The following is a 44,630-nucleotide window of genomic DNA, read 5'->3' as shown; positions in this document are numbered from 1 at the left end:
GTCATCGAAGGCGTCACATTCACCGACGGTGTCGCCACAAACGACACTGCAAACCGCGCCGCTTGATCAGGCCGCGTCACCCAAAATCACGCATAGCTCCAAGCGACAACCTCGGGTTTTAGCGGACGTCCATGTGCTGCCGTTTTTCGGAACACGTTTGAAAACGGTTGTGTGCGAAGCCCCTTGGATGCATCTTGCGCCGATCCGTTTCCAAAGGGTTTCAAGGGCGCATTCTTTGACCAGTCAAGATCAGGGCACTCCACTTTCCGCAGGCCGCGTATCCGGCTTCTTCAAGCGCTATGTACTTGTTCTGCTGGTCGTCGCATTCAGCGTGGCGGCGGGCTTCTCTTTGTTGGGGCGGCGGGAGCAGCTCTTCAGCGCGATTTCGGATATCGAGCCGCTATGGCTGCTGTTCGCGCTTGCGTCCTTCACCATAGCCAGTCTTTTGCGCGTGCTCAGGTTCCGGGTTGTGATCCCGGATGCAGTTACCTTTGCACAAACGCTCCACATCACGAGCGTCTATCAATTCTCGCGCGCCGTGACCCCGGCACAGCTGGGCGAATTCAGTTATCCGATCATGGTCAAGCGACTGACTGGCCGATCCTTGGGAGCCGGGCTTGGCCAGTTGATCATCGTTCGCTTTGCCGATCTCGTCGGTCTCGTCGCGTTCTTCTCGATCGGCCTTCTGGGGCGCATGGAAATGCTGCGGGAAAATCCGGTCTACCTTGGGGCTGCAATCGCGATCCTTGCTGCCTTGGCTATGTTCGCCACAGGCACCAAGGCCGCGCTTTTGGGCATACGCCTTGCCGCTCTGCGCCTGCGCAAGGTCAAGCGTCTGGCCCGTGGCGCGCGCCGCGTCGGGCGCACGGCGCGCCACGCGCTTCAGGCATATCTGACGACCAGTCGACCACAGATTCTCGCCATAACATCCTTGACGTTCTTCGTTTCGCTGTTTGCCGTGGGACGCGTTTTCGGGCTGTTGACCTCGGCTGGAATCACTCTTTCGCCACTTGATGTGTTTTTCGTCTTCGGCGCGGTAAATTTGCTGGCAGTGGTCCCTTTGCGGCTGACCGCAGGGCTTGGCATCAAGGAAGCTGGGTTGCTCAGCGTCCTCCTTGCCATCGGGGTCGATCCTGCAAGCGCTGTGCTGGGCACGGTGATGTTCGCCCTGGCGGCCGTGGCCTTTCCCGCGGCGTTCTTGCTGGTGTCCGCTCTCGCGGTGCGCAGCGCATCCGCTGCGCTATCCAGAAAGTCCGGGACTTGAAAGGAAATCGGGCGCCAACGTCAATGGCAGGGCCAGAAGATCTCGGTCTCTGACTGGTTTCCCCTTACAAAACAGGGGACGTCTCTCGCGCGGATTTTGGCAAGTGCCGAAGGGTTCAGCCCCATTTTGCCGAATAAAATCTCTTCACGCCACGCGGGGTAGGCCTCGGGTCGTGTCTGCTCGAATACATCGAGGGCTTTTGCGATCGATACGTCCGCGAGCGGCGTTGGCCCGCTGGGGCCAAGCTGTGTTTGATCGACGCGGTAGAGAACAAGGATTTGCCGCATTCCCAGATACGGGTCTTCGCCGAAAACCTGCGCACGTTCGAAAGCCGGGTGCGCATCGAAATAGGCAGCCATATGTGCGAATGCGGACGAAACCACGAGCCAGTCGGCGCCGGACTTGATCATGTCTTTCATCAAGTCATCTTCGCGCAGATAGTAAATCTTGCAGAATCTTGCGCCGAAGACATCCCGGTCGGGATCAATGCATTTGGCCAATCCGTTTGGCGATCGGTTCGCATCAATGTAGATCAGCCTGTTCTCGCTAACCGGGTCTTGCTGTGGCTGCGCTTTGTAGGCTTTTCCGCGTTTCAACCAGCTTTTGACGTTGTGCTTTCGGATTGGGCTGCGGTGTCTGGCATTATCGCGAACGAAAGAGAAATACTTCATGTCTCTGGCATGAGCCGAATAAACCACGGCGCCGGAATCTGTATTCCGTTCCAGCCATGCAGCAGCCTGAACCGTGGGCAGCGTCAGTGCGCCGATTGGTTGGAAGGCGTCATCAAGCCCCTGAAACAGCGCGAAAGCCTGCCGTTCGCCCCGAAACTGGTTCAGCATTGCGCCGCTGAACAATGATGTGAAAGCGGCCAGCACACCAAGACCCAGAGCCACGGCCACGGGAAGGAAACGGGAGCGGTTGTCGGCCTGGCGGAATGCCTCGAAGAGCCGTGTCACTTCGAGCGACAGGGCCCCGACCGTCAACGACGCTAGCATCACGATGATCAGCGCCTGGCGCGCGTCATAGGTCTTCCAGCCCAGGAAAATAGCGAAAGGCAGATGAAAAAACAGGGCCATGACGATCAGCCGGTCCGCGGGCGACTTGCGGATGGCTCTGACGCAGGTCGCGACAATACCTGCCAGCAGAAACCAGCCGTAGTAACCCATCTGGAATACGCCGGACTCTTGGGGAGGGTTGGCGCTCAGAAAATAGACGTTGACGAAGTTCAGAAGCTTGGAGGCAATAAAAGGAACGGCGCCGGCGGGATCCTTGGTCAAGATCGCTATGAACTTGTCGAAGGTGCCCGAATTCTTGATGTTGTTGCCCAACAGGTTTGATGCATCATGAGCGGCCATCTGGACGTAAACCGCCCAGGGCAGGACTATGAGCGCGAAACCGGCTGCTGCTGCGAGGATGGCCAGGAGATGTTTTCGCCGCGACACGTGCGGGAAAAACATCCAAGCCATTGCCCATAAAGGCAACAGCATGATCGCTGTCTCCTTCATCAGGAACGCAAGCCCAATGAGCACGCCAGACGCGACCGCCATCCGGCGCGAGCCGCTTTGCAGGGTCTCATAGAGTGACCAGAGGGCGAAAACCACGAAACCAAGCAAGAAGATATCGACATGGTATTTCGTGGCCGGCCAAGTCAGCATGGGTGCGAAAGCAAAATACAGGATCGCCAGCCAGCCGGCTGACCTGCCATACATGCGCCATGCCAGCCCCGCGAACCCGATCACCGAAAGCACATAGAACACGCGCACGGACACCGACAGAACGGTCACGGATTTCCCGAACAGAGAAATGAACAGCGCGCCCACAGCGGGCATCATGGGGCCGCGCGTCGGGTCGCCATAGGCGAACCTTTCGGCGATCTTCTGCGCCTTGAGGACGTAGCCCATGGAGTCTGTGGAGTAGAGGATATTCGTGACCGGAAACAGGATAACCAACAGCAGGAAAAGAAGAATGAAATCAGTAGTATTGATGCTTTTGGGTCGAATCACAATTGAACTCGCTACCTGTTTTTATGACGTGCCCGTCCGGTCCCAAGCTTCAAGACTTCGGCCCTGCGGCCTTCTGGAAGTCAGCATTTTATCTGCAATAGACCAGCGCGGCTTTCCCGGCAAGGCCGGAGTGGAGGGGATGTTTGCTCGGGCCGAGGCAGGTTTGTCGCGCATGCTCGCTGATCTGATACAGGCAATGAGCGCTCACGTGTTGTGGGCGATCTTTATTGATTGCCGGCCCAAAATTCAACTTCGCCAGGATGCTGGTATCTCGATCAGTTGTGCCAAATCCTCGACAAGCGGCTCGCTTATATTGCGCACTTCGTTCAGGACATGATCGGAAAACGCGTATTGCGCCGTTGCATTGACGCGTTGTGGCTGAGGGGCAGGAAGTAGGGTTGGGTCTAGGCCCACGCAACCACAGAGTTGCTGCGCGAAGCCAACAGGGTCCGCCCGCAGGTCATCGTAGAAGAAATGGAAAACTCTCTCCGAAGGGATTTCGTTCCAGACACGTCTCAGAGTGGTCGCGTAGTCAGACCGGGCAATGACTCCGGGGCTTCTCGCCAGTTCAAGTAATTCTTCATCCGTAACATTGGATAACTCATGCTTTTCTCGCCCCTGGTACTCCCTGATATCCGGTCTGTGTCTGTAGCGGAGCTGGCTCAGGATACGATCAAACGGGTTTCGCAACACGAAGACAAGACGAATATCCGAAGACATCTCGCCGATGTGGCGATATCCACTCGCCGGGAGGGCCGAGTAAGCGGGCGTGATATCGAGCGCCATACCTTTTTGGGGGAATAAGCTCAGGTACCATTCGTCGCTTGGCTCACCGAAAGCAAAAGTGAACCGGCGCGCCAAATCTGGATCCTCGGGCAGAGTTCTCTCGGCTTTGAATCGGGCAACCAAATCCGGAAACTCCGAACGAATTTGCGCTGCTACATCTGTCATTCGGCGGACAAGTGCCCGATTGCCAATATGAACATGGTCAAAGTAATGCAATTCCTTGACCGGAGGCGCAGCAATATCCGGATGCTGACCCAAAGCCCGAAAAAGCCATGTCGTGCCCGTCTTCTGAGCGCCGATACATATGATAAAAGGGCGGTCCGTCCTAGCTTGCAAGAGCTTACCCTTCCAGAATGTCAGTAAGTGAAGGCCGCCCGGCGGGCCCCCAATACGGTGCACGCTCTGCCCAGGCGTTGTAAAAACCAATTTCCGGATTCAACACCTGCCTTGCGCGCTCAAGCACGTCTTCGTCCGGCGTCAGCGCAACCTTGTGATCGCGCCCTTTGACGTTTTCACGGCGCATTTCGGATGGGATCCCCAATTGCCGGAAGACATGCGGCATGTCCTCATCCATGCGTTCCGTAGTGGTCACGAGGTTGAACCGCTCGAGAAGGCGATTGGCGATCTGCTGACGCTGCGCCACGTCCCGAAGTGCGTCCGCCTCCATCTCAAGGAAACGCCGGCATAACCAGAAGGCACTATCCCACGCATGCGGTTTCAGGTTCTCGAGCCAGGTAAAGAACGGCACGGGATCGTCCGAAAGCCCTTGCCGATGCATTTGGTAATTGTACTTCGAGATCAATCGCTTGACGGGGTCTCGCATGACGAAGATCAGCCGCGGTTCGCGCCATGGCACAAGATCGAGCGTGCTCATCTTGACCCGATGACCGATCAGTACACGCACGCGCTGGCGTTCGTTCTCGGGTCTGTCCTCCAGCGGGGGTCTGTTCAACCTTTCACGCTCCGCGTCGCCCAGCGGTCCGAGGTAGACAAGATCGTCTTCACTGGCGAGATGACGCTGCATATGTCGGAACAGCGATGTTCCTCCTGTCTTGGACAGGTGAACGAATACATATAACGGATCAGCGACGGACATTCTGGTCCTCCACAAGACTTCTTCGACCTTGGTTCGCCGATTTCCCAGGCAAGGGGCTTACGGGAACGTATCTGGCTCTTTAGACCACCGCCCCGCGCGCGTCACGCAATTTGGCTGGCGGATTGCGCGCCGGTGTTTTCCTCGTGGAAAGCCAGCAGATTTTGCACCAATTCCTCATGCCCTACATGTCGGTGCACGGGGGCGTTGGGCAAGCAGACGATCCGATCGTACAACCAGTGCGCATCCGGGCAAGCGCGGGCGTCTTCCAGAGGCTTGTAATATTTCCTCACGGTCAGGCTGCGTGCGGGCACGGATAGCCCTACTGGGACATCGCTCACGAACGGCGTGTGCGTCCGTGGCGATTTCGGGTTGGCATCCCCTGTGAGCGGCGTCCATGGCAACCCGCTTTCTCTGACCACCCGGATCATCCGTGTGGATTGCCTTGCATAATAGTAACCCCAGAAATCCAGGGTCTCGAGCCGGTCCAAGATGCCCGCTGCCGCAAGGTCGCTCAGCTTGAAGTTTCCAGCGTGAGGGGTGCTGCAAGCCGGGGCCTTGACACCAAAGTTCGACACTTGCCTTGCAAGGCCTTCGAATTCGGCAGGACACACCAGCAAGCCTCCCTCTCCGACACCCCATGGCTTGGTATGATGACAGGAAATCGCCTCGAAATCCGGCTGCTCCGCGCTTCTGGCCGGACGATCAAGCAGGCCCGTGGCATTGTCCACCACAAAGGCTTTGCCGTTTTCTTTGCAAAAGGCCGCGATATCGGTCCAGTTTCGGTTGGCCGCAAACAGATTGGTGAAGATCACGCCATCATAGGAATCGATCGGCGTCTTTCTGAGACCATCAAGCGTGAGGCGCCCTGTACGGTCAGAGTCGATGATCCGGGTTGCGGCAAGCGGGCCGACATTGGCCGAGAAGAAGTTGAACCCGGATGTCAGCCAGTGCATCGGTTGACCACCAGCGGCGATCTCCCGGATCGCGCAGGCGATATGCAGGGCTGCCGTCCCACTCGCGACAGCTACGACCGAGTGGTTCGGAGCCAACCGCATCTTGTGATGTGCAACTGCCTCCAAAAGGCGAGACACAGGCCCCCCATTGGCATGGTGATTGGCCCTGCTGGACAGGGCAAGAAATTGTTGAATACGCTCGAAATTATATGGTTTGTTCTCGATAAACGGAAGGGGGCGCTTCGTGACATCGAATGCATCGAAGATGTCAGTTTGTTGCGCTGCCGGTGTTTCGACGCCATGGGCGGCCGCAAGCTCCGTCAGCTCTTGTGACCTGATTGCCGATGCCGCGTCGTAGATGTCCTCGATATCGCCAAAGCCCTCGAAGGACGAAGCGGCCCGCTTCAGCGCAGGCGCGAAAATCTGCGACCAGTTGGTATTGGCGGCATAGTGCTCGCTGAAGGCTGCGGGGGCTCCTCCCATGTCTACGAATTGAAACATCTCCGGCGTTTTCCAAAGTGTGTCTGCCAGCCAGAAGCTCAGGCTGCCGCCGATACAGCTCAGGATGAGGGGTGGCCGGGCCTCCGCCTCGCTTGATGGCGCAACCGCTCCGATCGCCTTGACCACACGGTCAGCGATCTGATCCCGTTCGAGCCGCGCGACCCGGTCGTCGCATTCGACGACCGTCAACGAACGGAATTTCGCAGTCTCGAAGAAGCGGCGGTTGTATTTGTTGGCCACCACGATCACGTCGCGAGCGAGGCATGCCTCTAGAAAACGCGGCATCTCGCCTGAAAGAAGCGCGGATTTGAACTCGTGACCGGTAAATTCTTTGTCGGAAACGAACGCGTTATGCGCTGCCGGGACAAATGTTTCGATTACGCGGTCGCATTTTTTGCGCCCCTCACGCGGTGCGCCCATCAGTTCCGAGGATGCAGGAAAAGGCGCGCAGGTTGCCACGAGATGAAAGCCATCAGATGGCTGCGCCGAGGTTCGAATTCGCTCCAGCGTTTGCGCGATAAACCCGTCGGTCAGGAAGCCCGGGCGCAGATTTAGATCATGCTCGATCTGCTCGAGGTTTTCCGCAATGTCGGCACTCGTGGGCTTTAGGCTCTTCTTGATCCTCTCGGTGACGCGCCCGATCAAGGCACTCTCGCTTTTATTCGCAGCGGTGTGGTCCCGTCGCGGATCAATGTTTTGGTCAAGCATTCGGGAAATACATTCCCAAAAACCGTGATTGATCTTTGAAACAACGAAACGCCGATTGTTTTCCAAGGCTTCCAGGATGAACTCAAATCCTGGAATGCTATTCCCAACTTCGGGTCTCATTCCGGTATCACGCACCGATTTCGTCTTTATCAAGTTCTTGTTCCCTGTTCGGCTCTCTTGGCGGGCCAGCTCAAGCATGACGCCTTCAGTGTTGGACTTTCGCGTGTCGGTCTTGTGGTTGAAGTTCCGCTAGGTGTAACCCGAAAAGCCGGGCCTGCAAATGGCAAGTCCATCTTGGGCGCGGCTGCGCACGGGTCAAGAGCGCCATCGTGTGTGTGCCAAGTGCGTCATCGCATGCGGATGACCGAAATCGCATGCGGATGACCGAAAAGCTCTGTCATCATTCGCCAGAGTGCACTGCATCCCTACAACGGACGGTCAACTCCCCGAAACCACTCCCAGGTCTTGGCGATGCCGTCTTCGAGCTTCACCGCCGGGGCGAAGTCCAGCGTATCGCGGGCCTTGTCGATGAGCCCGTACGTGTGGCGGATCTCGCCGGGGCGCCAATCCTCGTAGCGCACGTTGAAGCTGATGCCATCGGCGCCGGCCACGTCGCGAAGGACCGCGATCAGGTCATTGAGCGGCGTCGGGATGCCGGTGCCGAGTTGGATCACGCCGGCCGCGCCGCGATCGATACAGGCGAGTATGCCCTGGCAGAGGTCATCCACATAGATGTAATCGCGCGCCTGGCTGCCATCACCATAGACGACCAGATCATCCTGCTTGAGGATCTGCTTGATGAAATGCGCAACGACGCTGCCCTTGTGAAACGAGCGCGGCCCGTAGACATTGGTGAAGCGCAGCGAGGCGGCCTGCATTCCGTAGCTGCCTGCGTAGGCCGACAGATACCCTTCGCAGGCCAGCTTGGAGGCGCCGTAGGGCGAGATGGGTTCCGGCACCATGCCCTCATGAACTGGCGGCGTCACGTCACCCAGGATCGCGCCGCCGGTCGAGGCGTTGACCAGCCGCGAGACACCGGCCGCGCGCATGGCCTCGATCAGGTTGAAGGTGCCGATCACGTTGTTGTCGAAGTTGAACTGCGGATCCTCGATCGAAGGGATGACGCGGGTATCGGCGGCCAGATGCACCACCGCATCGACGCCATCGACCGCGCGCTCGACACAAGGTTTGTCGCGGAGGTCGCCCTCGATGATCTCGACGTCGAGCCCTTCCAGATGGTCGGGGCTGCCGAGCCTCATGTTGTCGAGAACGCGCACGTCATAGCCTGACGCCTTCAGGTAGTGGCTCAGGTTGACTCCGACAAAGCCGCAGCCGCCGGTCACGAGTATCCGCATCTGTCCCTCCTTCTTGAGTTGCGCCCCCATACGACGCGGCGCTGCCCGGATAAAGAGCGAATGCCGGTGGATGGCGCAGCGGCGTTGCAGAGTGCGGGAATTTTGCGACATCTGCAGGGGGCCGGGCACAGGATATGGGCGCTCTGTCCTGCATGTGTCGCGCATCGGTCGTATTTCGCCCAAGCGGCCCAGAGCGCGATTGACTTCGCGGCGGCGCTCTTCTAGCAGAGCCGCTAACGGAACTGTGAAGGAGTTTTTCGATGAAGGTTATCGTTCTCGGCGGAGACGGCTTTTGCGGCTGGCCCACCGCTCTGCATTTGTCGCAAAAAGGCCATGAGATCATCATCGTCGACAATCTCTCGCGCCGGAACATCGACATTGAGTTGGAGGTATCCTCGTTGACGCCGATCCGGCCCTTGGGCGAACGGATCGCGGTCTGGAAGGAACTGACAGGCAAGGAAATCCGGGTCGAGACCTTCACGGTGGGTGAGAACTACCATCGCATGATGACGATGATCCGCGAGGAAGAGCCCGACGCGATCATCCATTTTGCCGAACAGCGCGCAGCGCCCTATTCGATGAAATCGGCGGCGCACAAGCGCTATACGGTCAACAACAACCTCAACGCCACGAATGACGTTCTTGCCGCTATCGTGGAAAGCGGGGTGGATACCCATCTGATCCACCTGGGGACGATGGGCGTTTATGGCTATGGCACCGCAGGCATGCAGATTCCCGAAGGGTATCTGGAAGTTCAGGTCGAAACCGCCAACGGTCCGCACAAGCAGGAAATCCTGTATCCGGCCAACCCGGGTTCGATCTATCACATGACCAAGACCCAGGATCAGCTGTTCTTCCATTTCTACAACAAGAACGACAAGATCCGGATCACCGACCTTCATCAGGGCATCGTCTGGGGTACCCAGACCGCTGAGACGAAGATGGATGAGCGCCTGATCAACCGTTTCGACTATGACGGCGATTACGGCACCGTGCTGAACCGCTTCCTGATGCAGGCCGCCGTCGACTATCCGCTGACCGTGCATGGCACGGGCGGGCAGACGCGCGCCTTCATCCACATTCAGGATACCTGTCACTGCATCGAGCTGGCGTTGACCAACCCGCCCCAGAAGGGCGAGCGCGTGAACATCCTCAACCAGATGACCGAAACGCACCGCGTGCGCGACCTGGCCAAGATGATCGCCGATCAGACCGGTGCCGAGATCGCCTTTGTCGAAAATCCGCGCAACGAGGCTGACGAGAACGATCTGCACGTGGCCAATGACCGTTTCCTGGGTCTCGGGCTTGAGCCGATCACGCTGGAGGCGGGGCTGCTGGACGAGGTGACCGAAATCGCGCGCAAATACGCCGACAATTGCGATCGCAGCAAGATCCCCTGTATTTCCAAGTGGAACTGATCGGAATGCGTGGCGAGGGCAGGGGCCTTCGCCGCGCTTGGCGGAACGGGTCGCAGGATCATCGCGGGTCGGGTTCCTGCCAGCCATAGTGCAGCAGCATCGGGGCGATCTTGAGGACGGCGCCGATGCAGAGCCTTTATATCCGCAACCACGCAACCGGCGAGGCGCAAACCCGGTTCGACCAGTTTCCTGCCATCGAACTTCGCGACGGCAACGTGATCGGGGCGTCAAGTTAGGAACGCGCCTGTGGGGGTTGCCCTACATTATCGGTTGGCGTTGCGATGTGTTCTCTGTAGGCGCCGCACGGCGGCCACATAAGACAGCTTATGCGGTTTCTTCTTCCAGATGTCGGACCACTTTTCGCTGTGGATGATCTTTTCGACATTTTCGAAACTGCTGATCTCGGCCGGCAGGGCCTTCAGCAGCAGGGTATCCGCCGTCGGCTTGGTCTTCTCATGCCAAGTGAGGCGGTTCAGCCGGCGCACAGCCATCCATTCCTCGAAGGCCAATGGGCGTTGCAGGAGGATGCTGCTCCAGCGCGTCTTCTTATGAAATGCGCTTTCCAGGGCGGCGACATCGCGGATGCGCGAGGGAAGCGCGGAAAGCGTAAGTTGATAGAGCGACCCCAAATTACCTGATACGTGAGTGCTCGGATCAATGGTGCTGACCAGAAGCAGTCGGCGAAGGGGGTAGGACGGGGATTGGATCAGGTCCCGCGCCACTAGATATTGCGCGCTGGCCTCGTTGAGAGACAGGCTGTCCTTTTCGGGCAGTTCCAGCACCAAGTGTTCGGGTATGATCTCAACCTTGACGCCGTCATTGATTGCACTGAAGACGAAATTGTGCTCGACGCCGTCGACCCCGAAAATATCCGTGAAGCCACCCCGCGCGTCGAACTGGTCCGCGCGAACGGCGATCATCGAACTTCCCATGTTTTTGCGGTCATAGAAACCCGCGGCCATATCCGCACCGATACAGATCTGGTGAATGCGTTTCAGGCTCGTCTGAGTGATCGAGTCGTAAAAGCAGGTAAAGACCGACGCATCCGAGTGCGCGAAGGCACTGCGATAGATCCGGGCGGACTGGGATGTGGGCGTGTGGATGTCGGTGCGCGCGAAGACCAGCGCATCGCCGGTCGCATGTTGCCGCGCAAGGTTGAACGCCTCGCCGAGTGAGCGCTCATTCGCGCTGATCACATTGAGTGTGACGCCTTCGGGCGCGCTGAGGGTGGCCTTGAGGTCGGCGAATTCTGGGGTGTTTTCGCCATGTTCATGCACGGCCAGAATGATTTGATCGGGCCGGTCAGCGTCCTCCATGACCAGCGCGTCGATCGTGTTTTGGGCCAGATCGGTGGAGCCTCGGTGCAGCAGGCACATGCTGAGGCACGGCGCGGTCGCGCTGCGCGGCGCACCTGCATAGCGCATTTCCTCGATGATCTGGGCTGCGGTCGCGGTTTCGAACCGGGAGGCGAGGAATTCGTGAAAGGCATTCCAGACGCGAAGGTTCTCGATATTGTCAAAGCTGCACCGGGCGACTCGCGCGCCATCGCGCAGGGCGCGTTCCAGCCCGTCGGCCAATTCGCGCGGGCGTGCGGGAACAAGGGTCTCGTCGTGATGTTCGGGCGCGACCAGCTCGGGCGTGCCCCCGGCATCGGAAGCGATGAAAGGCACCTTGTAGATCAGCGCCTCATAAACCGCCATGGTGGAGTTCTCGATCAGCGAGGGCATGACGGCGATGCGGTTCTTCGCTGTCAGATAGCTGATCACTTGCAACTGGTTGAAACCAGTATGAATCTCGATTTCGAAGGGCCAGCTGGCGGCGCGTTCCTCGAGATATTGAAGGCTGTTCATATCCGGGTTCGACAGCAAGGCGCCAGGCTTGCCCAGAAAGCTGACCTTGGATGGGGCCGTGCCCCGTGCAACCAGGTAATCCAGCGCCTCGCAGAAAACCTCCAGCCCCTTGCGCGTTTCTATCCGGCCGAAAAACGCCAACTCGTCGCATTGCACCACGTCGCCGGGTTCGACCGGCGGGCGCTTGTCCTCGATGTCCAGATGCGCCAGTTCGATCACGTTGGGCTGTACGAACACGCGCCCTTCGGGCAGCGTATATCCGACCTGCTCCATGAAGCGCAGAAGATGCGCGCTGCCGCCGATAATGATATCGCCGTTCTCAACGCACATCTGCTCAGGATACATCACCTTGAAGGCCTGCACATCGGTCAGGAACTGCATCTGGTAATGCCGGTTCCAGACATGCGGCGAGGATGTCTTGACCAGGAAGATCGTGTTCTGGAAAGCCAGACCCTGCCGTTTGGCGAGCAGGGCGTAGTAACATCCGCCGCGCCATTCCGAGGTATGGATGATGTCGAAGTCCGGCTGGGACTTGAGCCAGTGATAGGCGGCGTAATGGCGGAACTGCCACATGGCCCCCGAACAGTTCCACTCGGGCTCGGGCAGGGGAACCAGTTTGACACCATCCTTGGCATACCAGTCGACCCAGTGATCGATCGAATGATCTTCGGAGGCGCGCCCCTTCAGGTAGAGCACGCTGACGTCATGGCCGGCCTTCGCCAGCATCTTGGCAAGATACATATAGGTCGAACTGATGCCGCCATTGCGCACAGGGCCGAATATTTCCTCGGTGACGATACAGACACGCAGACGGCGCTGTACCTTGTCCCTGACTTCGAACCCGGACAGATCCGGGAAAGGCATGACCTCGAAATCGTCTTTTTGCACGGCTCATCGTCCCTGAATGAACTACCCACTTGCGGTTGCGTTTACGATAATCGGCCTTGAGAAGGAAGATGGGCGGACAGATTTCTGGTGACGAAAAAGATCTTGCGCCGGGGTCGCATGGCTGAAAATGGAGCCGTGAAACAGATATTGCACGCGACTGTTCTCTTGCGCAGTCGGCAGTCTTTGCTATCAGTGGCGCGTTCAGTTCGGTTGATGACAGGGTGTTGAGCGCCTTGCGGCGCTAAATGGGAGTATATCTTGAAACGTTTCATGATCGTGAGCAAACAGCGTTCGGGCACCAATCATTTCGTGTCTCTGTTGAAGTCCCACCCGCAGATTGCCTGCTACGGAGAGATTTTCCGGGACGGTTACAGAGTCACCGATCTGATCGGTGAGGCATTTGCGCATTATCTGCCCATCGAGGCCCGCACGAGCGACCCGAACCGGTTTCTTGACGAGTTGGAAGACTTCGTGGCCCCAGAGGCCAAGACGCTGGGTTTCAAGGTCTTTCCCAAGCAACTCCTGCCCGTGGCGCAGATCGCCCACCGCTCTGAAATGCGAGTCATCCGCCTCGTGCGCCCGAACTTGCTGGCCACATATTCCAGCTCGCGGATCGCGGCGATGACCGGGCAGGGCGCCGTCCGGGTGGGAGAGGAGGTGCGTCGCGTGAAGCTGGATTTTGACGCCCAGGATTTCGAGCGGTTCATGACCGCCCAGGGGAAGAAGGATGACGAGGTGAACAGGGTGCTCGAAGTGATTCCCGAAGAGCGCGTTTTCCGCATGTTCTATTCCGAACTCGGTCACGAGCCGGTACTGGAAAAGCTGCTCGGGTTCCTTAATGTCGAGCCGATGCCGATGACGTCGAATGCGGTGAAGCGCAATCCGTCGCAGATCGTGGAGCGGTTCAACAACTCGTCGGATGTCATGAAATATCTCGAGCGGCACAACTTGACGTGCTGGGCTGAGGAGTGACCGGTTTCATCGTCTGACCGAGACGAAAAGCATTCGCGGCGAAGTCCGCAATAGGGAGGCTCGCTAAGTGAAGCGCCTGAAGATCAAGCAAGATGAAGAGGCGGTTCAGGATCGAAAGCCGCCTGAGGCTGATCTGATAAATTTCGCTTTGATCGCGACACAGCGCACAGGATCCACATTTCTTGAAGAACTGCTCAGCAGTTCAGATGATTGTTACGTTTTTCCAGAGTTGTTTTCGGCGAACGACGCTTTTCATATTCCGAAGAAATGCATCAACAAAGGCTATCTGGACCAGCGGACTGCCGATGACTTTCAGAAGTCGGTTCTCGCCTCTCGGTATGCGATCTATCGCTTCAGGAATGACCCCGAAGTCGCGCTTGGATCGCATTTGATGTGGAACCAGGTTTCGGACTCCCTGGTGGAGCGTCTGATCGCAGACGGTTACAAGCTGGTACTTCTTGAGCGAGAGAATATCCTGGCCGTCTATCGCTCAGCCAAGTTCGCGCGCGAAAAAGGGCTATCACATGTGCGTTCTGCGCAAGGGCCTCGCGAGCGTTCGAAAGTAGAGTTCGATGAGCCTGAATTTAAAAGGTTTCTGTCCAAGATCAGTGCCTTCTACGACCGAAAGAAGAGATTTGCGTCACTACATCCCGATCGGACGATGAGCGTGACCTACCGCGAACTCGCTCATCGTCCGGTCGCCACCGCAAACTCAATTCGGGCCTTTCTCGGGTTGGGCCCGAGCGATAGCCTTCGTTCCGATCTTCAAAAGAGACAGTCATCCAATCCGTTGGACGGATTTTCCAATCCTGAAGATGTTGCGCAAAGCATGAAGCGGCTCGACCTGACTGGATTTTTGGTTCCGGAAATTTCCGACAGCCCGGAACGCTAGCCTCGTGACTAACCGCAGGTCCGCTCCTTACTGCCGCAACAGCTTAAGAATGACTCAAGTCCACCCCGCACGTGCGCGCGAGTTGCCGTTCCCCCGTGTTTCCTTTGCAGGGTTCCGCACACAACCATTAGGGCTATCTCCTTAGAAAGATGGAACTTCCGCCTCGGCCCGCTGATGGTGCGGAAGCCCATAGGTGCCGAGGTCATCATTTTATTGGACTACGCATTGCACCCAAAACCCATTTTCACCCCCAAACCGACAACCGCCTTGCCCGCAGGGCGATAAATCCCTATGCGTCTGCCGCGTAGGGACTCCGATCCGAAAGGCCTGCATGAAACCTGCGACGCCGACCCCGGTGGGAACCATCAAGCACCTTCTGCGCGAGGCTCTGCCATCGCGCTGGAAGCTGCTTGCGTTATCCATTTTCTGCATGGTGGGTGTCGCCGGGTTCACCGCCGCGCTGGCTTATTCGACCCGGTTGATCGTGAACGACGTGTTCGTCGCCAGCGATGCCGCGGCGGCGTTCCAGGTCGCGCTACTGATCCTGGGCGTGACGATCGGCAAGAGCGCGTTCCAATATGCCAATGATGTGATCTCGGTGATATTTCAGCGCTCGGTCGCGTCGGCCTATCAGAAGATGGTTTTCGAGAAGCTGCTGCACAAAGAAGTGCGCCATTTCATCGGGGAACACGCCTCGGTCCAGATGAACAAGGTGCGCATCTACGGCGATGCCTGCGCCAATGTCGTGGTCAATGTCTCCAACAAGCTGCTGACCGAGGGCCTGACCGTCCTCGGGCTGTTCATCGTGATGATCATCCAGGATCCGCTGATGACCCTGTTCAGCAGCGTCCTGTTTCCGCTGATCTTCATTCTGGTCTCGAACCTGTCCAACCGGATCCGAGGCATGGCCAATGCCGAGGCCGAGCTGGAAGGCGGTTTCGTCAAGGTCGGCTCCGAGGCCTTCGCGGGCATCAAGACGGTCAAGACCTACGGTTTGCAGGACAAGACGATCCGGCGTTTCAACGGTGCCGTCGACAAGCTGGAAAACCGTATCTTCAAGATTGCCAAGATCACCAAGGCCACCGTGCCCCTGATGGAACTGTTGGGGGGCGTGGTCATCGCGCTGTTCGTGATCTACGCCGCTTGGCAGACCATTACCCACGGCAAGACGCCGGGTGAATTCACTGCCTTCATCATCGCTTTCATCATGGCTTACCAGCCCGCCGAACGGCTGTCGAATGTCTGGGTCGAGATCCAGAAAAGCGTGATCCAGTCGCAGAAGATGCTGGAGATGATATCGGAGCCACCCGAGAAGCGGGAATATGGCGAAGTCACGCTGGACGATGCCGCGCCCAGCGTCGTGTTCGAGGATGTGAGCTTTGAGTACAAGAAGCGGACACCAGCCCTGTGCAACGTCAGCTTCGAGATCGAACCCGGCGAACGGGTCGCCATCGTGGGGCGGTCCGGCGCGGGCAAGACCACGCTGATCGACCTTGTGATGCGGTTTTACGACCCGACTGAAGGGATCGTGCGCGTTGGCGGGCAGAACCTGCATGACGTTGCCGAAAGATCGCTGCGCGACTATATCGCGCTGATCAGTCAGGATGTTTTCCTGTTCGAGGGCACGATACGCGACAATATCCGTGATGGTTGCCCCACCGCATCGGATGAAGCGGTGGAACGGGCCGCCCACATAGCTGCCCTTTCGGACGTGATCGAGTCATCCGGAAAGGGCTTGGACACCGAAGTCGGGCCGAATGGCGTATCGCTCTCGGGCGGGCAGAAACAGCGCGTCGGCATCGCACGCGCGATGATCCGGGACGCGCGGCTCTTCATTTTTGATGAGGCGACGTCGGCGCTGGATGGCGAGAACGAACGCAAGATCATGCAGAACCTGCTTGAGGAAATGCCCGGCCGCACGATCCTGTTCGTCACGCATCGCGCCTCGACCCTGCAATATGTGGATCGCATCATCCTGCTGGATAGCGGCGAACTCGCGGCCTTCGACACGCCGGCCAACCTTGCGCAGAACAGCGCATATTACCGGGATCTCTTCCATCTGGACGAACCGCAGCAGGAAACCACCAAGAGGCATCGCGAATGAGAGTTGCCGCGCAAACAGGTATCTGACAAGAACGAACCTGGCACTACGCGTCCGCGGCAGGGCGCTTTGAATACTGATACCTCACGATGATCGTGTGGATAGGCAACCGAGAAGTAGCAAGTTGGCCATGGATCAGATCAGAAAACTAAAGCGTCAGAGAAACTGGCTGCTGCTGGCCGCGTTCCCGATTCTGCCGTTCACATTGGCGCGTATGCTGATCCTGCGTCGGCGTAAGCAGCGGCTCGAACGTGCCGCGCAGGCCGCATTCGCACTCTATCACCGACGCGACCCCGCAGAGATCATGCAATGGCTCGAGAGTTTTCGTCAGGATCTGAGTGACAGGCTGGCATCGGGCGGTCTCCACGATATGGCCGAGGCAGCCCGCAAGATCGAGCCTTTGATTCCCGCATATGAGCCGTCGATCCCGATGCTGGTGCATCCATTCACGGGCACTGTGTTTCTGAACATGATGAATGGAATCCTCGACCTTCAGGAAGCTGTCGGGCGCCGGCGTTTCGATGCTGTCGTGGTCACCAGCACCGCCGCCGATCGCGCCGATGTCCAGGCTCTGATTGACCGCGCCGGTGCAGAGGGTGATGCGGTTCTGGTGATCGATACATCGCGCGACGGCGCGCTGATGCTGAAAGGCGAGGTGTTGAAGATTTATGCCGTCTCGCCGCATATGGGGCAATTGGCGGATCCCGAGGCCGAGCGTGTCCTGTTCGAGTTCATACGCTCCGTCCATCCGGGCCGGGTGATCGTTGCCGACAGCGCGATGATCTGGGGGGCAATGTCCCTTTACGGCAAGGCGCTGGCGGCATCGGCCGAGTTGAGCGCGCTGTTTTCGGCCCGACCCGACAATGTCTTCACGCAACGCCAGTTCTATCGTTTCTTCGAAATGCTGGCGAAGATCCATGTTCTTGATGGCGCGGCGCGCGAGCAGCTGATCGCGCGGTTCAGCCTCAGCCCGGAATGCGCCAGACGCATCGCGCCGCTGGATGACCCCTCTGATGCGACCGCATCCTTCGGCCCTGAAATCCCTCCTGCCATCGGCGGGATCGGAGACACGTCTTGCGAAGAGCAAACAGAGTTTGACATCTCTCTGATCATGACGGTCCATAACGAAACGGTGGTGACGGGTGTCACGATGATCGCGGCGAATGCCTCGGTGAAGGCGGCGGAACGCGCGGGATATTCCGTTGAGAAGGTCATCGTGCTGGATGCGGCGACCCCCCGCGCACGTGCTTGCCTGTCCAACCCGGCCTATTCGGACTGGAAGCTGGTCGAGTTGACCGAGCGCGACCTGGGCCGGGCGCGCAATCGCGTGGTGCGCATGGCACGCGGCTCCTATATCGCGTTCCTCGATGCTGACGATCTGTTCAGCGAGAACTGGCTGGCCGAGGGCGCCGCGCTTCTGGATGAAGCCGCGAAGGCGGGCGAGCGGGTGATCGCACATCCGGAGATCAACTGGATATTCGATGCCGACCAGGCTTTGATGGCGGTCACACCGCAGGAGAGTCCGATCTTCTCGCCGGTCCTGTTTTATTTCGAGAACTATTACGACAGCCTCTGCATGGCGCCACGACAGGCGCATCTGGATTTCCCCTATGTCTCCCGGGATATCCCGAATGGCCTCTCCTACCAGGATTCCCAGTTCGCGATTGAGACGCTGGCCGCGGGTTGGGTGCACCGGGTTGCCCATGATACAATCATCTTCAAGCGCCGCCGCGACACGTCGCTGGTCACGGAAAGCCATAACCGAAAATCGGTGATCCGGCAGATCGAACCGCTGGCGATCGACAACCTTCCCGGTCTGATCGCAGGGCAGAGGGCTGGCGCCGCAGGGCCACAAAGCTCCGGGCCGCGGTCCTGATCAGGGCTCTGGCGCGTCCCGGCCCGCGATTCATTCAGCGTCCGATGGCGCCTGGCGTGAAGCCGTCCTTTGTCCGCGCCAAAGGCTCACTCGAGCGACGCGGCAAGTTTGGCGCTGCGCATCGTCAGCCTTGTGATGAACTGGTCGGCCAGGATCTGCACGAGCCTATCTTCGGCGTCGCGTTTCTGGGGCAGGCGCAGATCACCCTCATCGGTATAGCTGGTGAAGGATTCGATCTCGTCCGAAAGGACTGTCTTGCCGCTGCGCAGGTTCACGACATCAAAACGAACGTCGCCATGAAGCTGCCGCCGGGGCACCCCTCGCAAGGGCACGCCCTTGTCCCGCACCCGGACACGATACTTGACCTGAAATACCGGATCGGCCGCCTGGGGAATGCGTGCCTCGACGGCCTTCAGAAACCCGTATTCATCCCGGTTGTCGGGATCCGCAAGCGCGATCCGGTCGAACACGGCGCGGGCGTCGGACCTCTCGCCATAGGCGGGCGTGAAGCCGCAGGAAGAAAGCAGCAGATAAATGGCAAGCCCGATCAACGGCAACAGGGCTTTGTTGAGAACAGGTTTAGCGATCATCACAAGGGCCAGTCTATGCAGAAAGCGCCGCTTTTGTCTTGCAGATTGATCATCCGATGTAAACTCTCTCGTGCTGGTTCGAACGCCATGGGAGAACGGTCCCTTACATTCGGGCGCGCGCCGTGCAGAGGCAGGCGATGCCTGCCGCGGTTCCTGTCGCAACTTTCGCGCCCGACACAGCGCCCGGTTCCGCTGCTCACAATGAGATGCCGAGCATCATCGGCCCCAGCAGAACGAGAACCCCGAAGGTCACGGCGATGGCGATGATGTTCATCAACGCGCCTGCGCGCACCATGTCGGACATTTGCATTCTTTCGTAGGAAAAGACGATGGCATTGGGTGGCGTCGCCACCGGCATCATGAAGGCCATGGAGGCGCCCAGGGCGACAGGCACTGTCAGGGTCAGGACATCCAGTTCCAATCCCAGCGCGACCGCGCCCAGAATGGGTAGGAACGTTGCCGTCGAAGCCGTGTTGGACGTGATTTCGGTCAGGTAGACGATGGCGATCAGTACCGCGAGGACCAGCAAAACGGTACCAACCTCGATACCCGCTACGCTTTCACCGATGACACGCGCAAGACCCGATGTCGAGAATCCGCTCGCCAGTGCCAGGCCGCCACCGAAAAGCAGAAGGATGCCCCAGGGCAGATCACGCGTGGCGGCCCAGTCCAGCGCATAACGACCCGAGCCACGCGACAGCGGGACCGCGAAGAGGATCAGAGCCGCCGTGATCGCGATCATGGCATCGTCCAGCGGCAGGCCGGTCAGCCGGGCCAGGGGTGCGCGCAGCATCCAGCCCAGGGCGGCACCGCAGAACACGACCGCCACAAGGCGTTCACCGCGATTCATCGGCCCCATCTTCGCGATTTCCGCACGCACATGCCCGCCGGTATCGCCGACATCCATCATGCTTGCAGGGAACAGGTGACGGGTCAGCAGCAGCCATGTCACGGGCAGCATCACGATCACGACGGGCAGGCCAATCATCATCCAGCGGGCGAAGCTGACTTCGATTCCATAGCTCTGCTGTACAAAGCTTGCCAGCATTGCATTCGGCGGTGAGCCGATCAGCGTGCCGACGCCGCCGATCGATGCGCTGTAGGCGATTGCCAGCATCAGCGCGACACCGAAATTGCGGACCAACCCGTCATCCCGGCTTTGCCGGCTGACAAAGTCGATGACCGAGAGCGCGACGGTGAACATCATGATCGTGGTTGCCGTGTTGGATATCCACATGGATAGGAACGCGGTCGCCAGCATGAAGCCCAGAACGATCCTGTTCGGCGCGGTCCCCGCAATGGACACAATCCGCAGGGCGATCCTGCGGTGCAGCCCCACCCGTTGCATGGCTGCAGCCAACAGAAAACCGCCAAGGAACAGGAAGATCAGCGGGTTTGCATAGCGCATTGCCGTAGCCGACATGTCCTGCACCCCCAGAGCCGGCATCAGGACCAGCGGCAAAAGCGCCGTGGCCGGGATCGGCAATGCCTCCGAGAGCCACCAGATCACCATCCACAGGGTAATGGCCAGCATGCGCCAGGCCTCGAGCGGCATTCCCGCTGGCGGTGTGAGCCAGAGCAGCGCAGCAGCCCCCAACGGCCCCGCGACCAGCCCCGCCATGCGCAGGGCGGAGACCGGGCGATCCGTGCCCGAGGCAGGATGCGACTGTCTGTCGGGGGACATTGGAACCTCGTCTTGGGTGAAACTCTGCAAGAGCGACGGTACTGTTTCGTATGAAATTCCGCTGAATGTACAGGCTGAGCCGCGCGTTGAACAGATCATGTATCGCAGGCTCGCCTGCGGGGTCCTCTGCAAGGGCCTCAGGAGCCCGAAGCTGGCCATGGCGCATTCGTGCCGCCGGAAGAGTCAGTGCGAGTTATCCGTATTTTCCGGGCGCGTTGGTACGACGCTTCCGGTCTGCGTGGCCGGGCCTGCGGGTTGATCGGCTTTCATGTGCAGCGCCCGATCGCGCGGCGATCATCCGCCAAGGCGGTCCGGTCATGTCAGCGTGGTGTCGAGGGCCGAGGACAGCTTGTCCACCAACTCACCGATCTGGTCCTCGGTCAGGATGAAGGGCGGGGCGAGCAGGATGTGATCGCCCTGGCGCCCGTCGATCGTGCCGCCCATTGGATAGCAGATGAGCCCCGCCTCGAAGGCTGCCGCCTTCAGTTCCTTGTGCACAGCGCGCGCCGGATCGAAAGGGGTTTTGCTATCGCGGTCGGCGACCAGTTCGAGGCCCCGGAACATGCCGCGCCCACGAATATCGCCCACATTCGGGTGCTGCCCGAAGGCGTCGTTCAAAGCGGTTTCCAGGACCGCGCCCATCCGGGCGGCGCGCGCGGTCATGCCGCCATCTGTCAACTTTGCGACAACCGCATCCGCAGCGGCGCAAGCCATCGGGTGCCCGATATAAGTGTGCCCGTGCTGGAAAAAGCCCGAGCCGCTTTCGATCGCGTCATAGATCCGGGCAGAGCACAGCATCGCGCCGACCGGCTGATACCCGGCGCCGAGGCCCTTGGCGATGGTTGCGATATCGGGGACGATCCCGTCCTGTTCGCAGGCGAAAAGCGTGCCGGTGCGCCCCATGCCGCACATGACCTCGTCGAGGATGAGCAGGATACCGTGGCGGTCGCAGATTTCGCGGATCCGCTTGAAATACCCCGGCACGGCGGGCACCGCGCCAAGCGTGGCGCCGACCACCGGTTCGGCGACGAAGCCGATCACGGTCTCTGGGCCGAGGCGTTGCAACTCCGTCTCAAGCTCGTCGGCGACGCGCTGGCCGTACGCCTCTTGGGATTCGCCCTCCTCGCGGTCGCGATATGCGTAGCAGGGCGCGATATGGCTGGTGTCGATCATCAGCGGGGCGAAGGGTTCGCGCCGCCAGGCATTGCCGCCCGTGGACAGTGCGCCGAGCGTGTTGCCGTGATAGCTTTGGCGGCGCGCGATGAAGCGGGTGCGCTGCGGCTCGCCGCGTTCGAGGAAATATTGCCGCGCCAGTTTCAGCGCCGCCTCGACCGCCTCGGAGCCGCCCGACACCGGATAGACCCTGTCGAGCCCTTGGGGCGCGTGGGCGATCAGGCGGTCGGCGAGCCGTTCAGCGGGTTCAGATGTGAAGAAACCGGTATGCGCGAAGGCGATCTGTTCGGCCACAACGGTACCGCTACCGTGGCCGAGTATTGCTCCGCCGTTTACATGTGAGGCGGATTGAACGGTTCTCGGCCGGGTCAAGGCAGCTGCCCACGTTCATGACGAGCGCCTGTCAAGATCGGGCCTGATCCGGCACCTCAGGTCACGAACAGCCGCCGCGCGGGACCGCGCTCGAATCCGGCGCGTTCAAAACGCGACCCCACGCAATCGCTTGATTGCCGAAGATTCAGCAGCAGGAGGGGTATTGTTCCCAATATCTGCCAGCGAGATGCGCGTCTTGCGGTCAAGCGGATCGAAACGCGCGCGACGGTGATCCTCCTTCCGACGATCTTCCTGCCGCTGGTGCGCCAGCTCGGGGCCAACCTTTTCGTGCCATGCAAAATATCGCGACTGACCATCGAAGAGGTCGCGCGCCGGGTTCTGCATTTCATCGCCACCATTATTCCGGGGCTCTTGATCCCGATTTGCTTTTGTCGCCATCGGCAGACGCCGGATCGGCAGGCACCACGCTCGCTCAGCGGATGACCGCCATGACAAACCCACGGCGGAATCTGGCAGCGGGTTCATCCCCGTTTACGGTTCCTGATACCGAACCATCGGTTGTGTCAGTATGAGCGTTCCGGCGAGCGTGGATGAACCGAGTTGTCCAAAGGGCTGCCATCCGGTCTTAATATAATCGTTTACCTGCTTGGACAGCCTGTCATGCGTTTCATCTGCATCTGTCTCGGCATAGAGCGCTGATAAAACCTTGTATTCCATTATCCTGGCCATTGCCTTTGCCTCCCGCTCCGTCTTTCTCCCGATGACAGCCTAGCGGATGCGGGCGGCACGATGAAAGTGGTGTTGCAAGCACCGATGTCGGCGCGTTCGCATAGGCCACGGGTTCACCCCCGGTCTTGATCCGATCTGTCCGAATCTGATTGCCTTACGAAAAATTTGTATCACAATTCGAGAATTGGTCTCTTAAGATGAAATGATTCGATTAAATGCATCTGGATCGCCTGATAACCATCCTGGAAATCGTCGCCGTGGCAGGGCGGCCTGTTTCGACTGGCGAAATCCAGAAGGCAACGGGACTGCCCAAGCCGACATGCTACAGGCTGATCCAGACGCTTCAGGAGCAAGGCCTTGTCGAAGCGCCGTCAGGCGACGGGCGTGTTGTGATCGGTGAACGTCTGATCCGTATCGCCCTTCTCGGTAAATCCGACGTAGATGTGCGTAAGGCGGCGGCGCCACTGCTGAAGGCTGCGGCAAGCCATTTCAACGAGACCGTTTTTCTCGCCCGCTTTCGAAACCGCCAGGTCGAGATCATTCATGCGGAGACGCCAGACGATCCTGCGCGCGCCTTTGTGCATCCCGGCTTGGGCGTGCGTCCGATGCATGCCTGTTCATGTTCAAAGGCGATCGCTGCCTTTACCGAACTGGAATTTCAGAACTCGATCATCAGCGGCAGCCTCAAGGCCTATACCGACCACACCAAGACGACCGAGGCAGAATTGCGCGCAGAATTTGCACGCATTGCCGAGCGTGGCTTTGCCGACTGTGATCAGGAGATTGACGTTGGGATCGCCAGTGTCGCGGCGCCAGTCTCCATCGGCAATATCGGCGCGACGTTCAGCGTGGGCACCGTTGGGCCGATCCGTCGCTTCGGAGCGGCGAAGCGGTCGGAAATGGGCCTGCAACTCATCAACCTGGCTGACCGCATCAGCGGCGCCATCCAACTGTGCAATGTGGCCGAGGTTTGAGGAGGCCGGGACCACACCGCCAAGAAGAAGGAAGAAAGACGACGTTGGCCCCATGAGGGGCCTTAAATCCAGGGAGGAAAATACATGACCTTAAGACCGGACCCGACGTTTCACGCCACGGCGCAGCTTGCCATGCAGGCCCCCGTGGAGAACTACGGCTTTACAGTGATGCTGAGCCCGGACGGCTCGCAACCCGATGGGATCGCCGTGGTCGATCTCAATCCGAAATCCGACACATACGGCACCATCGTCCACACGCTTCTGATGCCCTATACCGGCGACGAGTTTCATCACTTCGGCTGGAATGCCTGTTCCTCGTCCCTTTCTCCGCTGTCGGGACATGCCTTTCTTGAACGGCGTTACCTGATCGTCCCGGGCATCCGGTCTTCGCGCATCTATGTCATCGATGTGAAAGACCCACTGGATGCGAAGATCCACAAGATCATCGAACCTGAGGAAGTGTTTGCCAAAACCGGCTATTCGCGGCCCCACACGATCCATTGCGGGCCGGAAGGCATCTATGTCTCGACCCTTGGTGGGGGCGGCAAGGACGGCACCGACGGCCCCCCCGGCATCTTCATCATGGATTGCGAGACATTCGAGATCATCGGCCAGTATGAGATGGACCGGGGCAAGCAAGACAAGCACTACGATTTCTGGTGGAACCTGCCACAGGATTACATGGTCAGTTCCGAATGGGGCCTGCCGCCGCAGTTCGAGAACGGCATCGTGGCCGAGGATCTGCTATCGAACAAATACGGCCACTCCATCCATTTCTGGGACCTTCGCAAGCGCAAGAACATACAGACGATGGACTTTGGCGAGAACTACCAGATGGCATTGGAAATCCGCCCCGCGCATGATCCCAAGAAATCCTACGGCTTTTGCGGCGTGGTGGTGGACACTACCAACCTTCAAGGGGCGATCTTTACCTGGTGGCGCGGCGAGGACGGAACCTGGCAGTCGAAAAAGACCATCACGATCGACCCGCGCCCGGAAAAGGCCGAGAACCTGCCGCCACTGTTACAGGGTTTCGAGGCGGTGCCACCGCTAGTCACCGATATCGACCTCAGCCTCGACGACAAATATCTCTACGTCGCCTGCTGGGGGATGGGCGAGATGCATCAATACGACGTGTCGGACCCGATGAACCCTGTTCTTGCCGGCAAGGTTGAACTCGGCGGCATCGCGCGCGGCACCAAGCACCCGGGCGGTGGTGACTTCGCCTTCGGGCCGCAGATGGTCGAGATCAGCCGTGACGGCAAGCGCGTGTACTGGACCAACTCGCTTTACTCCACATGGGACGATCAGTTCTACCCGGGCCAAGAGGGCGGGCAGATGGTGATGGCCCATGTCGGGGAAAACGGGGGGCTGACGCTCGATCCGGATTTCTATGTCGATTTCCCTGAAGGGCACCGGGCTCACCAGATCCGGCTGGAGGGCGGCGATTGTTCGACCGACAGCTTCTGCTATCCCAACGTCTGAATGGAACTCGATGCAAGCACGATGACGGCTCTTTGGGGGGCCGTCATCATTTCCGGGATCTATCACGGGGTCAATCCCGGCATGGGATGGCCGCTGGCGGTGTCCGCCGGGCTCATGGAAGGCCGGCACAGCGCAATGGTCAAGGCCATCGGCGCTTTGGCGATCGGGCATCTTCTGGCGATGCTGGCCATCCTTCTGCCCTTCTCGATGATGACCGCACTGATAGACTGGCAGACCGAAATCCGAATTGGTGCCGCTACGCTGGTGATAGCGGCAGGGATATATCTGCTGATAAATCGCAGACACCCCAGATTCCTGTCGCGGGTCCAACCCTCAAAGCTGGTGCTGTGGTCGTTTCTCGCGGCGATGGCTCATGGGGCCGGGCTGATGCTGGTGCCGATATACCTCGGGATTTGCGGGGTCGACATAGGTGACGGAGGCCACGAAGCGGCCAGAGACCTGATGGGGCAGAACATTGCATCCGCCTTTACCGTGGCCTTGGCCCACACGGCCGCCATGTCCGTCTCCGGCGGTCTGATCGCGGTGGCGATATATTTTTACTTCGGGCTGAAGTTTCTTTCACGTGCATGGTTCAACCTGGACATGGTCTGGGCTTTGAGCCTGATTCTCGTGGGCTCCTTCGCGATCTACGCGATAATAAAAGGGCATTGATGACATCGAAGCGGGCGGACGGACAAATCCGAACACGCCTCGGTCTGAGCAGGGCGCTGCCTTTCATATCATGCAAAGACACGCCACCCGGCCAGAGTGACGACGCAGGTCGCGCGGCGCACTGGCGCCGGCCATTTGCGTCCATCTAAACCCTGCCACCCGGCGTGCTTCACGTGAACGCGCAATGGCGCCGCCCGGCAGGCCTTGGCTGAAACCTTCTCAACAGAAAGAACTCGGCCCGGAGCCCTCACCTGAATGGCTCGGGACGACCTACAGATTTCAAAACACGATCGGCATCGGTCGCACCGGTTGCATGCGCCGAACCTGCGGCGATTATGAGCGGGAGACAGGTAGTATGCGGGTGCTGTCAGACGAATTCGAACGCGCCTCAGTCAGAGCAGGGACGCTGCTCTTTATGTCATGCAGAGACCGCGCCACTCGGCAAAAGCGGCGGCACGGTTTCGCCTGAAGATGTGTCGACTGGAGAGGCTTCGTTCCGAATTGAAATGGTTTAATATTGAAGAATGGACGGCGCGAATTTTTGCAGACTTCGCATGCGTCGAAAGCGGGTCATGGCGCGTTCTCGTCGTCGGAACGGCTGATGCGAATTCTAGGCACGATTGTCCAGCCAGCGACCAGTCACCTGCCGTTCGGCATTGCCGATTTCCTTTATGGCGGTGGCAAAGGAGCGGAGTTTGTCGGCCACGACATGTTCGGGCCGACCATAGCGTTTCATCAATTTTCTGAGGAATTTCAAAGCGTCCTTGCGATCCCGACGCTTTGAAACAAAGGCGTCCAGCACTTTGCCCTCTTGATCAACAGCGCGCCACATGTAGTGGGTTTCGCCGTTGATTTTGACGAACGCCCCGTCCAAATGCCATTGCCAGTTCGAACAGGCGCGCATTCGTTGAATTGGACAGCGCCGGATTTCTGCGGCGAATCCCACGCCAAATCTGTTCCAGCAACTAGCGGACGGGTTCATGGCTAACGTCGATCCCGCGTTCGTGGAGCAGGTCCTCGACGTTGCGCAGTGACAGCGGGAATCGAACATACATCATCGCCGCCAAACGGATGATCTCAGGGCTGGTTTTGAAATACTTGAATGGATCGTGTTTTGTCATTCCAGAAGCGTAGGGCGGGATCAACGTCGTCTCAACACAATTTGCTCTGACAATGCCGGCGCGTCTCTTGCGGAAACCCTCATCCGCAATCGCCCGAAAAAACGCGGGAAAATCATCGAAAACCGCACGTGGGAAAGGAGACGAGTGTGGGTGGCGGAGGAGGTGTCCGCCATTGCGTTTTCTGACATGTTCCGATCAAGTCCAATAATGCATTTAGAATCAGATTATTGATGGATGCCGCCTGTCCATCACGTTCCGAGAATTTCCATTTACTTCCCACAAAAAGTGTGGGAATAAATGGTGGAAACGTTGATGGAAACGCAGGTTGGATGATGGCGCAGAACCAAACGGGCAGTAAACGGCATCCCGAGAAGGCGCTATCCGCTGTGTTTGTTCGCCAGGTAGTCGAACCGGGCAAATACTCCGATGGGAATGGCTTGTTTCTTATGGTGCAGCCCAATGGCTCAAAATCATGGGTGCAGCGCATCACCATTCGCGGCAAGCGTCGTGACATAGGCTTGGGCGGCGCGGGATATGTGTCTCTGTCCGAGGCACGCGAGATGGCGCTGGAAAACAAGAAACTGGCGCGGGCCGGTGGCGACCCATTGCAGGTCAAGCGCGAGGCGCAGGCGGTGCTGACCTTTGCAGAGGCCGCGCGCAAGGTTCACGAAATGCACAAGCCCACATGGCGCAATCAAAAGCACGCGGCGCAGTTTATCAGCACGCTGGAAACCTACGCCTTCCCTAAAATAGGGGCATTTAAGGTTGGCGATGTGACGACGTCGGATGTTCTGGCGGTGCTGCAACCGATCTGGCTGGAAAAGCCTGAAACCGCGCGGCGGGTGCGCCAGCGGATCGGCACCGTTATGAAATGGGCCGTTGCGAAAGGTTGGCGGCAAGATAACCCTGCCGAGAATATCGGGCAGGCATTGCCCAAGCACGAAACCACAAAGAACCACCGCAAGGCGCTTCCCTATGCGCAGGTTTCCGAATGTATCGAGGCGGTGCAACACTCGAACGCGTGGCCCGCAACAAAGCTGGCGCTGGAATTTCTGATACTGACCGCATCGCGTTCAGGCGAGGTGCGCGGTGCGCTATGGGAAGAAATCGAATTTCAGGGCGGTGACACTGCTAAAGCTGCTAAAGCTGCTACATGGGTTATTCCAGCAAGCCGGATGAAAATGAAAAAGCCGCATCGCGTGCCATTGTCCGCGCGGGCGCTGGAAATCCTGAAAGAGGCCGAGGCGCTGCGCGGTGCATCCGGGTTGGTATTCCCGTCCATGCGGGATAAGCCGCTATCCGACATGACGCTTTCAAAGCTAGTGAAAGAACAGGGCTTTGACGTGCATGTTCACGGATTCCGCACGTCATTCCGGACATGGGCGCAGGAGCAAACCAATTTCCCGCGCGAGGTTGCGGAGGCGGCGCTTGCCCATGTGGTCAAGGATAAGGCCGAAGCCGCCTATGCCCGATCCGACATGTTCGAGAAGCGGCGAATGATGATGGAAAGTTGGGCGGGATATTTGACGAATCGAGTGTGCAAGGTTGTGAATTTGGCATGAATGATTCGAACAAGAAAATAGTGAATGCGTTGGCGAAGGCCCAAGTGAACAGCCAGTTGCAGGCTGAAGCTCGAGCGCTAAGGCAGAAACTTGATGCAATAAATACGGCGCGAGCCGCAATTTATTCAGCAATTAGCGCATGGACTGGGGAAGTAATTCGACCCGGCGACCCAATCCCTGTCATTCGAAAGGGTAGGAAGGTCTCCGAAATCCATTCAAACACGTTGCTTCATGGCGACCCTACTGACCCAGTGACCTCAGCCTCTTTAATTGAGCATAGGTCCACTTTGGAGCGTAAGGAGAAAAACCTGCGCAACGTGAAAGAAAAGGCGCAGGCGCTAATTTCAGCACTCACTGAGCTTTCATACTCGGAACGCATCGAACTTGACCGCCAAAAGCAGTTTAGCGCGGATGAGCGTCTAGCGTCGAGAATTATAGCGCAAGTTGGTTACCTTACTTCTTCCGTAGTCGGTTGTTCCCAAATGATGTTGCGCTCTGAGGAAGAGATTTTAAAGGTTCAGGAAGAGCTTAATAAAAGGCAGCGTGGCAAGGGGCGTCCAAGGAATGATGCTGCCTACGCTGTCGCGAGTGAGTTGGCATATCTCTACGCAAATGTAACGGGCCAAAAACCGACCTACTCAGAAGGGCCGGATGGGCTTTCCGGGCAATATACCCCTGCTCTACGCGACGTATTTGATAGCTTGGGTTGGACTGAGTTATCACTGCGGGGACCAGCGGAAGCTGCAATTCTCAAGGTTGGTTCAGAAGATTTGGCATACGATAAAAATCAAACTCTGGGCGGACTTTTGGGGTTGCCTCCCGAATAGACCGCTCGCCCAAGTTCAATACCTTTCGAGGCATAGCGAAACTGCCTTGTGAGGTTTATCAATGGCTAACCCAATACTGAGACGCCCAAACGTGGAATGTGCCACTGGGCTTTCCCGATCCAGCATTTATGCAAAGCTTGACCCTTCCAGCCCATACTATGACGCGTCTTTCCCAAAGCCTATAAAGCTGGGCAAGCGTGCCGTCGGCTGGCGTGAAGCTGATATTTCCGCATGGCTCGAAAGCCGCACAACCGGCGCGGCATGATCCATGACCGGCAAAAAGAACGCGCCGTGCAGCTGGCAGGCTGGCACGACGCGGGATGTTCCGTTTGCGGCTGCGACGGACACCCGAAATGTATCACCTAAGCGTGCGGAACACCAGACCGGCGGGACGCCTTACCGCATCACGCCCAGCGCGGGCGACCCGTTCAATATCGCGGTTTCTGGCCGCGACCGTTGGGCGCTCGAACAACTGCGCAAGGCGGGTGCGAAGGGCTGCACTCCCATACATAACCCTGCGCCGCGCTGGGCGGCATATGTGCATGACCTGCGCGCGTTGGGGGTGGAAATCGAAACCATCACCGAACCGCATGAAGGCGACTTTCCGGGGCATCACGCACGTTATGTGCTGCGCTCTGGCGTGGCGCTGGGCTGGAAAGGCGGTGCAGCATGAACGCGCTGCAAATCTCTTTCCTGATGCGCGCACATGGGCTGACAGAGGCGCAGGCGCATGCAATGGCGGTGCTGATCTGGGGGGCGTGCTGATGGACGCGAAACAGATCACCCAAACCCTTCGCGGCAAATGGTATCGCCATTACGGGAGCGCGCCTTGCCCGGTTTGTCAGACTGAAGGCCGCAAGGGGCAGAATGCCCTGACCTTGGCCGATGGCGATGGCGGGCGGCTCTTGGCGCATTGCAAGAAATCCGGCTGCGCCTTTGGCGACATTCTGGCGGCGGCAGGACTTGGGCGCGGCGATTACATCGCGCTCGATCCGCTGGAAGGCCACGCGCGCCAAGCCCAGGACCGGGCCGAGGCCGAGAAGAGGGCCAAGCAAGCGCACCGGCTTTGGCAGGATGCGCGCCCCGTGGTCGGCACGCTGGCGGAAACCTATCTGAGGGGGCGGGGCATATCCTGCCCCCTTCCCGAAACCCTTCGCTTCCTGCCTGAGTGCTGGCATCCGACCGCAAAGCGGTTTCCTGCGATGCTGGCGCGCGTCGATGGTGGCGACGGTTTCGCGGTGCATCGCACCTATCTTGCGCCTGATGGACGGGGCAAGGCCAAGGTGGAGCCAGACAAGATGATGCTGGGCCGCGTCTCTGGCGGCGCTGTGAGGCTGGCAGAAGCGCAGGGGCCGCTTGTGGTGGCCGAGGGCATCGAGACCGCCCTGAGCCTGTCCTGTGGGCTTCTGCGCACCCCTGCGACTGTCTGGGCGGCGCTGTCCACGTCTGGGATGCGCGGGCTGCATCTGCCACCCGATCCGCACCGGCTGACCATTGCGCCGGATGGCGATGCACCCGGCAAGGCGGCGGCGCATGACTTGGCTGAACGCGCGACCGCGCTGGGCTGGCAGGTGTCACTTCTGACCGCCCCCGATGGCCGCGACTGGAACGACATTCTGACCATGAAAGGGGATGCAGCATGACCGCCCCGCAACCTATTCCGTTCAAAGCTGAAGGCCCGCAACCGGTACTAAGAGAAATCCCGGCGGGTGAATCCTATCCGGTGGGCGCTCTGGGGCCGCTGCAAGCCGTTGTAGAGGCTGTGCAGGGCATGGCCCTTGCCCCGGTCGCCATACCGGCGCAATCGGCGCTGGCGGTGGCGTCTCTGGCCCTGCAGGGCTTCGCCAATGTCGAGACTCTAAACGGGCCGCGCCCGCTATCGCTCTACTGCCTGACCATCGCGGCAAGCGGCGAGCGCAAATCAAGCTGCGATGCACCGCTGATGGCGGCTTTGCGCGAGCATGAAAAGGAACAGGCCAAGGCCCAGCGCGATGATGTGCAGGCATGGCAAAACGCGCATGCGATATGGAGCGAGGAACGCAAGCGCATCCTGGGCGAAATCAAAAAGGGAAAAGGCGAAAAGAAGGCCGCTGCGCAGGCCGATCTGGATGCGCAAGGCCGGGAACCCGCCGCGCCGCCAAGTCCTGACCGCGTAGTGACCGAACCCACGTTTGAAGGGCTGACCCGGCTCTATGCGACCGGGCAACCGTCGCTTGGCATCTTTTCGGATGAAGGCGGGCAATTCCTTGGCGGGCACGCCATGAACAGCGACAACCGCCAAAAGACGCTGACCGCCCTAAACGACTTATGGCAGGGCAACCCGATCCGGCGCACGCGGGCTGGTGACGGGGCATATACGCTTTATGGGCGGCGGCTGGCGGTGCACCTGATGGCGCAACCGGGCGTGGCGCATGCCTTCATGGCTGACCCGCTTGCCGCCGATAGCGGCTTTCTGCCTCGCTTCCTGATCTGCGAACCGCCCAGCGCAATCGGCACAAGGCTGCATTCCAAGATAAAGCCCGACAATGGGGCATTGGCGACGTTCTCCGACCGGCTGCGCACTATTCTTGAGACATCTTTGCCGATGGATCCTGACACCCGCGAATTGCAGCCCCGCAGCCTTACGCTGAGCAATGACGCGAAGGTGCTCTTGATACAGTTCTCTGATGCAATTGAGTTGGCCCAAGGTAAGGGCGGCAATCTCGAACATATCACCGGCACCGCATCGAAAGCGGCGGAACAGGCCGCGCGCATTGCGGGCGTGCTGACGCTCTGGCGGGATTTGCACGCGGTCGAGGTTGCCGCGAAGGATATGGCCGATGCAATCACGCTGGCGCAGTTCTACCTATCCGAGGCCGCACGGCTGGCCCATGCGGCAACCGTATCCGCTGAAATCGACCGGGCGGAAAAGCTGCGCAGATGGCTTCTGGATAGCTTGCCGGAACCGGAAATCATTCTTGGTGAGGCGGTGCAAAAGGGGCCATACGGTTTGCGCGAAAGCAAGACAGCAATCGCCGCGCTGACGCTCCTGGAAAAGCACGGCTGGCTGCAACCGCTTGAACCCGGCACCGTTGTTCGCGGTAGCGCGCGCAAGGCAGCGTGGCGGATCGTGCGAGGGGGTGGCGATGTGGTTTGATGCGCAATACGCGTTAAGCTGTTTGGACGGGGCAGAACAGCCCCGCCCCAAGGCCGCGCCCCGGTCAAAGCCTGTAACCGCGAATGAACCGAGTTTAGCAGGAATAGCAGGTTTAGCAGGCGGGGCGGCTCAAATCTCCAAAAGCCAGCCCAGCGCCAGACAAACGGAAACCGCCTTTCCCTATGGTGAAACCGCAGGGGAAAGGCCGCTGACCTATACAGGGCGTGTTGTGTCACTGGACGCATGGCGCAGCTTGACGGAATGGGAAAAGCACGGGCCGCGCGGGCGAGTTTGGAGCGGGAGAAGTCAGTTATGGGAATGACTCTAAAACAATCACTTAACCCGTTTTTGGGTGTGCAAATAGAGGATGGTCGCAATGCCTGGACCTGATCCGGATACAGTGTGGTTCGAGGAATACGAGGGACGGCTACTTGCGACCTATGAGCCTTATTTGTGGAGCGGCAATGTCGGGAACCGCAAGGCGCGGGCTATCGCAATCTTGAAGCGTCTGGTGTGGCACGATTGGTTTTGCCGCTGGTGCGGCGATGACTTGCCAGACTGGCGCAGGGCGGATGCGCGGTATTGTTGCGAAGGGTGCAGGAAGCGGGCGGCGCGGTATCGGCGGCGCTCGCGAAAGCACTCAGCCTCATTCTACTTGCTGCAATAAGCGTTCAATAAAAGGGGCGCATAATTTTGCGAATCGCATAGGCTTCAGCATAGACTTCGAGCAAATGGAGGCTCCTATGCGAATTGTGTCCTACATTGCTGCAGCTTTAGTGCTCGCTTTCCAAGCTGTCCCAGCTGAAGCTGAACAAATTCAGGGTTCGCAGTTTTCCAGCGGAAATTGGAACGGTGCGGCATATACGTTTGATGCTTCAGGAGAGTTCAGCCACTGTGCAATTTCCGCATCATATAAATCCGGTAACACCCTCTATTTCTCGGTCACGCGCGATGCGAGCGTGACGGTCGGCGTTTCTGGTCCTGCGCTTGGTCTCGAAGAAGGTATGAAATTTCCAGTAACGTTAGCGGTCGATCGACGTAAACCCTTTTATGGAACTGCAACAGCAGTGTCATCCAATCTGGCTTTTCTGACCATTGCCGACTTTGACGCAGCTATGACGGCATTTAAGAAGGGTTACACGCTGCGGATTTTTGCCAATGGTGGTCAAGGTGTCTATGATCTGTCTGGCACTTTCCGAGCTTTGGAGGCAGCCAGAAATTGTGCAATCATATATTACAATCATCGATCCAAGCCATCGACAGCCACCACCAGAAATGAGGTCGTAGACCCAGCGATAGGTTACCAGCTTGCTACCTCGATGATTTCTGATCTGGGTGTAACAGACGCCCGATATCTCACAAAAGATGAACTGCAACAGATTGAACTTCCCGGTGCAGTGTATTGGGTTTCCAATGATACTGGATTGTCGGGTGGTGTTATGTTCTTTGATGTCGCGGAAGGCTACGAATTGCGAACGCATGACGCGGTAGCTACGGAATATCTCTCTAGAGATTGTGAAGGGGATATTGCATCGACAGTGCAGCAAGTAGATGCGGAATTCCCAGCGCGCCAGATACGTGTCTTATGTCTAAGCGATGACCGGCAATACGAAGCGTATCTAACAAATTCCCTCTTAGAGGACGTTCGGATGGTGACGCTCTTGATGCATCATAGCGATGTGGGCGGGGCCGCACCGGAGAGGTTGAAAGAGCGAAGCACGGACTTGGCGTTAAGAAACGCAAAGTTTGTTTTGGATGCGGAGTGAACTTTAGGACCAATACGCGCGCGAGAAGTTTCAGATGTTGAGGCAATTGAAGCAAGCTGCGGCTAAGGGCAGCACAAGTTTTAGCCTATTAATGGATTTTTCGGGGTAAGCCTCCTGCGGTGGCCGTCTGATTCCGTGATAGATCCGGTGGGGGCACGCCAACCACACGCCGCTTTGACAGGAGTAAGCGATACCTAACTGTTAGAGTTCCATTCGAACGAATACGTCTCCAGCGGCGGGAGCGTTTGCCGATTCCATGCTCGCCATGAATTCATCGGCACTGATCCAACTGCTGTGGGACAGTGTCGCTTCATTCATCGCTATCGAATTCACTTTCAGGGGAGATATTTCGCTTAAGACATCAAAGCATTTGCGAATTTTCTGTGCTTCATTCTTGTGAAACTCCAAAGAAAGAATTGGGATTGGAACACTCAATCCTTTCACAACTTCCAACTCGAATCCTTCGACATCAATTTTGCAGAAGCTGGGCACTCCATGCTCGTCGATCAAATCATCCAACGTTGTGGTCTCAACTACACAGCTATTCAGCGGCGCATCCCTATATTCTAGTGCGCCCCATTTCGGGTTTAGACTTGCCGTGGATGCAGTGTGTGCAAACGTAAGTGTTGCTTCGCCCACCTCCGAAGATATCGCCTTGGGGACGAGGCTGAAATTTGGGTTCGCACTCAACTCCGCTTCAATAATCGGCCAGCAATTTGGGTTGGGTTCCACGCTTATGGTATTTGCACCCAGAGCTAGGAAGATATCGGCCTTCTGTCCCATGTTGGCCCCAATATCGAACACCAAGTCTCTTGGACGGATGAACTGCCGGTAGAGTTCTAAATCGCCGCGACGCTGCCTCCGAACCTCTGGGCTGAAGCGACGGAAAATTCTGCGGGCAGGCCCATAGACCCCAAGGCTCATGCTAATCTGTTTTAGTGCTCTAGGTGCAGGCATTCGAGTGAACCTCGCTTGAAAGTATCTTTTTGAAAATCTTGGGAGCAAAAATTCTGACGCTACCAATTCGGATACAACTTTCCTAAACGTGCTTGAGGGTCACAGTCCGTATCTGCTGAGTCAAGCGATGCAGGCTTGGGACATTTTTATTGGGACGCCGAGAAATAAGCCGAACGCACGACGTTTCAAGCATGGCAAACGTTTGACGCGCTCGACTTGCTTTGTTGCGGTCCAGATAGTCGCGCTCGACTTCCCCAACGCGAAACTTGGACCGCTGCGCTTAAACGAGTCGTCACCCTGCCGGACCACATCGTAAAAATCGAGAACCGCGACTTTACGGAGCCATACAAAATAAAATGCGGGTAAAAGTGTGGGAATTCACACTTTATAAAATCATCAAGCAATTGATTTATTTCAGAATTATGGAATGTTGTGGCGGAGGAGGTGGGATTCGAACCCACGGTACGCTTTCACGCACGCCGGTTTTCAAGACCGGTGCATTCGACCACTCTGCCACTCCTCCGGTGCCGACTTCCCTATAGCCTGCGCAACGATTCTGGAAGATGCTGATCTCAGGGGAATTCCGCCGAATGGCACCTGCGCGCTTTTCTTGGCGCGGGCAAGGCGCTAGACTGTTCGCGCGCAGGGGGATGGCCGCCTGCGTCACGATGGAACAAGGCCGGGAAAACCGGCGCGCATCACAGGCAAGGGGTTCGGCATGGGGCAGTTCGGCATGGAGTATTCGGGCAAGGTTGCAGGGCGGGGGCTGAAAGGCGCGGTCGCGCTGACGGCATCAGTGTTGCTGCTGGGCGGCTGTCAGGAGATGGGCAATATCAACCCCTTCAAATCAAGGCCCGATGCCAGCGACACCGAAGCAGAAGACGCTGCCGACAGTTCCTCGACCAAGCTGGTCGAGCGCGACGTCGAGGCGCCCGACGTCTTTCAGAAGACCGATATGGGGCTTTGGGATGGCCGTCCCTCGCTGGGCGGCGTCTGGGTCGCCCATCCCGATGTGAACGAGCCCGAGCGCGTCATCATCCGCAACGCCACCAATTCCAAGTTCGTGATCGGCGCGCTGTTCCGGCGCGAACGCGAAAATCCCGGCCCGGCCTTTCAGGTCTCCTCGGATGCCGCAGCGGCGCTGGACATGCTGGCCGGCGCCCCGACCCAGCTCAACGTGACCGCACTGCGCCGCGAGGAGGCTCCGGCAGAGCCGGCCGACGCCGAAGAGTCCGAAGCACAGGTGGACGATCCCGCCGAGATCGAGACCACATCGCTTGACCCGGCCGCCGGGGCCGCCGAGGCCATCGACACCGCCGATGCCTCTATGTCCGCTGAGTCCATGCCAAGGCCGGTGTCGCCGCCCGCCGCCGCATCGCGCCCCTCGGCATCCTCTCTTGAAAAGCCGTATATTCAGATCGGCATCTTCAGCGTCGAGGAAAACGCCCGCAACACGGCGACCGCCATGCGTCGGAACGGCATGGTGCCCACGGTCAAAGAACAGACCACCCAGGGCAAGGATTTCTGGCGCGTGATCGTCGGGCCGGCGGCCAACAGTTCTGAACGCGGCATTCTTCTCAAGAAGATCAAGGGTGTCGGCTTTGAAGACGCCTATCCGGTAACCAACTAGACCCGAGGCCCCATGACACGTCTGTTCCGTCTTCTGACTCCGGCTCTTCTTGTTCTGGCGCTGGCCCTGCCTGCGGCCGCCTTCGACACGCGCGCCAAGGCCGCTTTTGTCTACGACATGAAGACCGGCACCGTGCTGCTCGACAAGAACGCCGACGAGCCGCTGCCGCCCGCGTCCATGTCCAAGCTGATGACGCTCTATGTCACCTTCGAGGCGATCCGCGACGGGCGCCTGTCGCTTGACGAAGAACTGCCGGTCTCGCAGCATGCCATGAGCTATGGCGGTTCGACCATGTTTCTCGATACGACCGACCGTGTGCGGGTAGAGGACCTTTTGCGCGGGATCATCGTGCTTTCGGGCAATGATGCCTGCGCCGTGCTGGCCGAGGCGCTCAGCCCGGATGGCACCGAGGCGGGCTTTGCCCGTTATATGACGCAGCGTGCGCAAAAGATGGGCATGACGAATTCGACCTTCATCAATTCGAATGGCTGGCCCGCCGCGGGCCACCGGATGAGCGTGCGCGACCTCGCGCTGCTGGCGCGCCGCATCATCGAGGATTTTCCCGGCTTCTACCCGATGTTCGCCGAAACCGAATACGCCTTTGACGGCCGCGCCCCGCAAAACACCCGTAACCGCAACCCGCTCCTTTCGCGCAATATCGGCGCGGACGGGCTCAAGACCGGCCACACGGTCGAGGCGGGTTACGGGCTTGTGGGCTCGGCCAAGCAGGGCGACCGGCGCGTCGTCTTCGTGGTCTCAGGCATCGACAGCCAGCAGGCCCGTGCCGAAGAATCCGAGGCGATCGTCAACTGGGCATTTCGCCAGTTCGTCGAGAAATCGGTACTCAAGGCGGGCACCGAGGTGGCCCGCGCCGATGTCTGGATGGGCGACATGCCCAGCGTCGGCCTGACCCCGGCCGAGGACATCTCGACGCTGCTGCCGGTGCTGGCCAGCGACGATCTCAAGGCCGAAGTGGTCTACCAAGGCCCGATCCGCGCACCTGTCAAAGCGGGCGACGAACTGGCCGAACTGGTCTTCGCCCCCGAGGGGCTGCCCGAAACACGCGTGCCGCTGGTCGCCGCGCAGGATGTGCCGCGCGGCGGCTTCATGGCGCGCATCCGCACAGTCTCGGGGTTGCTCATCACGCGTGTGCGCCAGGGGTCCGAGGGCGCGATTTGAGCCGCAAGCGGGGATATTTCATCAGCTTCGAAGGCATCGACGGCTCGGGCAAATCCACGCAGGCGCGGCTTCTGGCCGAGCATCTGCGCGGCACCGGGCGCGACGTGGTGCTGACGCGCGAACCCGGCGGCAGCCCCGGTGCCGAAGAAATCCGCAAGCTGGTTCTGGAAGGCGCGACCGACCGCTGGTCGCCCGAAACCGAGCTGCTGCTGTTCACCGCTGCGCGCCGCGACCACCTTGAGCGCACCATCGAACCGGCGCTCGCAGCCGGGCAGGTGGTGATTTCGGACCGCTTCGCTGACAGCACACGGCTTTACCAAGGGCTTGCGCGGGCCGATCTGCGCGCGCTGGTGGACCAGCTTCATGACCTCATGATCGGGCGCGAACCCGATCTCACGGTGTTGATCGACATGGACCCCGGCACCGGGCTTGCGCGCGCGCTGGGGCGCAATGCGGGCGAGGAGCGTTTCGAATCCTTCGGCGACGCCATGCAACAGAAGGTGCGGCAGGGTTTTCTGGACCTCTCGCGCGAATTCGCCGAACGCTTCGTCACCGTGGATGGCAACCGCGACATTGACGCCGTCGCCGCCGACCTGCGCGACATCGCCGCGTCATGGCTGCCATGAGCGCGGCCGACGGCAGCCCCCGCATCGAGCCCGACCGGATCGAGGGCGCCCCCCATCCGCGCGAAACCCCGCGCCTGATCGGGCAGGGCGCCGCCGAGCGCGACTTTCTCGAGGCCTTCAATACCGACCGCCTGCATCACGCCTGGATGATCACCGGGCCGCGCGGTGTGGGCAAGGCGACGCTGGCCTGGTCGATCGCGCGGTTTCTGCTGGCGACGCCTTCGCCGGGAAACGACGATGGCGGGCTCTTCGGCGATGCGCCGCCAGCGCCGGATTCCCTTGATATTCCCGCCGATCACCCGGTTGCCCGGCGGCTGCTGGCGGGTTCGGATCCGGGGCTTTACCTCGTGCGGCGAGGCGGCGCCGGTTCGACCGAAAGCGAACGCGACAAGGCCTTCGCCGAGGCGCGCTTTTCCAAGGATATCCGCATCCCCGAAATCCGCGGCCTCTCGCGTTTCATTCACCTCAGCGCAACCGATGGCGGCCGCCGGGTGGTCATCGTGGATGCCGCAGACCAGATGAACACACAGGCGGCCAACGCGCTTTTGAAGATGCTCGAAGAGCCGCCCGCCCGCACTACGCTTCTTCTGGTCACCCATCAGCCCTCGCGGCTTTTGCCGACCATCCGTTCGCGCTGCCGGATGCTGCGACTGTCACCGCTTTCGCCCGATGACATGGCGCGCGCGCTTTCGCAGGCCGATATTGACCTTGGCGAGGACGGCGACGCCGCCACCCTGGCCGCGCTTTCGGGCGGTTCCGTGGGCGAGGCGGTGCGCCTCATCAACCTTGGCGGGGTCGCGATGTATCGCGAACTTGTGGCCATTGCAGGCACCATGCCCCGGCTGGATCGCGCCCGCGCCCTCAAACTGGCCGAGGCCGCCGCCACCCGTGGCGCCGAAGACCGTTTTGACCTCCTTTTGGGCCTCACAGACCTCTTTCTGGCGCGGTTGGCGCGGGCTGGCGCACTTGGCCCGCCCGAACCCGAGGCGGTGCCCGGCGAAGCCGATTTGCTGGCACGGCTCTCGCCCGGTCCGCTTCAGGGCCGGGCATGGGCGGACTGCGCGCAGGAGATCGGCGCGCGTGCCCGTCACGGGCGGGCGGTCAACCTTGACCCTGCCTCGCTGGTCCTAGATACCGTGTTCAGGATTCAGCAAACCGCGGCGGGTTGATCCGCCCGCATCAGGGGCGACATGAGCGACACCATCCAGATCACGGACAGCCATTGCCATCTCGATTTCGACACGTTCGACGAGGACCGCGACCAGGTGATCGCGCGCGCGCTCGAGGCGGGCGTGACGCGCATGGTCACGATCTGCACCAAGCTGCGGCTTGAACCGCAAGTGCGCGCCCTGGCCGAGCAATATGAACCGGTCTTTTACGCCGCCGGCACGCATCCGATGAGCGCCGCCGACGAACCCCTGGCCAGCGTCGAAGAACTGGCGCGCCTCGCCGAACATCCCAAATTCGTCGGTATCGGCGAAAGCGGGCTCGATTATCACTACACCGCCGACAGCAAGGCGGTGCAGCAGGAAAGCCTGCGCATCCATATCGCCGCCGCGCGCGAAACCGGCCTGCCGCTGATCATCCATGCCCGCGACGCCGACGAGGACATGGCCCGCATCCTGGCCGAGGAACATGCGCGCGGCGCCTATGATTGCGTGATGCATTGCTTTTCGTCGGGGGCGGGGCTGGCGCGGGTGGCGCTGGACCTTGGCTTCTATCTCTCGATGTCGGGCATCGCCGCCTTTCCCAAGAGCGCCCCCCTGCGCGAAATTTTCGCCGCGGCCCCCCGCGATCGGATTCTTGTGGAAACCGACGCGCCCTATCTTGCGCCGCCGCCCTATCGCGGCAAGCGCAACGAGCCCGCTTACAGCATCCACACGGCGCAGGCCGGGGCGCAGGCACTGGGCATGGACTGGCCGGACTTCGCCGCGCAGACCCAACAGAATTTCGACCGCCTGTTCAGAAAGGCCGCCCTTTACCGGGCGGCGGCCTGATGGCCGAGCGCCGCTTCGTCATCCTGGGCTGCGGCTCCTCGGGCGGCGTGCCGCGTCTGGGCGGCCATTGGGGGGATTGTGATCCCGACGAGCCGCGCAACATCCGCCGCCGCTGCGCGCTTCTGATCGAACAGGAGGGCGCGAAGGGCACCACCCGCGTGCTGATCGACACCTCGCCCGACCTGCGCGCGCAGCTTCTGGATGCCGGCGTCGGCGAGTTGGACGCGGTGCTTTATACCCACAGTCACGCCGACCATGTGCATGGCATCGACGATCTGCGCATGGTGGTCTACAACATGAAGAAACGCATCCCGGTCTGGGCCGATGGCGACACCCAGAACGCACTTTACGCACGTTTCGGATATGCCTTCATGCAGCCCGAGGGCAGCCCCTATCCGCCGATCCTCGACATGCACACGATCGACGGGGATGTCACCATCGACGGGGCTGGCGGGCCGCTGACCCTGACCCCCTTCGAAGTCAATCACGGCTCTATCGAGGCGCTGGGCTTTCGCATCGGCGACCTGTGCTACCTGCCTGATGTGGCGCGCATTCCCGATGATGTCTGGCCGCTGCTCGAGGGGCTGGATTGCTGGATCCTCGATGCATTGCGCCGCACGCCGCATCCGACCCATTCGCATCTTGCGCAATCGCTGGAGTGGATCGCGCGCGCCGCACCGCGCCGCGCGGTGCTCACCAACATGCATATCGATCTCGATTATCGCACGGTCGATGCGGAAACGCCCGCGCATATCACGCCCGCCCATGACGGGATGACGATCACCTACACGGTCTGACGCGATGCAGGCCCTGATCGAGATCATCCTGCCTGTCTTTCTGGTGATCGGCTTTGGCTATGTCGCGGTCTGGCGCGGCTGGTTTTCCGAGACCGGGCTCGACGGTCTGATGACCTTCACCCAGAATTTCGCGATCCCCTGCCTCCTGTTCACCGCCATAGCCCGGCTGGACCTTGGCCAGCATTTCGAATGGCGGCTGCTGACCAGCTATTACACCGGGGCGATGGCCGGGTTCCTTCTGGGAATGCTGGGGGCGCGGTTCGCTTTCGGGCGCGACTGGGAAGACGCGGTGGCAATCGGTTTCTGCTGCCTGTTCTCCAACTCGCTCCTGCTGGGGTTGCCGATCACCGAACGCGCATACGGCGCGCGCGCGCTTGACGGCAATTACGCGATCATCGCGATGCACTCACCGTTCTGTTATGCGGTCGGGATCTCGGCGATGGAGATCGCGCGGGCACGCGGGCGCGCAGGCCTGGCGCTGCTGCGGCAAGTGTTCAAGGCGATGTTCTCGAACGCGCTCATCCTGGGGGTGGCCGCAGGTTTCGCCGTCAACCTCAGCGGGCTCGCGATGCCCACCGTGGTCGATGAGGGGCTGGACTTGATGGTGCGCGCGGCACTGCCCGCAGCATTGTTCGGACTGGGCGGGATGCTGGTGCGCTACCGCCCCGAAGGCGATCTGCGCATCGTGCTCTACGCCTGTTTCGTCGGGCTGGTGGCGCATCCGCTGATCACCAGCGGGCTGGGGCGGGCGCTGTCGCTGCCCGTCGAGGCGACGCGTTCGGCGGTGCTGACGGCGGCGATGGCGCCGGGGGTCAACGCCTATATTTTCGCCAACATGTATGGCCGCGCACGCCGCGTGGCGGCGACGACGGTGCTGGTGGCGACCGCGCTGTCGATCTTGAGCGTCTGGCTGTGGCTGGGTGTCATGCCCTGAGCCCCGGCGCCCGGGCGCGGCCTCAGGAACAGAACTGGCGGTAGAGAAGCTCGATAAGTTCGCGGGTCTTTTCGTCGGCCAGCCGGTAATAGACGGTCTTGCCCTCGCGCCTTGTCTTGACGCGGCCCTCCTCGCGCAGCCGCGCGAGAATCTGGCTCACCGCCGCCTGGCGCATCTCCAGAAGCTGTTCGAGTTCGCCCACCGATTTCTCGCCCGAGCCCAGATGGCACAGCGTCATCAGACGTCCCTCATGCGCCACGGTCTTGAGAAAGGCCGCCGCGGTCTTGGCGTTTTCCTGCATCTCGGTCGGCGTGACCGATGCGCTGTCCAATATGTCCTTGGTATTCACTGTTACGGCGTCCCGTCCTGATCTTTATCCGCGCTTCCTAGCATGCCTGCGGGCAAAGCGCGATCCTACTGCTCGAGCGGCGGCGCGCCGCCCTGAAAGGCATTGCCCCCGACATAGTCGCAGGGCGCATCCTGCATCTCGAGATGCAGCCCGTCTCCCCTGTAAGGGTGGGCACGCGCCAGCGCCTCGTCAAGGTCTATGCCAAGGCCGGGCGTGTCCGGCGGGGTCACGAAACCGTTTTCGACCCGCAAACTGCCTTTTATAAGTGCATTGTGGAACGGGGTCTCGATGGTTTCGATCATCAAGAGGTTCGGGATCGAGGCGGCGAGGTGGATATTGGCCGCCCATTCCACCGGCCCGGCATAGAGATGCGGGGCCAGCTGCGCGTTGTAGACCTCGGCCAGGATGGCGATCTTCTTCGCTTCCCAGATGCCGCCCGCGCGCCCCAGCGCCGGTTGCAGGATGCTGGCCGCGCCCTGACGCAGCACGGGTGCGAATTCCGCCTTGGTGCTAAGCCGCTCGCCTGTGGCGACGGGAAGGCCCGTGGCGCGCGCGACCTCGGCCATCTGGGCGATATTGTCGGGCGGGATCGGCTCTTCGTACCAAAGCGGATCATAGGGCGCGATCGCCCGGCCCAGCCGGATCGCCCCGGCGGTGGTGAATTGCCCATGCGTGCCAAAGAGGATGTCGGCGCGATCCCCCACCGCCTCGCGGATCGCGCGGCAAAAGGCGATGGACATCGAGATGTCCGACATCGCCGGCATATGCCCGCCGCGCATCGTGTAGGGTCCGGCGGGATCGACCTTGACCGCCGTATAGCCGCGCGCGACGCAATCTGCGGCGGATTCGGCGGCCATGTCGGCCGATGTCCAGAAATCCTTCATTATGTGGCGTTCCAGCGGGTAAATATAGGTATAGGCGCGGATGCGCGCGTTCATCCTGCCCCCGAGCAGCGCCCAGACGGGGCGCTCGCGCGCCTTGCCCAGAATGTCCCAGCAGGCGATCTCCAGCCCCGAAAACGCGCCCATCACCGTCAGGTCGGGCCGCTGCGTGAAACCCGAGGAATAGGCGCGCCGGAACATGAGCTCGATATTCTCGGGGTTCTCGCCCTGCATGTGGCGGCTGAAGACATCGGTGATGACCGCGCGCATGGCGTCTGGCCCGACCGAGGCGGCGTAACATTCGCCCCAGCCGGTGATACCGTTATCGGTGGTGAGCTTGACCAGGATCCAGTAGCGCCCGCCCCAGCCCGGCGCGGGCGGCGCGGTGACGATGATGTCGATATCTTTGAGTTTCATGGACGGGCCTTTCCGGTTTTGGAGGCTCGGATCGCGTGGCGATCCGACCGGGGGGGGGGGGGGGGGGGGGGGGGGGGGGGGGGGGGGGGGGGGGGGGGGGGGGGGGGGGGGGGGGGGGGGGGGGGGGGGGGGGGGGGGGGGGGGGGGG

Annotated in this window: 37 protein-coding genes, 1 tRNA gene and 3 pseudogenes; 25 read left to right on the top strand and 16 right to left on the bottom strand. The window is 59.9% G+C overall.

Features of this window, described 5'->3' with window-relative positions:
- A partial coding sequence (locus tag N5A93_RS17515) for a lysylphosphatidylglycerol synthase transmembrane domain-containing protein (RefSeq protein ID WP_268956385.1) occupies nt 1-1,264 on the top strand: 1,264 nt, incomplete at its 5' end.
- Nucleotides 1,265-1,284: 20 nt separating this feature from the next.
- On the opposite strand, the gene N5A93_RS17510 is transcribed toward N5A93_RS17515, so the two are convergent.
- From N5A93_RS17510 to N5A93_RS17490, 5 genes are all read right to left on the bottom strand, one after another.
- A complete protein-coding gene (locus N5A93_RS17510) occupies nt 1,285-3,267 on the bottom strand; it encodes a glycosyltransferase family 39 protein (protein WP_268956384.1) in 1,983 nt (660 codons plus the stop codon).
- 246 nt (nt 3,268-3,513) lie between these two features.
- A complete protein-coding gene (locus N5A93_RS17505; protein WP_268956383.1) occupies nt 3,514-4,452 on the bottom strand; it encodes a sulfotransferase family protein in 939 nt (312 codons plus the stop codon).
- On the bottom strand, nt 4,394-5,149 hold the full coding sequence (locus N5A93_RS17500; RefSeq protein WP_268956382.1) for a sulfotransferase family protein: 756 nt from the start codon (nt 5,147-5,149) through the stop codon (nt 4,394-4,396). Before N5A93_RS17500 ends, N5A93_RS17505 begins: the two co-directional genes overlap by 59 nt.
- Nucleotides 5,150-5,250: 101 nt before the next feature.
- Nucleotides 5,251-7,509 carry a DegT/DnrJ/EryC1/StrS family aminotransferase gene (locus tag N5A93_RS17495; RefSeq protein WP_268956381.1) on the bottom strand — a complete coding sequence of 753 codons (2,259 nt, stop codon included), beginning with the start codon at nt 7,507-7,509 and terminating at the stop codon, nt 5,251-5,253.
- Nucleotides 7,510-7,736: 227 nt separating this feature from the next.
- Nucleotides 7,737-8,666: an NAD-dependent epimerase/dehydratase family protein gene (locus N5A93_RS17490; protein ID WP_268956380.1), complete on the bottom strand. Its 930-nt coding sequence runs from the start codon at nt 8,664-8,666 to the stop codon at nt 7,737-7,739.
- Nucleotides 8,667-8,926: 260 nt separating this feature from the next.
- Here N5A93_RS17490 and N5A93_RS17485 point away from each other — a divergent pair, with 260 nt between their 5' ends.
- Nucleotides 8,927-10,084, top strand: coding sequence for an NAD-dependent epimerase/dehydratase family protein (locus N5A93_RS17485; RefSeq protein WP_268956379.1), 1,158 nt, complete (start codon nt 8,927-8,929; stop codon nt 10,082-10,084).
- Nucleotides 10,085-10,347: 263 nt separating this feature from the next.
- Here the strand turns inward: N5A93_RS17485 and N5A93_RS17480 are convergent, their stop codons facing one another.
- A complete protein-coding gene (locus N5A93_RS17480; RefSeq protein ID WP_268956378.1) occupies nt 10,348-12,822 on the bottom strand; it encodes a glycosyltransferase family 4 protein in 2,475 nt (824 codons plus the stop codon).
- A 258-nt stretch (nt 12,823-13,080) separates the two neighbouring features.
- On the opposite strand from N5A93_RS17480, the gene N5A93_RS17475 reads away from it, so the two are divergent.
- The 4 genes from N5A93_RS17475 (at nt 13,081) to N5A93_RS17460 (ending at nt 18,663) form a co-directional block, all read left to right on the top strand.
- A complete protein-coding gene (locus N5A93_RS17475) occupies nt 13,081-13,794 on the top strand; it encodes a sulfotransferase family protein (RefSeq protein ID WP_268956377.1) in 714 nt (237 codons plus the stop codon).
- A 67-nt stretch (nt 13,795-13,861) separates the two neighbouring features.
- Nucleotides 13,862-14,686: a sulfotransferase gene (locus N5A93_RS17470; RefSeq protein ID WP_268956376.1), complete on the top strand. Its 825-nt coding sequence runs from the start codon at nt 13,862-13,864 to the stop codon at nt 14,684-14,686.
- A gap of 331 nt (nt 14,687-15,017) precedes the next feature.
- Nucleotides 15,018-16,790 carry an ABC transporter ATP-binding protein gene (locus N5A93_RS17465; protein WP_268956375.1) on the top strand — a complete coding sequence of 591 codons (1,773 nt, stop codon included), beginning with the start codon at nt 15,018-15,020 and terminating at the stop codon, nt 16,788-16,790.
- Nucleotides 16,791-16,917: 127 nt separating this feature from the next.
- The gene (locus N5A93_RS17460) at nt 16,918-18,663 is read left to right on the top strand and encodes a glycosyltransferase family 2 protein (RefSeq protein WP_268956374.1); all 1,746 of its coding nucleotides are present in this window, start codon (nt 16,918-16,920) and stop codon (nt 18,661-18,663) included.
- 86 nt (nt 18,664-18,749) lie between these two features.
- Here N5A93_RS17460 and N5A93_RS17455 read toward each other — a convergent pair whose 3' ends face one another.
- The 5 genes and pseudogenes from N5A93_RS17455 to N5A93_RS17435 form a co-directional block, all read right to left on the bottom strand.
- On the bottom strand, nt 18,750-19,253 hold the full coding sequence (locus N5A93_RS17455) for a hypothetical protein (RefSeq protein ID WP_268956373.1): 504 nt from the start codon (nt 19,251-19,253) through the stop codon (nt 18,750-18,752).
- A 196-nt stretch (nt 19,254-19,449) separates the two neighbouring features.
- Nucleotides 19,450-20,937 (bottom strand): SLC13 family permease, encoded by a 1,488-nt coding sequence (locus N5A93_RS17450; RefSeq protein WP_268956372.1) that lies wholly within the window; start codon nt 20,935-20,937, stop codon nt 19,450-19,452.
- A gap of 315 nt (nt 20,938-21,252) precedes the next feature.
- Nucleotides 21,253-22,443 (bottom strand): annotated as a pseudogene (locus tag N5A93_RS17445) (aspartate aminotransferase family protein); the annotation flags it as partial.
- Nucleotides 22,444-22,587: 144 nt separating this feature from the next.
- Complete coding sequence (locus N5A93_RS17440; protein ID WP_268956371.1) at nt 22,588-22,881, bottom strand: hypothetical protein; 294 nt, start codon at nt 22,879-22,881, stop codon at nt 22,588-22,590.
- A gap of 93 nt (nt 22,882-22,974) precedes the next feature.
- Nucleotides 22,975-23,160, bottom strand: a complete 186-nt coding sequence (locus N5A93_RS17435) for a hypothetical protein (RefSeq protein WP_268956370.1) — start codon at nt 23,158-23,160, stop codon at nt 22,975-22,977.
- Nucleotides 23,161-23,387: 227 nt separating this feature from the next.
- Here N5A93_RS17435 and N5A93_RS17430 point away from each other — a divergent pair.
- From N5A93_RS17430 to N5A93_RS17415, 4 genes and pseudogenes are all read left to right on the top strand, one after another.
- Nucleotides 23,388-23,546 (top strand): annotated as a pseudogene (locus N5A93_RS17430) (helix-turn-helix domain-containing protein); the annotation flags it as partial.
- A 15-nt stretch (nt 23,547-23,561) separates the two neighbouring features.
- Nucleotides 23,562-24,146, top strand: coding sequence for an IclR family transcriptional regulator (locus tag N5A93_RS17425; RefSeq protein WP_268956388.1), 585 nt, complete (start codon nt 23,562-23,564; stop codon nt 24,144-24,146).
- Nucleotides 24,147-24,230: 84 nt separating this feature from the next.
- On the top strand, nt 24,231-25,631 hold the full coding sequence (locus N5A93_RS17420) for a selenium-binding protein SBP56-related protein (protein ID WP_268956369.1): 1,401 nt from the start codon (nt 24,231-24,233) through the stop codon (nt 25,629-25,631).
- On the top strand, nt 25,632-26,303 hold the full coding sequence (locus N5A93_RS17415) for a hypothetical protein (RefSeq protein WP_268956368.1): 672 nt from the start codon (nt 25,632-25,634) through the stop codon (nt 26,301-26,303).
- 413 nt (nt 26,304-26,716) lie between these two features.
- Here N5A93_RS17415 and N5A93_RS17410 read toward each other — a convergent pair.
- Nucleotides 26,717-27,424 (bottom strand): annotated as a pseudogene (locus N5A93_RS17410) (IS6 family transposase).
- 332 nt (nt 27,425-27,756) lie between these two features.
- On the opposite strand from N5A93_RS17410, the gene N5A93_RS17405 reads away from it, so the two are divergent.
- The 8 genes from N5A93_RS17405 (at nt 27,757) to N5A93_RS17370 (ending at nt 34,715) form a co-directional block, all read left to right on the top strand.
- Nucleotides 27,757-28,986, top strand: coding sequence for a tyrosine-type recombinase/integrase (locus N5A93_RS17405; protein ID WP_268956367.1), 1,230 nt, complete (start codon nt 27,757-27,759; stop codon nt 28,984-28,986).
- Nucleotides 28,983-29,813 carry a hypothetical protein gene (locus N5A93_RS17400; protein WP_268956366.1) on the top strand — a complete coding sequence of 277 codons (831 nt, stop codon included), beginning with the start codon at nt 28,983-28,985 and terminating at the stop codon, nt 29,811-29,813. Before N5A93_RS17405 ends, N5A93_RS17400 begins: the two co-directional genes overlap by 4 nt.
- A gap of 61 nt (nt 29,814-29,874) precedes the next feature.
- Nucleotides 29,875-30,078 (top strand): AlpA family phage regulatory protein, encoded by a 204-nt coding sequence (locus tag N5A93_RS17395; RefSeq protein WP_268956365.1) that lies wholly within the window; start codon nt 29,875-29,877, stop codon nt 30,076-30,078.
- 3 nt (nt 30,079-30,081) lie between these two features.
- Complete coding sequence (locus N5A93_RS17390) at nt 30,082-30,486, top strand: winged helix domain-containing protein (protein ID WP_268956364.1); 405 nt, start codon at nt 30,082-30,084, stop codon at nt 30,484-30,486.
- A 91-nt stretch (nt 30,487-30,577) separates the two neighbouring features.
- Nucleotides 30,578-31,456, top strand: a complete 879-nt coding sequence (locus N5A93_RS17385) for a DUF7146 domain-containing protein (RefSeq protein WP_268956363.1) — start codon at nt 30,578-30,580, stop codon at nt 31,454-31,456.
- On the top strand, nt 31,453-32,949 hold the full coding sequence (locus N5A93_RS17380) for a YfjI family protein (protein WP_268956362.1): 1,497 nt from the start codon (nt 31,453-31,455) through the stop codon (nt 32,947-32,949). Before N5A93_RS17385 ends, N5A93_RS17380 begins: the two co-directional genes overlap by 4 nt.
- Nucleotides 32,950-33,192: 243 nt before the next feature.
- Nucleotides 33,193-33,339 (top strand): hypothetical protein, encoded by a 147-nt coding sequence (locus N5A93_RS17375; RefSeq protein ID WP_268956361.1) that lies wholly within the window; start codon nt 33,193-33,195, stop codon nt 33,337-33,339.
- Between the two features lie 182 nt (nt 33,340-33,521).
- A complete protein-coding gene (locus tag N5A93_RS17370) occupies nt 33,522-34,715 on the top strand; it encodes a hypothetical protein (RefSeq protein WP_268956360.1) in 1,194 nt (397 codons plus the stop codon).
- 201 nt (nt 34,716-34,916) lie between these two features.
- Here N5A93_RS17370 and N5A93_RS17365 read toward each other — a convergent pair whose 3' ends face one another.
- Nucleotides 34,917-35,639 carry an FkbM family methyltransferase gene (locus tag N5A93_RS17365; protein WP_268956359.1) on the bottom strand — a complete coding sequence of 241 codons (723 nt, stop codon included), beginning with the start codon at nt 35,637-35,639 and terminating at the stop codon, nt 34,917-34,919.
- Between the two features lie 466 nt (nt 35,640-36,105).
- Nucleotides 36,106-36,195: transfer RNA gene (locus N5A93_RS17360), tRNA-Ser, on the bottom strand.
- A gap of 195 nt (nt 36,196-36,390) precedes the next feature.
- Between N5A93_RS17360 and N5A93_RS17355 the strand changes: the two genes are divergently transcribed.
- The 7 genes from N5A93_RS17355 to N5A93_RS17325 are packed head-to-tail and all read left to right on the top strand — an operon-like array spanning nt 36,391 to nt 42,835.
- Nucleotides 36,391-37,302 carry an SPOR domain-containing protein gene (locus N5A93_RS17355; RefSeq protein WP_268956358.1) on the top strand — a complete coding sequence of 304 codons (912 nt, stop codon included), beginning with the start codon at nt 36,391-36,393 and terminating at the stop codon, nt 37,300-37,302.
- Between the two features lie 12 nt (nt 37,303-37,314).
- Nucleotides 37,315-38,481 carry a D-alanyl-D-alanine carboxypeptidase family protein gene (locus tag N5A93_RS17350; protein ID WP_268956357.1) on the top strand — a complete coding sequence of 389 codons (1,167 nt, stop codon included), beginning with the start codon at nt 37,315-37,317 and terminating at the stop codon, nt 38,479-38,481.
- Nucleotides 38,478-39,107, top strand: coding sequence for a dTMP kinase (tmk, locus tag N5A93_RS17345; RefSeq protein WP_268956356.1), 630 nt, complete (start codon nt 38,478-38,480; stop codon nt 39,105-39,107). The genes N5A93_RS17350 and tmk overlap by 4 nt, the downstream gene beginning before the upstream one ends.
- On the top strand, nt 39,104-40,276 hold the full coding sequence (locus tag N5A93_RS17340; protein ID WP_268956387.1) for a DNA polymerase III subunit delta': 1,173 nt from the start codon (nt 39,104-39,106) through the stop codon (nt 40,274-40,276). The genes tmk and N5A93_RS17340 overlap by 4 nt, the downstream gene beginning before the upstream one ends.
- A 21-nt stretch (nt 40,277-40,297) precedes the next feature.
- Nucleotides 40,298-41,104: a TatD family hydrolase gene (locus N5A93_RS17335; RefSeq protein WP_268956355.1), complete on the top strand. Its 807-nt coding sequence runs from the start codon at nt 40,298-40,300 to the stop codon at nt 41,102-41,104.
- Nucleotides 41,104-41,901: an MBL fold metallo-hydrolase gene (locus N5A93_RS17330; RefSeq protein ID WP_268956354.1), complete on the top strand. Its 798-nt coding sequence runs from the start codon at nt 41,104-41,106 to the stop codon at nt 41,899-41,901. The genes N5A93_RS17335 and N5A93_RS17330 overlap by 1 nt, the downstream gene beginning before the upstream one ends.
- Before the next feature lie 4 nt (nt 41,902-41,905).
- On the top strand, nt 41,906-42,835 hold the full coding sequence (locus tag N5A93_RS17325) for an AEC family transporter (protein WP_268956353.1): 930 nt from the start codon (nt 41,906-41,908) through the stop codon (nt 42,833-42,835).
- Between the two features lie 22 nt (nt 42,836-42,857).
- On the opposite strand, the gene N5A93_RS17320 is transcribed toward N5A93_RS17325, so the two are convergent.
- On the bottom strand, nt 42,858-43,136 hold the full coding sequence (locus N5A93_RS17320; protein ID WP_268956386.1) for an ArsR/SmtB family transcription factor: 279 nt from the start codon (nt 43,134-43,136) through the stop codon (nt 42,858-42,860).
- Nucleotides 43,137-43,249: 113 nt separating this feature from the next.
- Nucleotides 43,250-44,482, bottom strand: coding sequence for a mandelate racemase/muconate lactonizing enzyme family protein (locus N5A93_RS17315; protein ID WP_268956352.1), 1,233 nt, complete (start codon nt 44,480-44,482; stop codon nt 43,250-43,252).
- Nucleotides 44,483-44,630: the final 148 nt, after the last annotated feature.

It is taken from the genome of Roseovarius salincola (assembly GCF_026891095.1).
In the GTDB taxonomy this organism is placed as follows: domain Bacteria; phylum Pseudomonadota; class Alphaproteobacteria; order Rhodobacterales; family Rhodobacteraceae; genus Roseovarius; species Roseovarius salincola.
This window is presented reverse-complemented; position numbering and strand designations above follow the sequence as displayed.

Bases quoted from the DNA above. Each gene is read 5' to 3' on its own strand.
- N5A93_RS17500 (WP_268956382.1), bottom strand. From the start codon at position 5,149: ATGTCCGTCGCTGATCCGTTATATGTATTCGTTCACCTGTCCAAGACA.
- N5A93_RS17495 (WP_268956381.1), bottom strand. From the start codon at position 7,509: ATGCTTGAGCTGGCCCGCCAAGAGAGCCGAACAGGGAACAAGAACTTG.
- N5A93_RS17490 (WP_268956380.1), bottom strand. From the start codon at position 8,666: ATGCGGATACTCGTGACCGGCGGCTGCGGCTTTGTCGGAGTCAACCTG.
- N5A93_RS17485 (WP_268956379.1), top strand. From the start codon at position 8,927: ATGAAGGTTATCGTTCTCGGCGGAGACGGCTTTTGCGGCTGGCCCACC.
- N5A93_RS17465 (WP_268956375.1), top strand. From the start codon at position 15,018: ATGAAACCTGCGACGCCGACCCCGGTGGGAACCATCAAGCACCTTCTG.
- N5A93_RS17460 (WP_268956374.1), top strand. From the start codon at position 16,918: ATGGATCAGATCAGAAAACTAAAGCGTCAGAGAAACTGGCTGCTGCTG.
- N5A93_RS17455 (WP_268956373.1), bottom strand. From the start codon at position 19,253: ATGATCGCTAAACCTGTTCTCAACAAAGCCCTGTTGCCGTTGATCGGG.
- N5A93_RS17450 (WP_268956372.1), bottom strand. From the start codon at position 20,937: ATGTCCCCCGACAGACAGTCGCATCCTGCCTCGGGCACGGATCGCCCG.
- N5A93_RS17440 (WP_268956371.1), bottom strand. From the start codon at position 22,881: ATGGCGACAAAAGCAAATCGGGATCAAGAGCCCCGGAATAATGGTGGC.
- N5A93_RS17435 (WP_268956370.1), bottom strand. From the start codon at position 23,160: ATGGAATACAAGGTTTTATCAGCGCTCTATGCCGAGACAGATGCAGAT.
- N5A93_RS17420 (WP_268956369.1), top strand. From the start codon at position 24,231: ATGACCTTAAGACCGGACCCGACGTTTCACGCCACGGCGCAGCTTGCC.
- N5A93_RS17415 (WP_268956368.1), top strand. From the start codon at position 25,632: ATGGAACTCGATGCAAGCACGATGACGGCTCTTTGGGGGGCCGTCATC.
- N5A93_RS17405 (WP_268956367.1), top strand. From the start codon at position 27,757: ATGGCGCAGAACCAAACGGGCAGTAAACGGCATCCCGAGAAGGCGCTA.
- N5A93_RS17400 (WP_268956366.1), top strand. From the start codon at position 28,983: ATGAATGATTCGAACAAGAAAATAGTGAATGCGTTGGCGAAGGCCCAA.
- N5A93_RS17395 (WP_268956365.1), top strand. From the start codon at position 29,875: ATGGCTAACCCAATACTGAGACGCCCAAACGTGGAATGTGCCACTGGG.
- N5A93_RS17390 (WP_268956364.1), top strand. From the start codon at position 30,082: ATGACCGGCAAAAAGAACGCGCCGTGCAGCTGGCAGGCTGGCACGACG.
- N5A93_RS17385 (WP_268956363.1), top strand. From the start codon at position 30,578: ATGGACGCGAAACAGATCACCCAAACCCTTCGCGGCAAATGGTATCGC.
- N5A93_RS17380 (WP_268956362.1), top strand. From the start codon at position 31,453: ATGACCGCCCCGCAACCTATTCCGTTCAAAGCTGAAGGCCCGCAACCG.
- N5A93_RS17375 (WP_268956361.1), top strand. From the start codon at position 33,193: ATGGCGCAGCTTGACGGAATGGGAAAAGCACGGGCCGCGCGGGCGAGT.
- N5A93_RS17370 (WP_268956360.1), top strand. From the start codon at position 33,522: ATGCGCGGTATTGTTGCGAAGGGTGCAGGAAGCGGGCGGCGCGGTATC.
- N5A93_RS17365 (WP_268956359.1), bottom strand. From the start codon at position 35,639: ATGAGCCTTGGGGTCTATGGGCCTGCCCGCAGAATTTTCCGTCGCTTC.
- N5A93_RS17355 (WP_268956358.1), top strand. From the start codon at position 36,391: ATGGGGCAGTTCGGCATGGAGTATTCGGGCAAGGTTGCAGGGCGGGGG.
- N5A93_RS17350 (WP_268956357.1), top strand. From the start codon at position 37,315: ATGACACGTCTGTTCCGTCTTCTGACTCCGGCTCTTCTTGTTCTGGCG.
- N5A93_RS17340 (WP_268956387.1), top strand. From the start codon at position 39,104: ATGAGCGCGGCCGACGGCAGCCCCCGCATCGAGCCCGACCGGATCGAG.
- N5A93_RS17335 (WP_268956355.1), top strand. From the start codon at position 40,298: ATGAGCGACACCATCCAGATCACGGACAGCCATTGCCATCTCGATTTC.
- N5A93_RS17330 (WP_268956354.1), top strand. From the start codon at position 41,104: ATGGCCGAGCGCCGCTTCGTCATCCTGGGCTGCGGCTCCTCGGGCGGC.
- N5A93_RS17325 (WP_268956353.1), top strand. From the start codon at position 41,906: ATGCAGGCCCTGATCGAGATCATCCTGCCTGTCTTTCTGGTGATCGGC.
- N5A93_RS17320 (WP_268956386.1), bottom strand. From the start codon at position 43,136: ATGCAGGAAAACGCCAAGACCGCGGCGGCCTTTCTCAAGACCGTGGCG.
- N5A93_RS17315 (WP_268956352.1), bottom strand. From the start codon at position 44,482: ATGAAACTCAAAGATATCGACATCATCGTCACCGCGCCGCCCGCGCCG.